43 protein-coding genes (1 of these 43 running past the window's edge) are annotated in these 57,671 nt (G+C 53.2%); 28 read left to right on the top strand and 15 right to left on the bottom strand.

Annotated elements, in window-relative coordinates:
- The 4 genes from rpsR to priA all read left to right on the top strand — a co-directional run.
- Positions 1-168, top strand: the 3' portion of a protein-coding gene (rpsR, locus tag J0X19_RS12375; RefSeq protein ID WP_022822548.1) for a 30S ribosomal protein S18. It extends 84 nt beyond the left edge of the window; 168 of the gene's 252 nt are visible here — the last part of the coding sequence; the start codon falls outside the window, past its left edge; it ends in the stop codon at positions 166-168.
- A 101-nt stretch (positions 169-269) separates the two neighbouring features.
- Positions 270-713, top strand: a complete 444-nt coding sequence (gene rplI, locus J0X19_RS12370; protein WP_206984682.1) for a 50S ribosomal protein L9 — start codon at positions 270-272, stop codon at positions 711-713.
- Between the two features lie 242 nt (positions 714-955).
- Positions 956-3,430, top strand: coding sequence for a GSCFA domain-containing protein (locus tag J0X19_RS12365; RefSeq protein WP_206984681.1), 2,475 nt, complete (start codon positions 956-958; stop codon positions 3,428-3,430).
- A 208-nt stretch (positions 3,431-3,638) separates the two neighbouring features.
- The gene (priA, locus tag J0X19_RS12360; protein WP_206984680.1) at positions 3,639-6,182 is read left to right on the top strand and encodes a replication restart helicase PriA; all 2,544 of its coding nucleotides are present in this window, start codon (positions 3,639-3,641) and stop codon (positions 6,180-6,182) included.
- A gap of 13 nt (positions 6,183-6,195) precedes the next feature.
- Here the strand turns inward: priA and J0X19_RS12355 are convergent, their stop codons facing one another.
- Complete coding sequence (locus J0X19_RS12355; protein WP_206984679.1) at positions 6,196-6,801, bottom strand: hypothetical protein; 606 nt, start codon at positions 6,799-6,801, stop codon at positions 6,196-6,198.
- Between the two features lie 154 nt (positions 6,802-6,955).
- Positions 6,956-7,636, bottom strand: coding sequence for a hypothetical protein (locus tag J0X19_RS12350; RefSeq protein WP_206984678.1), 681 nt, complete (start codon positions 7,634-7,636; stop codon positions 6,956-6,958).
- A gap of 187 nt (positions 7,637-7,823) precedes the next feature.
- On the opposite strand from J0X19_RS12350, the gene J0X19_RS12345 reads away from it, so the two are divergent.
- The 3 genes from J0X19_RS12345 to J0X19_RS12335 all read left to right on the top strand — a co-directional run bounded on the left by J0X19_RS12345 (position 7,824) and on the right by J0X19_RS12335 (position 10,333).
- Positions 7,824-8,537 carry a class I SAM-dependent methyltransferase gene (locus J0X19_RS12345; RefSeq protein WP_206984677.1) on the top strand — a complete coding sequence of 238 codons (714 nt, stop codon included), beginning with the start codon at positions 7,824-7,826 and terminating at the stop codon, positions 8,535-8,537.
- A 124-nt stretch (positions 8,538-8,661) separates the two neighbouring features.
- Entirely contained in the window at positions 8,662-9,897 is a 1,236-nt protein-coding gene (locus J0X19_RS12340; protein WP_206984676.1) for an S-adenosylmethionine:tRNA ribosyltransferase-isomerase, read from the top strand.
- 118 nt (positions 9,898-10,015) lie between these two features.
- Complete coding sequence (locus J0X19_RS12335; RefSeq protein ID WP_206984675.1) at positions 10,016-10,333, top strand: hypothetical protein; 318 nt, start codon at positions 10,016-10,018, stop codon at positions 10,331-10,333.
- 164 nt (positions 10,334-10,497) lie between these two features.
- Here the strand turns inward: J0X19_RS12335 and J0X19_RS12330 are convergent, their stop codons facing one another.
- Together J0X19_RS12330 and J0X19_RS12325 are read right to left on the bottom strand one after the other, a co-directional pair.
- Positions 10,498-13,104, bottom strand: coding sequence for a M14 family metallopeptidase (locus J0X19_RS12330; RefSeq protein WP_206984674.1), 2,607 nt, complete (start codon positions 13,102-13,104; stop codon positions 10,498-10,500).
- 114 nt (positions 13,105-13,218) lie between these two features.
- Entirely contained in the window at positions 13,219-13,485 is a 267-nt protein-coding gene (locus tag J0X19_RS12325; RefSeq protein WP_206984673.1) for a hypothetical protein, read from the bottom strand.
- A 222-nt stretch (positions 13,486-13,707) separates the two neighbouring features.
- Here J0X19_RS12325 and J0X19_RS12320 point away from each other — a divergent pair, with 222 nt between their 5' ends.
- Both J0X19_RS12320 and J0X19_RS12315 read left to right on the top strand, forming a co-directional pair.
- Positions 13,708-14,178, top strand: a complete 471-nt coding sequence (locus tag J0X19_RS12320) for a hypothetical protein (protein WP_206984672.1) — start codon at positions 13,708-13,710, stop codon at positions 14,176-14,178.
- A gap of 163 nt (positions 14,179-14,341) precedes the next feature.
- Complete coding sequence (locus tag J0X19_RS12315) at positions 14,342-15,514, top strand: ribonuclease D (protein WP_206984671.1); 1,173 nt, start codon at positions 14,342-14,344, stop codon at positions 15,512-15,514.
- An 85-nt stretch (positions 15,515-15,599) separates the two neighbouring features.
- On the opposite strand, the gene J0X19_RS12310 is transcribed toward J0X19_RS12315, so the two are convergent.
- Positions 15,600-15,911: a hypothetical protein gene (locus J0X19_RS12310; protein ID WP_206984670.1), complete on the bottom strand. Its 312-nt coding sequence runs from the start codon at positions 15,909-15,911 to the stop codon at positions 15,600-15,602.
- Between the two features lie 479 nt (positions 15,912-16,390).
- Here J0X19_RS12310 and J0X19_RS12305 point away from each other — a divergent pair, with 479 nt between their 5' ends.
- Together J0X19_RS12305 and mltG are read left to right on the top strand one after the other, a co-directional pair.
- Positions 16,391-17,881 carry a helix-turn-helix domain-containing protein gene (locus J0X19_RS12305; protein WP_206984669.1) on the top strand — a complete coding sequence of 497 codons (1,491 nt, stop codon included), beginning with the start codon at positions 16,391-16,393 and terminating at the stop codon, positions 17,879-17,881.
- 201 nt (positions 17,882-18,082) lie between these two features.
- Positions 18,083-19,144 (top strand): endolytic transglycosylase MltG, encoded by a 1,062-nt coding sequence (gene mltG / locus J0X19_RS12300; protein ID WP_206984668.1) that lies wholly within the window; start codon positions 18,083-18,085, stop codon positions 19,142-19,144.
- An 82-nt stretch (positions 19,145-19,226) separates the two neighbouring features.
- Here the strand turns inward: mltG and J0X19_RS12295 are convergent, their stop codons facing one another.
- Complete coding sequence (locus J0X19_RS12295; protein ID WP_206984667.1) at positions 19,227-20,765, bottom strand: hypothetical protein; 1,539 nt, start codon at positions 20,763-20,765, stop codon at positions 19,227-19,229.
- A gap of 137 nt (positions 20,766-20,902) precedes the next feature.
- Here J0X19_RS12295 and dtd point away from each other — a divergent pair, with 137 nt between their 5' ends.
- Both dtd and J0X19_RS12285 read left to right on the top strand, forming a co-directional pair.
- Positions 20,903-21,349: a D-aminoacyl-tRNA deacylase gene (gene dtd, locus J0X19_RS12290; RefSeq protein ID WP_206984666.1), complete on the top strand. Its 447-nt coding sequence runs from the start codon at positions 20,903-20,905 to the stop codon at positions 21,347-21,349.
- 100 nt (positions 21,350-21,449) lie between these two features.
- Positions 21,450-21,776, top strand: coding sequence for a nucleotide pyrophosphohydrolase (locus J0X19_RS12285; RefSeq protein WP_206984665.1), 327 nt, complete (start codon positions 21,450-21,452; stop codon positions 21,774-21,776).
- A 20-nt stretch (positions 21,777-21,796) separates the two neighbouring features.
- Here the strand turns inward: J0X19_RS12285 and J0X19_RS12280 are convergent, their stop codons facing one another.
- Entirely contained in the window at positions 21,797-22,507 is a 711-nt protein-coding gene (locus J0X19_RS12280; RefSeq protein ID WP_206984664.1) for a 2-phosphosulfolactate phosphatase, read from the bottom strand.
- 136 nt (positions 22,508-22,643) lie between these two features.
- Positions 22,644-23,744: a glycine cleavage system aminomethyltransferase GcvT gene (gene gcvT / locus J0X19_RS12275; protein WP_206984663.1), complete on the bottom strand. Its 1,101-nt coding sequence runs from the start codon at positions 23,742-23,744 to the stop codon at positions 22,644-22,646.
- A 212-nt stretch (positions 23,745-23,956) separates the two neighbouring features.
- On the opposite strand from gcvT, the gene J0X19_RS12270 reads away from it, so the two are divergent.
- Genes J0X19_RS12270 through J0X19_RS12260 form a run of 3 tightly spaced genes read left to right on the top strand, consistent with a single transcriptional unit; the run spans position 23,957 to position 26,401 of the window.
- Positions 23,957-24,322 carry a CZB domain-containing protein gene (locus J0X19_RS12270; RefSeq protein WP_206984662.1) on the top strand — a complete coding sequence of 122 codons (366 nt, stop codon included), beginning with the start codon at positions 23,957-23,959 and terminating at the stop codon, positions 24,320-24,322.
- A gap of 48 nt (positions 24,323-24,370) precedes the next feature.
- Positions 24,371-25,921 (top strand): sensor histidine kinase, encoded by a 1,551-nt coding sequence (locus J0X19_RS12265; protein ID WP_242582527.1) that lies wholly within the window; start codon positions 24,371-24,373, stop codon positions 25,919-25,921.
- A gap of 54 nt (positions 25,922-25,975) precedes the next feature.
- On the top strand, positions 25,976-26,401 hold the full coding sequence (locus J0X19_RS12260) for a response regulator (RefSeq protein ID WP_206984661.1): 426 nt from the start codon (positions 25,976-25,978) through the stop codon (positions 26,399-26,401).
- A 92-nt stretch (positions 26,402-26,493) separates the two neighbouring features.
- Here the strand turns inward: J0X19_RS12260 and J0X19_RS12255 are convergent, their stop codons facing one another.
- Together J0X19_RS12255 and J0X19_RS12250 are read right to left on the bottom strand one after the other, a co-directional pair.
- Positions 26,494-27,069, bottom strand: coding sequence for a ribonuclease HII (locus J0X19_RS12255; RefSeq protein WP_206984660.1), 576 nt, complete (start codon positions 27,067-27,069; stop codon positions 26,494-26,496).
- A gap of 108 nt (positions 27,070-27,177) precedes the next feature.
- The gene (locus tag J0X19_RS12250) at positions 27,178-27,420 is read right to left on the bottom strand and encodes a hypothetical protein (protein ID WP_206984659.1); all 243 of its coding nucleotides are present in this window, start codon (positions 27,418-27,420) and stop codon (positions 27,178-27,180) included.
- 486 nt (positions 27,421-27,906) lie between these two features.
- Here J0X19_RS12250 and J0X19_RS12245 point away from each other — a divergent pair, with 486 nt between their 5' ends.
- The 8 genes from J0X19_RS12245 (at position 27,907) to prfB (ending at position 36,681) form a co-directional block, all read left to right on the top strand.
- The gene (locus J0X19_RS12245; protein ID WP_206984658.1) at positions 27,907-28,485 is read left to right on the top strand and encodes an NUDIX domain-containing protein; all 579 of its coding nucleotides are present in this window, start codon (positions 27,907-27,909) and stop codon (positions 28,483-28,485) included.
- Positions 28,486-28,578: 93 nt separating this feature from the next.
- Positions 28,579-29,442 carry a lysophospholipid acyltransferase family protein gene (locus J0X19_RS12240; protein ID WP_206984657.1) on the top strand — a complete coding sequence of 288 codons (864 nt, stop codon included), beginning with the start codon at positions 28,579-28,581 and terminating at the stop codon, positions 29,440-29,442.
- A 27-nt stretch (positions 29,443-29,469) separates the two neighbouring features.
- Positions 29,470-29,757 (top strand): Asp-tRNA(Asn)/Glu-tRNA(Gln) amidotransferase subunit GatC, encoded by a 288-nt coding sequence (gene gatC, locus J0X19_RS12235; RefSeq protein ID WP_206984656.1) that lies wholly within the window; start codon positions 29,470-29,472, stop codon positions 29,755-29,757.
- Between the two features lie 6 nt (positions 29,758-29,763).
- Positions 29,764-32,841 (top strand): hypothetical protein, encoded by a 3,078-nt coding sequence (locus J0X19_RS12230; RefSeq protein ID WP_206984655.1) that lies wholly within the window; start codon positions 29,764-29,766, stop codon positions 32,839-32,841.
- A gap of 11 nt (positions 32,842-32,852) precedes the next feature.
- Positions 32,853-33,581 carry an ABC transporter ATP-binding protein gene (locus J0X19_RS12225; RefSeq protein WP_206984654.1) on the top strand — a complete coding sequence of 243 codons (729 nt, stop codon included), beginning with the start codon at positions 32,853-32,855 and terminating at the stop codon, positions 33,579-33,581.
- Between the two features lie 147 nt (positions 33,582-33,728).
- Entirely contained in the window at positions 33,729-34,277 is a 549-nt protein-coding gene (locus J0X19_RS12220; protein ID WP_206984653.1) for a cob(I)yrinic acid a,c-diamide adenosyltransferase, read from the top strand.
- 110 nt (positions 34,278-34,387) lie between these two features.
- Positions 34,388-35,452 (top strand): branched-chain amino acid aminotransferase, encoded by a 1,065-nt coding sequence (locus tag J0X19_RS12215; RefSeq protein ID WP_206984652.1) that lies wholly within the window; start codon positions 34,388-34,390, stop codon positions 35,450-35,452.
- Between the two features lie 151 nt (positions 35,453-35,603).
- A protein-coding gene (gene prfB, locus J0X19_RS12210; protein ID WP_206984651.1) for a peptide chain release factor 2 occupies positions 35,604-36,681 on the top strand; the annotation gives its coding sequence in 2 pieces (ribosomal slippage) (positions 35,604-35,654 and positions 35,656-36,681; 1,077 coding nt in all).
- Between the two features lie 85 nt (positions 36,682-36,766).
- Here prfB and J0X19_RS12205 read toward each other — a convergent pair.
- The 4 genes from J0X19_RS12205 to J0X19_RS12190 all read right to left on the bottom strand — a co-directional run bounded on the left by J0X19_RS12205 (position 36,767) and on the right by J0X19_RS12190 (position 46,688).
- Entirely contained in the window at positions 36,767-38,266 is a 1,500-nt protein-coding gene (locus J0X19_RS12205; RefSeq protein ID WP_206984650.1) for a SusD/RagB family nutrient-binding outer membrane lipoprotein, read from the bottom strand.
- Between the two features lie 6 nt (positions 38,267-38,272).
- On the bottom strand, positions 38,273-41,506 hold the full coding sequence (locus tag J0X19_RS12200) for a SusC/RagA family TonB-linked outer membrane protein (protein ID WP_206984649.1): 3,234 nt from the start codon (positions 41,504-41,506) through the stop codon (positions 38,273-38,275).
- Between the two features lie 338 nt (positions 41,507-41,844).
- Positions 41,845-43,452: a SusD/RagB family nutrient-binding outer membrane lipoprotein gene (locus J0X19_RS12195; RefSeq protein ID WP_206984648.1), complete on the bottom strand. Its 1,608-nt coding sequence runs from the start codon at positions 43,450-43,452 to the stop codon at positions 41,845-41,847.
- Positions 43,453-43,517: 65 nt separating this feature from the next.
- Entirely contained in the window at positions 43,518-46,688 is a 3,171-nt protein-coding gene (locus tag J0X19_RS12190) for a SusC/RagA family TonB-linked outer membrane protein (protein WP_206984647.1), read from the bottom strand.
- A 286-nt stretch (positions 46,689-46,974) separates the two neighbouring features.
- Here J0X19_RS12190 and J0X19_RS12185 point away from each other — a divergent pair, with 286 nt between their 5' ends.
- The 4 genes from J0X19_RS12185 (at position 46,975) to J0X19_RS12170 (ending at position 56,693) form a co-directional block, all read left to right on the top strand.
- On the top strand, positions 46,975-50,268 hold the full coding sequence (locus J0X19_RS12185; RefSeq protein ID WP_206984646.1) for a SusC/RagA family TonB-linked outer membrane protein: 3,294 nt from the start codon (positions 46,975-46,977) through the stop codon (positions 50,266-50,268).
- Between the two features lie 17 nt (positions 50,269-50,285).
- On the top strand, positions 50,286-51,665 hold the full coding sequence (locus J0X19_RS12180) for a SusD/RagB family nutrient-binding outer membrane lipoprotein (RefSeq protein ID WP_206984645.1): 1,380 nt from the start codon (positions 50,286-50,288) through the stop codon (positions 51,663-51,665).
- Between the two features lie 397 nt (positions 51,666-52,062).
- Positions 52,063-55,242 carry a SusC/RagA family TonB-linked outer membrane protein gene (locus J0X19_RS12175; RefSeq protein WP_206984644.1) on the top strand — a complete coding sequence of 1,060 codons (3,180 nt, stop codon included), beginning with the start codon at positions 52,063-52,065 and terminating at the stop codon, positions 55,240-55,242.
- Between the two features lie 17 nt (positions 55,243-55,259).
- On the top strand, positions 55,260-56,693 hold the full coding sequence (locus tag J0X19_RS12170) for a RagB/SusD family nutrient uptake outer membrane protein (RefSeq protein WP_206984643.1): 1,434 nt from the start codon (positions 55,260-55,262) through the stop codon (positions 56,691-56,693).
- Between the two features lie 61 nt (positions 56,694-56,754).
- Here the strand turns inward: J0X19_RS12170 and J0X19_RS12165 are convergent, their stop codons facing one another.
- Positions 56,755-57,486 (bottom strand): SDR family NAD(P)-dependent oxidoreductase, encoded by a 732-nt coding sequence (locus J0X19_RS12165; protein ID WP_206984642.1) that lies wholly within the window; start codon positions 57,484-57,486, stop codon positions 56,755-56,757.
- Between the last annotated feature and the right edge of the window lie 185 nt (positions 57,487-57,671).

Raw genomic sequence — 57,671 nt, 5'->3', positions numbered from 1 at the left:
GATTACAAGGATCCAAACTTCCTGCTGAAGTTTGTGAACGAGCAGGGCCGTATTCTGCCCCGCCGTATCACAGGCACTAGCCTGAAGTTTCAGCGCAAAGTAGCTCAAGCCGTGGCCAAAGCCCGTCACTTGGCCCTCATGCCGTACGTAACCGACTCTTTGAAATAGATGATTGTTGAATTGTTGCTTGTTGATTGTTAAGTGGCTGACTACTCAGAATGCCTTTCAATCAACAATTCAACAACTGACAATCAACAATTTAAACAATCATGGAAGTAATTCTGAAAGACGACGTAAAGGGCCTGGGCTACAAGAACGACACCGTAACGGTGAAGCCTGGTTTCGGTCGCAACTACCTGCTTCCGCAGGGCTTGGCTATCCTAGCCGACAAAACCAACAAGAAAATTGTTGCTGAAAACATCCGTCAGGCTGCTCATAAGGCTGACAAAATCAAAGGCGACGCCCAGGCAATTGCTGACAAAATTGGGGACGTAGTTCTTGAGATTCCGGCGAAAGTGGGTGAAAGCGGCAAAATCTTCGGCCGCGTAACCACGCTTCAGCTTGCTGAAGCGCTAAAAGGCAAAGGCATCGATGTGGAGCGCAAGCGTCTGTCGTTCGACCAGGAGCCCGGTTCCGTAGGTGAATACACCGCCACCGTGGATCTGCACCGCGAAGTGAAGCACAAAGTGCGCTTCAACGTAGTAGCTGAGTAAGCCTACTTGAATTTTGGAAGAGGCCCGTCTGTTATGCAGTCGGGCCTTTTTTGATTGCATAGCTTGAAAACTCCTGTTACCCCTCTGCAAGCAATATGCTCTCTACTAAATTGGTAGCAAGAGTTGTCGAAGCCAGGCAGCAGATTGCGTTATAGTTTCAGGCAAAACCCAAGTTTTGGCTGTACGAACTAAGTTGAGTAGGTTGCCTGCCCGTTGGCTGGTTTTGGCTGTATTTGTTAGGAATGTTTCGCACTGAATTACCTCTTATTCCCGCTCCTCAGCAACTGCCGCTTTCGGCACGTGTGCTGACTATTGGCTCCTGCTTTTCCGATACCATTGGGGCTCGGCTGGCAGAAGCTAAAATACATGCCTTAGCCAATCCTTTTGGTACGGTGTTCAACCCAATTTCTGCATGCAAGTTGCTTCGGGCAGCGGCCGGCGAGGATACTGATTGGCAACAGCACGTAGTTGAAGCCCGAGGACGCTGGCAGAGCTATGATTTGCACGCTACACTGGGCGCCAACTCCCCGGTGGACTTGCTTCAAACCTTGCAGCAGGTGTTGCGGGACACTGGCGTATTTCTGGCTACAGCCGATACGGTGATTCTCACGCTTGGCTCCGCTTGGGTGTATCGGTTGAAGGAAACGGATGAGTTAGTAAGCAATTGCCATAAAATGCCTGGTGAGAAGTTCGACAAAGAGCTTTTGACACCTGATGAAATCATCAACGCTGTAGCCGAAACGCACGCGTACTTGCGCTTGCGTAATCCAAAACTGCGCTTTGTACTGACCGTCAGTCCGGTGCGTCATTTGAAGGATACGCTGCCATTGAATGCCGTTAGCAAATCGGTGCTACGGGTGGCATGCCATTATTTGAGTGAGTTGCTACCCGATGTTTCGTACTTCCCCGCCTACGAACTGCTACTAGACGACTTACGCGACTACCGTTTCTACGCAGCCGATATGCTGCATCCTTCGCCCGTAGCCGAAGATTATATTTGGGAGCGGTTTGCACGCACTTATTTCGATGCTGACTTTGGTCGTTTCCGCAAAGAATGGGATTCGGTACGGCAGGCGTTAAACCATCGGCCATTGCACGAAGCGGCCCCCGAGCATCGGCAGTTTTTGGTGAGCACCTTGGAACGCTTAGAAAAGCTAGCTGGCCGGGCCGATATGCGCATGGAGATTCTGGATGTGCGCAAGCGCCTAGAAAACCTGCCGCTACCAAAGCCGGTGCCTGTACCAGAGCCGGAGGACGACGACGAGGAGCGGATTGATGTCGGTGATGATTCTTCTAAGGAGCCATTGACAACTGCTGAACCTGTCAGGCAGCCAGAACCAGTGGAACCTATATCTCATGGCGAGATAGAGCCGGAAGGGCAGGTAAGTGAAGCCGAGTCACTGGCAGAAGCCATGGAGGAAACGGCGCAACCGAAGAAAAAACGCCGTAGCCGAGGCGGAGCCAAACGCAATAAAAAGAAGCACGCTGCCCGACTGGCTGAAGAAGCTGCTGCGGCTAACAGTGCAATAGTTTCTGAGGAAGCAACTGCTACCCCATTGGAAACGCAGCCAGCAACCAACGAAAATGGTGCTGCTGTTACTGTGCTTCTCGACCCTGAAGCCCCATTGCAAACAGCGCTGGAACGCCGCAAGCGGGCATCGCGCCGCAACAGAGGCCGCAAGCAAGGAAGCGGGGATACGGAAATTGCAGCACCATCGTCCGTAGTAGACACAGTGTCTGTGACGGAAGAGCCCATGCCTACGACAGACGTTGAGTTGACGGCCGGTGAAGCAGTAACGGCAGATGCTTCTGCTACCCCGCTTGCTGAACAGGAAAGCGCCACAGAACCTGTTGTATCTGCTACGCCACTACCAAATGCACAGCGCCCACCGCGCACCGGCCGTTCGGCTAGTGAAGTACGTGCTGCTGCCTTACGGAAACCGCGCCGTCCTGACTCGCGCATCAAAACGCTGTATGCAACCCCGCCTGCACCACAGGAAGAACAGCCAGAAGCTGTAGTTTCCACTACAGAGCCATCTGATACACCTCCTACCCCGATTACGGCTGTTTCCACGCCAGCGGAGCCACAAAGCCCCCCATCGGCAACAATTACTACACCGGTAGAGCCTGTTCGCCTGCCCGTTGCCAGCGCAATTCCGCCGGTACAAGGAACGGGGGCTTCCGGGCGGTTGAGCGCTTCAGGGCAGGCTACGCTCCGCACGGGTAACGCCCGTAGCGCCATTTCTGCGCCTCAAGCAGAAGCACAGCCCACCGTACCGGCCGACAATCCGGTTCCTGCCATAGCGCCACAGCAGCCAGCAGGCACCGCAACGGCTTCAGCGCCTGATACTGCTGTTCCTGAATCGTTGCCGGAGGGTATGGCTGAACCAGCTCCCGTTTCGGTACCTATTGCTTCAGCACCTAAAAAGGCCAAGCCAGCTAACCGCAAACCCAAGCAGGAGGCTACTCCCGTGGCTAAGCCAACGTCAGACAAAGCCAAGCCGAAAGCTCGAAAGACAGTCGCAAAACCCAAGGAGGCGGCGCCCACACCTGAAGTTTCTGCAACGGACACACCAGCCGCATCGGCTGCTCGGCGTCGGAAGGCAGTGGCTAAACCTGCAGCAGCACCCGAACCACCGGCTGAAAAGCCCAAACGGCCTTCGCGTCCCTCCCGGCGCAAACCGGCAGCCCCCGACGAAACTGCAGATGCTTCCTGATTGAAGAGGATTTTAAAACCCGGCCCCACATGGCCGGGTTTTATTTTTCCAGTCGTTCATTTTCCATCAATGCTATTCGCTTCAACTTGTTGTTCAGAGTTTCATTGCCAGCTATATAGCTGTAGCAACCCATGATTTTATTGCAGCAGGCACCCGGCTCGGGTAGCACCTTGTTATCTTTACCTTTCGCTTTCAGATTGCTTTTCCTTTGAGTCTTACGTTCGACTTTGTTCAGCCGCAGCCAGAACCAGCTGCCGACCGTGTCACGCTATTCGCCGACGTGATTCTGCCGCTGCCGCTGCCCAAGCTCTATACTTACCGCGTCCCGTACGAGCTAAATGACCAAGTGGTGATTGGGGGGCGCGTGATTGTGCAGTTTGGGGCCAAACGGACGCTAAGCTGCATTGTGGCCGCCGTACACGAAACCCCGCCTAAGGAGTATCAGGCCAAATACATTCTGGAGTTTATCGACGACGCACCCGTTGTCACGCAGCCTCAGCTCCAACTATTCCGTTGGATTGCCGACTACTATATGTGCACCCTGGGTGAGGTGATAAACGCCGCCCTGCCAGCGGCCCTCAAGCTCAGCTCCGAATCAAGGGTGCAGCTGCATCCTTCCTTTGTGCGAGACTCAGCTCCGTACCCACTCAGTGAGCAGGAAGAGAAGATTGTAGAAACCCTGAGCACCGGCGAGGACGGCAAATCGTTGACGTTCACTGAGGTTGGCGACCTGCTGGGCGTGGCATCATTCCACAAGGTGATTAAAAGCCTGATGCAGAAAGACGTGGTTTTTCTGTTCGAGCACTTGTCGGATAAGTACGCGCCGAAAGTGGTGAAGAAGGTGCGGCTAGCGCATCATTTTGTGGCCGAAGCCGCGCTGGAAAGCCTGTTTGCTCAGCTGGCCCCCCGCCCCAAGCAGCTTGATGTGCTGATGCGCTACCTGCAAAAGGTACCGGTGTATCAAAACGAATTCACCAACCAGAATGGCATCGAGAAGGCCTACCTCACTTCGGCACCACACCTCTCCCCTTCTGCGGTAAACACGCTGATAAAAAACGGGGTGCTAGAGCAGTTCGACGTAATTGTGTCGCGCTTTCCGCTTGATGATGCCACGCAGGCCAATATGCATTTCACGCTGAGCGAAGCCCAAACCCAGGCCCGCGACGAAGTGATGCGCTTGTTTAGTACCAAAGACATTGTGCTGCTACACGGCGTGACGGGCGCGGGTAAAACAGAAATTTACATCGACCTGATTCGTGATGCGCTGGATGGCGGCGGTCAGGTGCTTTATCTGCTGCCGGAAATTGCCCTCACCGCCCAGATTGTAACGCGCCTGATGCGCGTGTTTGGCTCCCGGCTGGGTGTGTACCACTCCAAATTCTCTGACAACGAGCGGGTAGAAGTGTGGAACGGTGTGCTGTCGGGACGGTTTCAGGTGGTGATTGGGGTGCGCTCGGCCGTGTTTCTACCATTCGACAACCTGGCCTTGGTTATTGTGGATGAGGAACACGAATCGAGCTACAAGCAGTACGACCCCGCCCCGCGCTATAATGCCCGTGAAGTAGCCCTGATGATGGCTAATTTCCAGGGGGCCAAAACCTTGCTTGGCTCCGCAACGCCCGCCGTGGAAACGTTCTACCAGACCCGTACTGGCCGCTACGGCCTCGTGACGCTTAGCAAGCGGTTTGGCGAAGCAGGCTTACCGGAAATAGAGTTGGTAGATACGCGCAAGAGCCGCGAAGCCAAGAAAATGCTCAACCACTTCACGCCTGAGCTATTATCGGCTATGGAATCTAAGCTGAGCCTCAAGGAGCAGGTGATTCTGTTTCAGAACCGGCGTGGCTACTCCCCGTTCATCAACTGCGTGGATTGCGGCTGGATTCCGAAGTGCATGAACTGCGCCGTAAGCCTAAGCTACCACAAGCACGCCCACGAGTTACGCTGCCACTACTGCGGCTACCACGACCGGATGCCGGTGGAGTGTCCGGCCTGCGGTTCGCGCAACCTCAAGAGCGTAGGCTTCGGCACCGAGAAGATAGAAGACGACCTGAAGGTGATGCTGCCCGCGGCCAATGTGCAGCGCATGGACCTGGATACTACGCGCGCCAAAAACTCCTACCAGCAAATCATCGGCGACTTCGAGCAGCAGAAAACCAATATTCTGGTAGGTACTCAGATGGTAACGAAGGGGCTGGATTTTGCCAACGTGAGCTTAGTGGGCATCATCAACGCCGACAGCATTATTCACTACCCCGATTTCCGGGCGCACGAACGCGCGTTCCAGATGTTTGTGCAGGTTAGTGGCCGAGCAGGCCGTAAAGGCAAAAAAGGCAAAGTCATCATCCAGACAGCCGACCCGTTGCAGGTCATCTTCGACAAGGTGATTCGCAACGACTATCTGGAGTTTTACGACTACGAAATCACGCAACGGCGTGAGCATGGCTACCCGCCCTTTATGCGCGTCATTCGGCTGGTGGTGAAGCACATGGACCAGCTGTTGTGTGAGCGGGCCGCTATTTTGCTTACCGGTGAGCTAGTGGCTCGGCTGGGCCGGGAGGCGGTATTGGGTCCGGAAGCACCGTATATCTTCCGCATCCGCAACTTCTACTTGCAGGAAATCACCATCAAGCTTAGCCGGGAGCACACGGTACTCAAAGCTGCTAAAGCGGATATTCTGGCGGCCATCAACGTGGTAAAAGACCAAAAAGACTACAAGCAAGCCCGTTTTGTGGCCGATGTAGACCCTATGTAATGGCAGGCAGTTATTAGCGGCCTTTGCTGGCTCTACGGGCCGCACGTGCCTCTTGTCGCCTTACATAGCTAGTGCTCTTTCTGCTTTTGAATAGTAGAAACGGTAGAGCAAAACATACAAAGAGTATACCATAAAAGAAAGCAGTCAATGCTCCCCAACCAGTTGCACCTAGAGAAGCAATGATGAGCACAGCGGCTGTAATTAGGAGAATAACACCAACGACGTGGATAACGGTATTCAGTATGTCGCCATCACGCATTTGGCTTGGAGTAGGGCGTGTGCTTCGCTGACTGCTAATTGTATCAGGTGGAGTTGCCTGTCGTAATGGCTCACTAAATACCTCGGCGATAGGCAAGTGACGCGGGCGGTTTATTACAGGAGTTTCTGCTGATGCCTGTTCTACTGGTAAGGCCGCTGTTAGAACCGGCGGTTCTTGTGGTACTCTCGCGGTTAAAATATTGCCTTGAGCAACAGAATCACTGGAAGGCAATGCTGTAACTGGCGAGGCATGATAAGTGGCAACTGGTGGAAACCACCCAGGCAAGCGGCTGCTCTGGCAACCACTCAAACCAGCTATTAGCAAAGCCCATAACGCACCAAACCGAATATTTGACTTCATAATAAATTATTCTAATTGGATAAATACCACCCAAGTATAGGTAACTTCTTATTCTGTTTAACTTTTATCACATAGTGGTCGATAATAATTCTGAAAATAAAAAAGCCCCGACCATAGCGTATGGTCGGGGCTTTTCATGCCGTCCAGTATGGTCTTACACTTCGTCGAGTAAGCCCAAAATGAGCAATATCAAACCTAGGACTACAAAAACGAGGCCTATCACGCCAATTATACCTCCGAATATACCTAAGAGTATGCCTATTAGTAGCAAAACAATACCCAGCTTAATATTACGGCTCAATGCGTTGGCTTCTTCGTGTGAAGCCGCTTCTTTGCGACTCATCGTCTGAGTCTTGCTCACCAATTTGTCTACTTTCTTGTTCACTTTAGCTAGTAATGCGCGCTGTGGTACGCTCATCTTGCTAGGCGTGGTGGTGGCAGGAGTAGCGGTGCGTGCTACACGGGCCGTAGTTCGGGTTGCTGGGCTAGCAACAGCAGGTGAGGCAGTAGTGGGCGCTGCAGTAGCGGGCACTTCAGCTGCTACTTCTTCCACCTGGGGCGTGCTAGGTGCCGTTGCAACTGCTGTTTCCTCGGTGGCCGTAGCGGGTGCTGGTTTCACTACGCTACCATAAGTGGCATGGTATGGCGTAGTTTTGGGCAACATGGCGTATTCGGCACGGTTGCAGCTACTGATACTCAGGCCTACAGCCGCAACGGCTGCTAGCTTCGACAGGGTGTTGAAAAGGTGCTTCATAAGAGAGAAAGGTTTGTTTGAAGGTTCTGGAACGTGGTTTGTACGCTTCAAGTTGGGGAACAGACGAAAAAATAACATCATCAATGTCCCTGACGGCTGATCTGAGCAGGTAGCTCAACTGTTTTGAAAGCCCGTCGAACGCTTCCGATAGTTAGGATGTTTACTTAAACACGACTTATTTGCACTCGTGCCTATGTTTTTCCCCTCTTTGCTTCGGACTACCTCCCTGTCCTTATTGTTGCTTCCTGCGGCTTGCACCCAAACTCCTATGGAGAGTTCTTCGGCTATGGCAGCCGAGGAGCGCATTGCAGCCGGTATATCTTCCGACGCGGCAGCCGATACCAGTGGCTACCGGCTGGGACCTTCGCAAGACCCCAACGGCATTGGCAAATACTACCAAGGCCGCCAGATTGCGCACGTTATGGGCCACGAGGGTGCCGAATGGCTGGAGCGCGGCGACCGGCAGGAGGAAGAAGGCACCGACGTTTTGTTGCGCGAGCTAAAACTGAAACCGACCGATGTAGTAGCAGACATTGGTGCGGGCACGGGCTATTTCTCGTTCCGCATCAGCCCGCTGGTACCGCAAGGCAAGGTGCTAGCCGTGGATATTCAACCCGAAATGATTGAATACCTGCGCGACCATAAAGCCTCCAACAACGCCCTGAACGTAGAGCCGATTTTAGGCACGGTGCAAAACCCCAACCTACCCAAGGCAGGCGTTGATGTGGTGCTTATCGTGGATGCGTACCACGAATTCGACCACCCACGGGAGATGATGCGCTCCATCCGCAACTCGTTGCGCCCTACCGGCCGGGTAGCTTTGGTGGAATACCGCGCCGAGGACCCCAACGTACCGATCAAGCGTATTCACAAAATGACCGAAGCCCAGGTGCGCAAAGAAATGGAAGCCTTGGGGCTGGTGTTCGTAGAAAATATAAAGGCCTTGCCTCAGCAACACCTGCTGATTTTCCGCCGCCAATAGCACTGCGTAAACCTTGTACCGCTCCTGACTGCATCAATTGTTAGGAGCGGTTTTTTGTGCCCATAGTTGTGGTGGTGAAGGACCGAATTTCTATACAATAGGGTCTGGGCTCTACCTTTGTGGTATGCCCGCATCTGCTCCCGACCCACGTTCCCTCTCCATCTTCGACTACACCTATGCGCTGCCGCCCGAGCGGATAGCACCCGCTCCCCTTCCCGACAGGGACCAGTCGAAGCTGTTGGTCTACCGGGCCGGCCAAATCACCGACCAGATTTTCCAGCATCTACCGCAAGAGTTACCCGCCAATACGCTGCTGGTTTTCAATGACACGAAAGTGGTACAGGCCCGGCTCTTCTGCCATAAGCCGACTGGTGGGCAGGTAGAGCTATTTTGCTTGGAGCCCGTAGCGCCGCACCGCGCCGTGGAACTAGCCATGCAACAAACCGGCGAGTGTACCTGGAAATGCCTGGTTGGCAATGGCAAGCGCTGGAAAAGCGGGCCGGTGCTGCTCGATTTCACGGCCCAAGGCCAGCCGGCTACTCTCACGGCAGAGCGCCTGGAAGCTACGGATGGTTATTCACTGATTCGCTTCAACTGGCAGCCAGCATCTTTGCCTTTCGCCGAAGTGCTGCGCGGAGCCGGCCATCTGCCCCTGCCCCCCTACCTCAACCGCGACGATACCGAAGCCGATGCAGTGCGCTACCAAACGGTGTACGCTGCGCACGAAGGCGCCGTAGCGGCCCCCACTGCTGGCCTCCATTTCTCCGATGCGGTGCTAGCCGACTTAGCGGAGCATGGGGTTGATACGGCCCACGTTACGCTGCATGTGGGCGCCGGTACGTTTCAGCCCGTAAAAGCCGACCGAATGGATGGCCACGCCATGCACGGTGAGCCGTTTGTGGTGGAGGCCCAGGTGTTGCGGCAGTTGCTTGCGCATGGCAGCCAGCCACTCATTGCGGTGGGCACCACCAGCCTTCGTACCCTAGAGAGCCTGTATTGGCTGGGCGTACAGGCTGATGCCGGCCTACTAACAACCGACGCATTACCGCACGTAGCACAGTGGCAGCCCTACGAGCCCGGCTCCGACCTGCCTACGGCCGACGCGTTGTATGCCCTGCTGAATTACCTGCATGAGCAGCAGCTAGAAGCTTTACACGCTACCACCCAGCTGCTCATTGCGCCGGGCTACCAATTCCGGATGATTAGGGGGCTGATTACCAACTTTCATCAACCCGAAAGCACCCTGCTGCTGCTAGTGGCTGCGTTGCTAGGCCCCGACTGGCGCCGGGTTTATGAGCATGCACTGGCTAACGACTATCGGTTTCTAAGCTACGGTGACAGCTCATTGCTCCTGCCTTAGTTGCCTTGGCAGTTACTACCGGGTTAGGTGCAGATTCAGAAAACTGAACCGTACGCAACCTATTTTGCTGCCCCCGTATAAGGACCGAGGTTCGATAAACAACCTCTTTCCTACAACCATGAAAAAGATCCTCATGCTGCTTGCTGCCGCAGCTTTCTCCACCGCAGCCTTCGCCCAGGGCGACAAAGTAGTAGTAAAGGACGAAGCCAGTGGTGCTAAAGCTACCACTACCGTCCGCGACAATGGTACCGTGAAAACGGAAACCCGCACGGGTCGTACCGAAGCTGGCCAGAAAGCCTACAACACGAAGGAAGACGTAAAACACGCCGGCAAAAAAACGGGTAGAGCCGTTGAGAAAGGTGCCAAGAAAACCGGCAAAGCCGTGAAGAAAGGCGCTAAAGCCGTAAAGAACAAAGCGGAAGACGTAGTAGACTAGCGCTTCAGAAAAGCTAGAATCACAGTGATTCACTTGCTTTGCTAACACAAAAAAGGCTTGCCACGTGGCAAGCCTTTTTTGTGTATCCTGGTGGCTGAAGATAGTGACGCAACTAGTTCAGGCAACCCATTGTACGCGTTGCAGGCCGTGCTACGCTGCATTATTTACTGGCCCACAAAGAATAGCGCATTCCCAAACAGCAGCTTGCCGCCTTGCCAGAAGCCCCGGAAAAGCGGGTTGTCGGCGAGGTACACAACTTGGCCGCGGCCCATTTCCTGCGCCCCGAGCACAAAGGTATCGGTGAGTTTGCGCTGGGCTTGGCGACCAGCAAACCCGGCTGCATAGCTGTTGCGCTTGAGCACCCCCACGTTCCAGCCACCTTCTCCCAAAAAACGGTAGTTAAGCGTATCGCGCACCAGCGCGTAGTAGGTAGGGCCGTAGCCGAAGGCCAGCGGATGGGTGTTGTCGAGTTGCACGCGGTAGACGCTGCCTTGCACCCGCTCGCCAATTTGCTCCCGCTCGGCGCTGGCGTATGGTTTTAGCAGGCGGTAAGGGCTACCCTTTTTGTTAGCTGTTGAATCCGTAGACTTAACCTTCAACAGAAAATCTTTTTTACCAGCCAGAAAGGCTGCGGCTCCTTCCAAGGCAATCAGCCGTCCACCGCCGCGCACCCAGGTTTTCAAAGCTTCTAAGCTGCGCTCCGAATACATTTCCGAGTAGTCGCCATCCGGCAGTATCAGCACATCAAACTTGCTGAGTGGCACGCTCCGCAGATAGTCGGAGCCGAGCACCGTAACGGGGTAGCCAATCTGCTGCTCGAAGAAGTGCCACACCTCCCCGAAAGCGGTAGGCGAAACGCCTTCCCCGCCTACCACGGCAATAGTTGGGCGCGCCACGTTGCGCACGTAGCCGGAACCCAAATCAGCCCCGGAAGTGGAAAAGCCTGATTTCACGGCCCGTACAATCACCCCCGCCGAGTCGGCTTGGGTGCGCACCAACTGGTCGAAGCGGCTTCCCAGGCTTTCGTTGCCAGTGCGGGTAATCACCAGCGTGCCGGGCTGATACTTTTGGCCTTCCGCCTCGAAAGCCCGGCCGGCTACGCGCACCTTTACGTGCTGCTGCAACAGCCGGCTCAGAAAACGTACATCCTGCAAGTTGTTCCAGCGTGCTACGTACGCGTAGGGCTTCTCAATTGCCAGTTGGGAGTTGCCAGCTGCCGGTTTGTTTTGCTGGCCCGACAACTGAGAACCAACAGTTGATACCTTATCCTTGAGGGCGTAGGCTTTCAGGCCAAACGAATACGGTAATGCCCAGGCGGTAATGTCATAAGTGAGCGAATCTTCGAGGGCCGGGCGCGGCTCAAATAGCACCTTTACCAGCGTCGATTTGGGCTGGTACATGCTTACCACCACATCCTGCGCCTCTATCTGCACGCTTTCCTCTTTCCCCAGGCTGTAGTCGAAGCCGCGGGTTTTGAGGCGGCGCGGCGCATACCCATACTGGATCTGCTGCCGCTCCAAATACTGCGTGAATGCCCGTAGCTGGCCAGGGTCACCGCTCCCCGCCACTACAAACGACTTGTAGGGCCCGTGGGGCTTGGTGCGGGCATCGGTGAAGTATTTCTGAAACTCGGCTATCAGCTCAGCGTGCCGCTCGGCCGTGGCCCGGATGGTAGCCAGGCTGGTAGCATGGTGGTGCGAAATACGTTGCGCCAGCGTCAGCGTATCGCCGTCGGATTTGGCGTAGCGGACGCCCGCCCGGCCCGAGCCGCCCTGCTCATACGTCATGCCGATGGCCCCATTAAACGACGGATACGTGTCGCCGTAGCTGGGGTAGAACAGGTCGTAGGTTTCACGGGTGAAGTACAGCCAGTTGTTTTGGTCGAACACTTGCCGGTTGTAGTCGCCGATGACGTTCTGGAACTTGCGCTGGAAGTCGGTAATGTCCTCGTGGTAGGGCTTGGCAGCCGGCGAAAAATAGTAGGGGTCGTCGGGGCCCATTTCGTGGAAATCGGCGTGTACCTGGGGTAGCCACTGGTTGTAGAGCGTGAGGCGCTGGCGGCTTTCCTGCTGCGTTTGCCAGGCCCAGTCGCGGTTCAGGTCGAAGTAGTAATGGTTGAAGCGGCCACCCGGCCAGGGCTCGTGGTGTTCCCAGGCGTAGGGCGATGCATTGGCCACCTGCGCCCGCACTCGGTTATACCACTGCACGTACCGCTCGTGCCCATCAGGATTCACGCAGGGGTCGAGCAGTACCACCGTGTTTTGCAGCCACGCCTGCGTTTGGGCGTTCTGCGGGTCCGCTAAGTCATACAGCACCTGCATTACCGCCTCCGACGATACCGCCTCGTTGCCGTGAATATTGTAGCTCAGCCACACAATAGCCGGTTGCTGGCGCTGCACGGCCCCGTTTTCCAAGCCAGCCAGGCGCAGGTTGTTGCGCCGGATGTCGTCGAGGCGGCTCAGGTTTTCGGGGGTAGCCACCTGCACCACTTCCAGCCGGCGGTTTTCGTAGGTTTGGCCGTAGTCCTGCCGTTTCATGCGGCCGGGCGCGTGCGCTACCACGTGGTCAACGTAGCGCAACAAGTCGGCGTGGGGCGTGAAGCGGCTGCCCAAGGGGTACCCCAGAAACTGGCTGGGCGTGAGTAGCAACCCGGCCTCGGGGGCAGTAGGAGCCGTTTGGGCAAACCCGGCCAGCAGCCCCAGCGGCATAATCAGCAATAAGAGTAGCACCCGACGGCAAGCCCAGGCGCTCAACTGGTACAGTTCAGACATCCGCGAAAAACAAGGTAAAAGAAATGAATAAGCAGCCGCCAGATAGTGTATAAAAAGCCCGCTGGCACTACACCAACGGGCTTTTTATACACTATCTGGCGGGTAGACCTGATGCTAGAAGCGGGGTACGTTGCTGTAGTCGAAGTCGTCTTCCTGCTCTTGCTCGTGCAGCTGATACAGCACACTCTCGGCCACGCCACGACCGAACAAGCTGATGCCCGCGTTGAACACGCACAGCGCTACGGTGCCCGCCACCACCCAATCGGTAGTTGGTTTGCCCCGCTCTTTCTTAGCGGCGGCCCACTGTACCAAGCACGAGCCCAACCCGATGACCATCAACCCACTAGGAGCAAACAACAACCATTTTTTCTTATGGGTCATGACACGAAGTAAATAGGAAACAAGTGGGAACAAACTGTGGAGCTGCCAGGCAGCCCAACTACCAAAGATAGCAAGGAATGGCCGCTACATGGCATCGGTACGCTCGTTTTCCCATCGTACCTTTGACCGTTAGAATAGCGGGGTGTTTCTTCGCCCAGGATTATTTGCCAATATAGGCCGACGACGGTTACCGTTGTTTGGTCGGCCTCTTTTTTCTCCTGCATGTCTGCTTACGAAGAACTGTTACGTGCCGCTTTTAGCCGCATTCCCGACCCCGGCCGCTACCTCACCTCCGCTACCTTAGCTGCTTACGATGAGTTTCGGCGCGCCAAAAATCCTGAGTTGTCGTTCCGCTTCGAGCGGGTGCGGCTGGGCGTAGCCATGAGTCTGCTGCAACTCCTAGCCGACCTCGGCGACCATGACGAGAGCCGACAAGTGCTGGCTGTGCTGCACCGCGCGCTAGGCGCGCGTTCCACCTCCGAAATCGACGCCATCATTCAGAAGGAAGTGAAGCACTTTGAGCGGCTTTACACCAACCTCTACGTCAATGAGGAAGGCGAGCAGCTGCTTCACCTTTTCGAGCGCACCCTCGATGCCGATTCGCAGCCATTAATGGAAGAAGTTATTCAGGAGGCCTTGGCGCTAACCCAGGAACTCGACTTCACACAGGATGAGGAGGACGACGAGGATTAGCCGGTTCCTCTCACTATTTCCACTCTTAAGTTAGTTGTGTTAGTATATTCCGGCTGATTGACGTTGGGTTTGCTTATTCGTCATGCCTACCTTTACCAGCATCAATACAGTCTATATCAAGCGGCGGTAGTGCCGTGCTCTGCTCTCTTGCTTTTTTCCCTGAATGTCTAATCCCATCCAGTACCTGACCACAGCGGCCGAGGTGCAACACGCCGCCGACATTCTGCGGACTGCCTCGCGCATTGCCATCGACCTGGAGTTTGATGATATGCGTCACCGGTACGGTCGTAATCTGGCCCTGATCCAGATTTTTGACGGTCAAACCCCCTACCTTATCGACCCACTGCCGCTGACCAACCCGGCGCACGAACTGGAGCCACTCTGGCTGATTCTGCGTGACCCGGCCGTTGTCAAGGTGTTTCACAGCTGCAAGTCGGATATTCTACTGCTCGACGAGCTATACGGGGTGCATGTTCGCAATATTGTGGATACCAGCGTGCAGTACACGCTGCTAGCCGAAGCCGACAACAACATCTCCCTGGGCCGCCTGATTCAGGCCGAGCTAGGGATTGAAGTGGACAAGGGCGAGCAGAAATCCAACTGGCTGAAGCGCCCCCTTACCGAAGCTCAGATGCAGTACGCCGCCAACGACGTGCTGTATTTGTTTGAGCTGACCGACCGGCTGCGCGACAAGCTGGCCGCGCTGGGCCGCACGCATTGGGCCGAAGAAGAAAACGCCGCGCTGGAAGACGTACGCTATTCCCGCGACGAGCGGCCATACCTGCGCATGGCCGGCAAATACCGGATTCTGCCCCAGGAGTTGCCATTGTTTCGCGACTTGTACTTGCTCCGTGACCAAGTAGCCCGGCAGCTCGACCGGCCGCCATACATGGTATTTGCCAACGAGCGGCTGCCCGAGTTGGTGCGCGACCTACCCCGCAACCTCAATGCCTGGAAAGCGGCCCGTGGGTTGCACCCTGAGCTGAAGCGCACCCCTTATCTTGAGCAACTAGCAGCCCTTTCCGCCGAGGATTTCGTGCCAGCGCCAGAGCCTACCTTACCAGCCGAACAGCGGCGGTTCCCGTTCCGGCGGCGCCTTACCGGCGAAAAAGCCGCCCGCGCCGATGCCCGTGAGCAGCTGCTGACTCAGCTGAAAACCTATATCACCACTGATATTAATGGCTTTGTGGCCAACCTGGTGCTTTCCAACCGCTTGGTAGCCGACATCATTGAGCTGGGAGCCGAGCAGGTGTTGCGCCCCTGGCAGAAAACCATCCTGCGCGAAACGGCCGAGCGCCACAGCTTGGATTATACTTTGGTAGCGCAGCCTTTCTAGTTATTTCAGGCACTTTATATAACACCGAAAAGAGCCCGTCCAATGTATTGCACGGGCTCTTTTTCATTCAAGATACTACGCCGCTTCAGCTGGCAGTATCGGCAATAATCAGGGTATCCACTGTGCCGTGGTAACGGTCGTCAATGTTTCCTGATCCATCCCGGAGCAGAAGCTTTACATCGTAGGTTACCGCATTGCCGTTAATTCTGGGCTCTCCGATATCAACGATTTGCCTTAGGATATGATGGTCGCCGTCGGTGTACTGCACATCGAAGCCGTTCAGCGCAATTTGCGCCGTGCGAACAGTGCTCGGAAATGTAACCGTCCGCGGCTCGGTTTGCGTGATGCCTTTGGTAGGGTCGAATACAACCCGGTCCCGAATGAATCTGACTGCCATGTTGTAGATAGTTTGGTGAGTGAGTATCCGACTTTTGCCTACCCAGACAATCGAACATTCATTAATAAATATACATTTTTATATATTAACTTATTCTATTCTATCCCATACTTATTTCGTCTTATTCTGGCATCTGGCAGCCCGCTGTTCCACTCCTCCAATTCTACTCTCAGCTACCACGCCATGAGGCAGCGGCCGTACTTAATTTGGCGCGTAGCAAGTGGAATAGTTTGCATTACCACTGGCTGCTTCTTGCCTGTCGGGATGATAGCGCCGCGTAAACTGCACACTTATAGTTCGGGTTAGTTGGCTGATGCGGGCGGCGCGCTGACCGGGCCTTTTTAAATTTCATGGGCAGGAAAGAAACTCTCCGAATTTCTGTTCTTTGCAGATGGACGCTCTGCGGGTTGTGTGCCCAATGAGCTACCTTATGCTCCGCTTCTCTTTCTCCGCGAACCCACTTTCGCGTCCTATTGCCTATGTTAAGCCACGGCCAAGTTGTCCGGTTGATTTTCGGATTGAAATTGCGCGAGCTGCGCCAGGAACGCGGCTTCACCCCTGCCGAAATGGCGCGGGCCTGCGATGTATCAGTTTCCTACCTGAATGAGATTGAGAAAGGCAAAAAATACCCCAAGGCCGACAAAATCCTGAGTTTGAGCAAGGTGCTGGGCGTCAGCTACGACCAGCTGACTTCGCTTACGCTAAGCCGACGCCTGGAACCGATATCGGAGCTGTTGCAGTCGGATGTACTGAAGGAGTTTCCGCTGGAGATGTACGGGCTCGACCCCATCCGGATTGTGGAGTTGATTGCCGATGCGCCGGCCAAGATGAATGCCTTCATCAGCACGCTGTTCGAAATTGCCCGCAACTTTGAAATGCGCCAGGAAAATTTCTTTCTGGCGGCTTTGCGCTCCTATCAGGAGATGCACGACAACTACTTCGAAGATCTGGAGCAGGACGTGCGCACGTTTTGCGTGGAAGAGAACCTAACTACCACGGCTCCCTTCGATACCACCCAGCTGGAACGGGTATTGGTGGAAAAATACGGCTACACCCTCAACCGTACCAAGCTGGCCAACTATGAGTCGTTGGGGCGGCTGCGGTCGGTTTTCCAACCCAAAACGCGGTGCCTGTTGCTGCGGCCGGGCCTCTCGAAAGCGCAGGAAGCCTTTGTATTGGGCCGGGAGGTAGCATTCAACTACCTGGGGCTAAAAGAGCGGCCGTACGTGAATGCCACATTCCCGGTGCGCTCTTTTGATGAGGTGCTCAACAACTTCAAGGCCTCTTACTTTGCTGGCGCATTGCTGATGGAAGAGGAAAGCCTGGTGCGCGACTTGCAGCAATTTTTCAGCCTGCCAGGCTGGGTTCCGGCTGGGCTGGCGGCACTGCTTGCGCGCTACGACGTGTCGCCGGAGATGTTTATGCAGCGGCTCACCAATCTACTGCCGCGGCATTTTGGGCTACAAAGTTTGTTTTTTCTGCGCTTTGATCAGGCCCGCGACCGGGACGAAGGCTACAAGCTCAGCAAGGAGCTGCATCTGTCGCGCCTGCACAACCCGCACGGCAACGAGCTGCACGAACACTACTGCCGCCGCTGGGTATCAATTCGGATGGTGCAGGAAGCGCGCCGCCAAGCCACCACCGAAACCACGGCTTTTGTAATGGGCGCGCAACGCTCCCGCTACCCCAACAACGACGAATATCTGTGCCTGACTCTGGCGCGGGCAGCTGGTCCTACCGAGCCCGCCGTTAGCGTAACGGTGGGGCTGCTAGTGGATGATAATCTGCGCCAACGGATTCAGTTTTACGATGACGGGCTGATTCCGCAAAAAATAGTGAATGAAACCTGCGAACGGTGCCAGATTCCGAACTGCGAAGTACGGGCGTCTGAACCGGTGGAAATTGAGCGCCGGGCTCGGCAGCAGGAAACCGAGGCCGCTATTGCCGCCCTGGTCAACGCCGACATATAGATTTACTTATCAAGCACTTGCCTGGCCTTAACCCGATGCCTTGAGCAGCGGACCAGCCCTTGCTGTGTGCTGGTTAACGAAGGACGTATGCCCGCTTGTGAGTGCCTTGAACGGCAGTGTAGCTTCTTGTTTATGATTTCAATTGGAACTACACTGCTAGTTTAGGGGTGTAGCTGCTATCCATTATCAGACTTTCTGCTTTTGCCTGACCCGAAACCTGCTCCTGCTTCCCGCCGCTGGCTGTGGTATCTGCTGCTAACCGCCTTACTGCTTGTAAGTGCCGCCACGTACGGCACTTGGCGGATTCTGTGGCAGCCCAATGTAGCCGTGTCGCCGTACGGGGCAGCCTACTTGTACATCCGCACGGGTACAGGCTACGCGGCGGTCCTGGATTCTTTGCGGCGCCATGAGCTGCTGCGCGACATGCGCACGTTCGAGTGGCTGGCCGAACGGCGTGGCTACCCGCGGCTGGTGCACCCCGGCCGTTACCGCCTCAGCCCCACGTTGGGCAACCAGGACCTGCTGGATATGCTGCTGGCAGGCCGTCAGGATACGTTGGCTTTCACGCTCGACGCGTTTAAATACAAGCCCCAGCTCACGCGGCAAATCAGCCGGCAGTTAGAAGCTGATTCTGCGGAACTGCGCCGGCTACTCAACAACAACGCGTTTCTGACCCAGCGCTACCAGCTTGACACCACTACCGTACTGACGCTGTTTTTGCCGGGCCCCTATCGGTTGTTCTGGAACACCTCGGCGCGGCAGTTTCTGGATTCGGCTGCGGCTACGCACCGCCGGTTCTGGACCACCAAGCGCCAGCAGCGCGCCGACTCCTTGGGTCTTTCGCCCACGCAGGTACACGTGCTGGCCAGCATTGTGCAGCGCGAAACGGCCATGAAAGAAGACAAACCCATTATTGCGGGCGTGTACCTGAACCGGCTGCGGCGGGGCATGCGCCTGCAAGCCGACCCCACGCTGCTCTGGGCCATCGGCAATTTTGGGGTGAAGCGGGTGCTCAACAAAGACAAGCTGGTGGACTCGCCCTACAACACTTACAAGCACAAAGGCTTGCCGCCCGGCCCCATTACCTCGGCCAACCGCCAGAGCCTGGATGCTGTGCTCAAGCCCGCGGCGCACCAGTACGTATTCTTCTGCGCCCGCCCCGACGGCAGCGGCTACTCCGACTTCGCCGAAACCTACGCCGACCACAAACGCAACGCCAGCCGCTACCAGCAACGCCTCGACAGCCTGGGTATTAAGCGGTGAGGTGGTGAAGTGGTGAGTTTGTTCGGTTGGCGCCACTTGCGCGGATTGAACATGAAACTCACCAGTTCACCACCTCACTAGTTCACCTCAGTCGATAAAGACGCAATTGCAGAGAATCCCGACGGGCTGCCTGTTGCAGGATTAGCGTTTCCTGGTAGCCCAAGCCGGTATATTCGGAGTGCTCTAAGAACAGCAACGGCGAGGTAAGCAATGGTTCTGGCAGCGCCAGCAGTGGCTGCTGGCGCGCCAGCGAATCGAAGTACGGGGAGTTAACGACGCGCCAGCTGGCATCTAGCAGCACATAGTTGAACTGCTGGCGGCGCCATTGAGGCAACTGCGTTTCGGTTGTAATAACCGCCAGGGTATCGGTTTCAGTTAGAAACGGGCGCAGCCCCAGGCTCATGGTGCTGGCTATGCCAATGGGCTGACCGGGAGCAAGGCGCCGGAGCTGCTGCGCCAACTGGCCGTAGCGGGTGGGGGCATAAGCGTAAATCTCGCGCTGGATTCGGTGCAGGTTGAAGGCCGTGGCTGCCAGAAACCCCACCGTTATTCCGGCGGCAGCCACCACCGGGCCAGTGTTGCGTAGCAGCCGCCGCACCACCAAAAACGCCAAAACATAGAACAGCGGATACACTAGCAACAGGCCCCGCGGCGCTTTCAGCAGCAACGACATCCCCAGCAGAAAGCAGCCGGCCCACACACTCAAATACGCCGCTAGTCCCGGTTGCCGCCTTTCCTGCTTCAGCCGAGGCCAGCCACCCCATAAAGCCAGCAACAACCCGCCCAGCAACCCCGGCAGCAAAAGTGGCGACTCAAAATCCCAGAGGTAGCGCAGATAGTAAAGCCCATCGAAGCGGAAGTGGCCGGCACGACCAGCGGCGTTGCTGGCACCCGGAAAAACCAGGTTGTAGTACACGGCCGGCCAGCGGTACCACGGCAGCTCGCCCAACATTCCTAACAGCCCAAACACCACGTAGGGCCCAGCCAACACCAATAGTACCCGCCCGAACGTAGCGGGGCGCCACAGCAGCCCCCTACCCCACAGCAGCTCCAGCACCAGCAAAACAGGCACAGTCAGCAGGAACTTGTAGTTGACACTCAGCCCCAAGGCCAGCCACGCCGCCACCCGCAGCAGAGCCCACTCACTGGGCCGGCGTAGCCGCTGGTAATGCGCCCGTATCAGCCCTACAAACACCCACAAGCTCATTGAGCCCATAGTGAAGTCGCGGCCCGAGAAAGTGAGAAACACTGATGTACCTGCAAACAGCAGCAGCAATGCCTTTTCGAGGGGAGTTAGGCGTAGGGTCTGGCCAATAAACTGCACCAGCCAGGCCAGCGCCACCACCGCCAGCAGCGCGTTCAGGTGCTGATAAACGCGGTAATCGGTGGTGAGCCAGGCCACCGGCGCATACACAACCGAGAAAGCCGGGCTGCCGTGGTGAAACAGGTTGCGTAGGTTGCCGTGGGCTACCTCCTGCACTATCTGCCAGTTGCGCACCGAATCGTAGTCGGGTAGTGCTGCTTCCGCCAGGCCGTGCAAGCGCACCGCCACCACGGCCAGTAGCGCCAGAGCAGTCAGCAGAAAATCAGGCAGCTTCACGCAGAGGAAAGTAAAACGCAAATCAGGCAGCGGCAATTAGAGTTGCAAGATGCTAGTTTTGCCGGGTAAGTGCCCTCGAAGCCCTTGGCAGTAGCCGTGCTCCGCGCAAGCTTCTACCCACACTTCTTTACTCAGTTACTCAGCTCCTCACTTACTCTATGCGTACCGTCATCCAGCGTGTTCAACATGCCAGCGTCACTGTAGAAGGCCGCATTACCGGGCAGATTGGGCCGGGGCTGCTGGTGCTGGCCGGTTTTGCCCCCGATGATACACCTGCCACTCTCGACTGGATGGCGCGCAAACTGGTGCAACTGCGCATCTTTTCCGACGACGAAGGCAAAATGAACCGCTCGGTGCAGGATGTCAGCGGGCAGATGCTGGTGGTTAGCCAGTTTACGCTGCTAGCCGATGCCCGCAAAGGCAACCGCCCCAGCTACATTGGTGCGGCGCCCCCTCCTGTTGCCATTCCGCTTTACGAGCAGTTTGTGCAGCGCCTGGAGCAACTGCTCGGCTACCCAGTACCAACCGGCGAGTTTGGGGCCGATATGCAGGTTTCACTCCTCAACGACGGCCCCGTTACCATCGTGCTGGACTCTAAGGAGTAACTGAGCAACTGAGTAAATGAGTAATTATGTTCAATAATAACGACTACTCCGCTGCTCAGTTACTCTTCACTCAGCTACTCCGTTACTCACTTACTTTCCCATGACCATCGACGAAGCACAGCAAACGGTAGACACCTGGATTCAAACCACTGGCATTCGGTATTTCAATGAGCTAACCAATATGGCCATGCTCACCGAAGAAGTAGGTGAAGTGGCCCGCATCATTGCCCGGCAGTACGGCGAGCAGTCGTTCAAGGAGTCCGACAAAGACAAGGTGCTAGCCGACGAGCTGGCCGATGTGCTGTTTGTGGTTATCTGCCTGGCCAATCAAACCGGCGTGAACCTCACCGATGCCCTTCGGCGCAACCTGGAAAAGAAAACCCTGCGCGACACCGACCGGCACCGCAACAACGAGAAGCTCAGGTAGCACCAAGCCTTGGGCGGGCGCTACAGCGTAATCTGGCCGCCTTGGTACAACGGCACCACGTCGTACTCGTTCTGGCGCACGCAAAACTCCATATCCTTGTGCGACTCCAAGCTGTTGAGCCGCCGCACGTGCGACGATTTCAGCAAGTAGCCGGCTACGTCGGGCGCGGCGGCTTGCCACAGGTCTAGCGCCGCCAGCGTAGCATCGGAGTCAGTGGTGTTGAAGTCGGCGGCCAGTTGCTGCGCCAGAGCCCCACCAAACAGGGTGTCTTCCAGGCAGAAATTTCCTTTCCAACCGGCGCACACCACTACCACGTCTTTCTGCTGCTCCCGCAGGAAATTGGCTACGGCGCCCAGGTTCAGAAACGCGCCTACTACCACGGCATCAGCCGCTTGCGAGAGGTGCAAAGCGCGGGTACCGTTGGTGGTGGTAATGGCCACCGACCGGCCACGCACGGCCACGACGCCATCCAAATACCCGAAAGGCGAGTTGCCTAAGTCCACACCTTCCAGTTGACGGCCGTCCCGCTCGGCGGCGGTGAGGTAGCCCTGTAAGGCCAGCGCCTGGCAGTCGGCCACCTCACTCACGGGAACCAGGTGCGTGACGCCCTGCGCCAGCGCCGTTACAATGGACGAGGTGGCCCGCAGAATATCAACCACTACCGCCACCCGCCCGCGCAGGTTGTAGAGCGGCAGCAATTCCGGAGAAAAGCAAATATCGAAGGAAGGCATCGAGTTGTCAGTTGCGAGTTATGAGTTGCCCGTTACGAGTTGTGAGTTGCTGGTCATTATTCGCCGCTTACCAGGATTCAGATAAACCAACGACCAATAACCGGCAACTCACAACTCGTAACGGGCAACTGAGATACTATTCCGTGCCCGATACGAACGGCAGCTTTACCACGGTAGCGGGAAGGTTTTTGCCGCGCACCTGCACGAAAATCTTGCTGCCGGGCGTACTTAAATCGGTTTGCACGTATCCCAACCCGATGCCTTTGCTAAGCGAAGGCGACTGAGTGCCGCTGGTAACGTCGCCAATCTTCTCGCCGGCCTCATTCACCAGCTCGTAGTGCCCGCGTGGGATGCCGGGGCCATCCATCAGAAAGCCCACCAACTTGCGCTCCACGCCGGTTTCCTTCTGCTTTTTCAGATTGTCGGCGTTGGTGAAGTCCTTGGTGAATTTGGTAATCCAGCCCAGGCCGGCTTCCAAGGGTGAGGTTTCGTCGTTGATGTCGTTGCCGTAGAGGCAGTAGCCCATTTCCAGGCGCAGCGTGTCGCGGGCCCCCAGGCCGATGGGCTTCAGGCCGTACGGCTGGCCGGCTTCCATCACTTTGTCCCACACCTGCCGAGCGTGCTCGTTGGGCACGTACAGCTCGAAACCACCGGCCCCGGTGTAGCCCGTAGCCGAAATAATGACGTTGGGCGCCCCCGCAAACGTGCCCTGCACAAACGAGTAGTACGGAATGGCACTCAGGTCAACGCCGGTCAGGGACTGTAGCGTGGTTACGGCTTTGGGGCCCTGCACCGCAAACAGGCTGATGTCGTCGGACACGTTTTCCATGTCGGCGCCGGCCGTGTTGTGCTGCTGAATCCAGTTCCAGTCTTTATCGATGTTGGAGGCGTTTACGACCAGCAGATAATCTTCATCGGCCAGTTTGTACACCAGCAAATCGTCTACGATGCCGCCTTCTTGATTGGGCAAACACGAATACTGCGCTTTGCCATTGGTGAGCTTGCTGGCGTCGTTGCTGGTTACGCGCTGAATCAGGTCGAGGGCCTGCGGGCCGCGTACCCGGAACTCGCCCATGTGCGACACGTCGAAGATGCCCACGGCCCGGCGGACGGTGTGGTGCTCGTCGAGGTCGGAAGAGTAGCGCACGGGCATGTTGTAGCCGGCAAACGGCACCATCTTGGCGCCTAGCTGCTGGTGTACATCGTTCAGGACAACGGTTTTGAGGTCTTCAGCCATTACTTCGGGTTGTGGGGTGAGGCAGTTATACAGCTTAGGTGGGGCCGTTAGGCAGCCCATTGGGTAAGCCACGGCGAAATTAGCTAATTCCGTGGGGCGGGCTACTACAGCCGCAACCGCCGTAGTATCTTTGAGTTCTGGTTGAGGTACTTTTCCTTCTCACGCCATCTATTCTACTTTTATTGCCGGCCCGTGGTGGCCGCTATCCTCCCATGAACGACGAGCTTAAGCAAGATTTTGAATCGGCTGTAGTGAAGCACCTGCTGTTCAAATCGAAGTTGCGCTCCTACCTCTACGGGAGTGGTACCAGCCAGGGCCCCATCCGCGACCCAGCCCAGTGCAACTTCGGCCGCTGGATTCAGGCCCGGGCTTTAGGTCCCTATGCTCACCTGCCCGAGTCGCGCGAGCTGGACCGCCTGCACGTCCGGATTCACCAGGAAGCCAACCGCCTGATGGACATGCACGCGCGCGGCCAAGTAGAGCCAGCCCTAGCTGGTTTGCCTGCCGTAGAGCAACTTGCCGACCAGATAACCGCTCTTATGCGAACTATGGAGCAAAAGCTGCGTAGGGCCCTGTAAGCAGTCAACCTCTGCCCGGCGCATTTCCACCCTTGCCCTGTAGCCCGCATGAAGCTGAAGATTTCCACCAAACTCTTTGCCGGCTTTCTGGTCATTTCATTGCTGTTTGTGGGGGTGGTGGTAATTAATTACCAGCTCTCCCGCAAGGTGTTGCGCAATGCCCGGCAGGTGCAGGCCTCACAGCGCATTTTCACCGATGCCTCCACCCTGCTCCGCAACATCGTGGACATGGAAACCGGGTTTCGAGGCTACATGCTGGTGGGCAAAGAAGAAGTGCTGGAACCCTACCACCAGGGCGAGCGGTACTTGCTTGATAATTTCAGCGTTCTGCTTTCCGAGCTGCCGCCTAAAAGCGCCCAGTTTGCGCGCATTGTGCGGGCCCGGCAGATGTTCCGCGACTGGCTGAATTACTCTCATCTGCTTATCAGCGAGAAGCGGGAAGCACAGCGCCGCAACCCAACCCAGCAGGGTTTGCAGGGCATCCCGCACCGGAGCTTGGCCGAAAACCTCCAGGGCAAGTACATGATGGACCAGATTCGGGTGCTGTTTGCTGGCTTCGACCGGGAAGAACAAAAGCAGCGCGTGAAGCAAAGCACCCGCCTGCAAGACAGCATTTCGGAAACCCGGCTGATTTCGGTGGGCATCACGCTGCTAGCCATTCTGCTGGGGCTGCTGTGGGCCACGTATATCATCCGGCTGATTGGCCGGCGCATTCAAACCATGGTTACGCTTTCGTCGCGCATTGCGGCGGGCCAATACCAAACCTCTATTAAGGACACCGACGGCGACGAGCTGAGTGAATTGGCCGCTTCGCTCAACCAGATGGCTACCACCATCGACAGCAACATCACGCAGCTAGAGCGCCGCAACCAGGAACTCGACCAGTTTGCCTACGTGGTGTCGCACGACTTAAAAGCGCCGTTGCGTGGTATTGAAAGTGCTTCGCGCTGGATTGAGGAAGATATGGGCCAAGACACCCCCGCTCATATCAAGGAGTTCCTGCTGCTGATGCGGGTGCGCGTAAAGCGGATGGAGCAACTCGTTACTGGTATTCTGGATCTGGCCCGGGTAGGCCGCACACCCCAAGCCGACGAACCCGTATTCGTTCGGCAACTGCTGCGCGAAATCATCGATTCTCTGGACCTGCCAGAAGGCTTTGAGGTGGAACTACCCTTCTACTTGCCCACGCTGGTTACCAACCGGGTGCAGCTCCAGCAGGTGTTCACCAACCTCATCAGCAATGCCGCCAAGTACCACAACCATCCCGAAACGGGCACGGTGCAGATTGCCTGCGTTGAAGATGCCCGGTTCTACACCTTCTCGGTAACGGATAACGGCCCCGGTATTGCCGCCGAATACCATGAGCGAATTTTTGTCATTTTCCAGACGCTTACGGAGCGCGACACACTGGAAAGTACGGGGGTGGGGCTGGCTATAGTTAAGAAAATAGTGGAAGGACAAGGCGGTACTATCCGCGTTGAATCGAAGGAAGGCGAAGGAGCCACCTTCCGCTTTACGTGGCCTCGCCAGAGCCGAGCGGGCGCCAAGCCGCAGGCCGCCGCTACGATTTCAACACCAAATCCGGCCCCAGCCGTATAGGCGGTAGCCTGCGGGCTATTTTTCCGCTTCCTTCCTTTCCAACCAACACCTGTTATGGCTAGTATACTTTTGGTCGAAGACGACCAGATGGACATCATGAACGTGCAGCGCGAATTGCGCAAAAACAACATCGACGTACCACTTACCATTGCCCGCAATGGCCGCGACGCCCTCAACATGCTGCGCGGGGAAGGCGGCCAAGAAAAGATAGAACTGCCCAACGTGGTGATGCTCGACATCAACATGCCACGCATGAATGGCCTAGAGTTGCTAGAGCAGCTCCGCTCCGACCCCGAGTTTGTAGGTCTCAACGTGTTCATCATGACCACCTCCGACCTCGACACCGACCGGTTTAAAGCGCAGAACCTAGCCGTCAGCGGCTACATCATCAAACCCCTGAACTTCGACAGTTTCGGCGAAGGGGGCTCCACGGTGGACGGCTTCAGCCTATTCCTGGACCTGCTGAAGATGAAAGGCTAAGGAGTAAGACGATGAACGGGGGAGGTTGATGTTCGGGCTGCGCTGTTTGCGTAATCTACAACGTCAACCTCCCCCGTTCACTGCCCCACTGTTTACAGGAGCCGGAAACCCATGCGGTGGTGTTCGGTGGGGCCGTGGGCACGGATGGCGGCGCGGTGGCTCAGGGTAGGGTAGCCCGCGTTTTGTTCCCAGCCGTAGCCAGGGTAGAGTTCGGCTAGCTCCATCATCCGCTCGTCCCGAAAGGTTTTAGCCAGGATGGAAGCTGCCGCAATGTGCCGGTAATGTGCGTCGCCTTTAATGAGGCAAGTGTGGTCTATGCCTGCATACGGCCGAAACCGGTTGCCATCGACTGCCAAATGTGTGGGTGCAACTGCAAGAGCCGCTACAGCCCGGTGCATTGCTAAATAGCTGGCTTGCGCAATATTGAGCGTTGCAATTTCAACTGGCGACGCCTCTGCAACCGCCCAGGCTACTGCCTCTTGGCAGATAATGGGCCGCAACACGGCTCGGCGCTTGGCGCTTAGCTGCTTGGAGTCGTTGAGGTACTGCGGGTTGAAATCGGCGGGCAGAATAACGGCAGCGGCGAATACGGGTCCGGCCAAGCAGCCCCGGCCGGCTTCATCGAGGCCAGCTTCGAGCGGATGGCCAGTATGGGAGGCTAGCAACATGCCGCAAAGGTACAGCAAGCCCAGTAGCCTGCATTGAAAAAGGCACCTCCGAAAAGAGGTGCCTTCTTCTTACTTTATATGTAAATGCGCCTTACGGCCTAAGAGGTTCTATTTGTGGCTGCCGGCGGTGGAGCCATCAGCGGGTGAGTTCTCGCCGCGCCGCAGCCCTTGCTTGTCACGAGGACCTTCGTCTAGCTCGTCTTCTTCGTCGGTACTGATGTATTCGTTGCTGATGGGGCCGAGGCCGCCGGTAGTGGCACTAAGTTCAGATTCGGCTTGGGCGTGTTTCAGGTTGAATAGTGGGTCGCCGGGTTGTGCTTGATTTTCCTGGTTTTTCAGCTTATTGGCCATGTATAACAGGTGTCGGCCGGAATGTGAACAGCCGACTTTAGCTTGGTACGGCAGCGCAGCCCAAGAGGTTGAGACAGAATAATGAGCTTAGAGCTGCGCTTCGGCGGCGGCAAGGGGCCTTTCAGTGCAATGGCAGCAACTTATTGCGGCATCACGCCATAACTCAACCAACGGAAAATAAAAAGGGGCTGCCGCCTTCCAACGCAACAGCCCCTTTAGTATAATTTGCGCCGGGTGGTCATAAAAATCATCCACCCTACTCCTAGGACCAATCCGACGCGGCGCGAGCGAAGCCTTCCTTTCCACAAAATACTCACCCGCGCTATAATTGAGTATAACAAAACTACTTGCTATCAATTGGTTATCTAAAAAAATTTGGTCAATCAACTGATTTACCCGGCCAACTGCCTATTCTACCCGATGGACACTACAAACGAAGTAGGCCCTTACCTTTAAGGCAATTTCCAGTTTCTGTCTTCCTAGCGCATGCACACTTCCCGACCTTCCATCGACGAAAACCACAACCCCTGGCAGGTGCTCAGCACTGAGGTCAAATATCATAATCCCTGGATTAGCGTCCGTGAAGACCAAGTGGTAAACCCTGGCGGCGGGCGGGGTATTTATGGCGTTGTGACCATGAAAAACCGCGCTTTAGGTATAGTACCGCTCGATGCCGACGGCAACACCTGGCTGGTAGGCCAATACCGGTATCCACTCAACGAGTACAGCTGGGAAATACCAATGGGTGGCGGCCCCGTAGAACTTGACACGCTGGAATCGGCTATGCGGGAGCTACGGGAGGAAACCGGCCTGCTGGCTCACCGCTGGACCAATATTGCCCGGTTGCACACATCCAACTCAGTAACGGATGAAGAAGGCTTTGTTTTTCTGGCCGAAGACCTGGAGCAAGGCGAAGTGGAGCCCGAAGAAACCGAGGACCTGCGCCTCTGGAAACTACCTTTTGTTGAAGCCGTGCAGATGGTTATGAACAACCAGATAACGGATGCCGTGAGCGTAGCGGGGTTGCTAAAAGCTGAAAAGGTGTTGGCTGGCCGCGGCCAGTAAGCTGAGCCGTAGTGCGCGGCGCGTGCCAGCCCTTGCCTCATTGGGCCCGGCCGCAAGCTTACACTTCACAAATTCACCGTTTACCTTTGCGCTATGCGGCACCTTCTGCGCTATATCGGTCATCGACTTTACACCACCTGGGCTACGTTCTGGTTTGTGGCTCCGTTCGTGGCGACGTATCCTGTGCAGCTGGCGTTGAGCAAGCGCCCGCAGTGGCACCGGCACCTGCACAGCCTCAACCGCAACTGGAGCCGGCTGTTCATCAGGATGTGGGGTATGCCCGTGGAGGTAGAGAAGCACAACCCTTTGCCAGCCGGGCAGCCCTGCGTGTACGTTGCCAACCACAGTTCCTACATTGATATTCCGCTGCTGTTCAAAGCCATTCCGGGCTGGCTGAACATCATGGGCAAAATCTCGCTCACCAAAGTACCGGTCTGGGGTCCCATATTCGAGCGGGTATACATTTCTGTTGACCGGGACAGCCCCATGAGCCGGGGCCGCGCGATGGTGCAGGCCCGCCGCTCCTTGGAAGCCGGACGGCCCGTAGTGATTTTTCCGGAAGGCTCAATTGCCAAAAACCCAGGTGCGCAGCTAGAGGAGTTCAAGGATGGCGCCTTTCAGCTAGCTATTACGGCTGGGGTGCCCGTGGTGCCTATTACCATGACGATGAACCACCGCTTCATGCCCGATGTTGGCGGTTTACGCATCCGCTATACTCCGCTGCACATCGTATTGCACGAGCCTATTCCTACTACTGGCCTGACCGTGGCTGATGCGCCTGCCCTCAAGCAGCGCGTTGAAACCATCATAGCCAGTGCTTTCCGGCCTGAGGCTACTGGCCTACCGGCACCAAGCTCTTGGCGGCGCCCTGTGCCCGTTGTACCTACGCCGGCGCAGAAGCCCAGTGCGGGTAAGCCCACCCAGGACTCTTCTGAGCTTGCGCTACCCAATTCTTAATTTTCAATTCTTAATTTTCACTTCCCCTTGAGCACTGACCTCGCCACCCTCCGCCAGCTTGCCCACCTTTCCCGCTTGGAACTCAACGAGTCCAAGGAGCAGGAAATGCTGGGCGCCCTCAACGAAATTCTGGACTGGGTGGACCAGCTGCGCCAGCTTGACACCAGCAACGTAGAGCCACTGGTGCACCTGTCGCACGAAATCAACGTGCTGCGCCCGGATGAGGCGCAGAACACGGTCAGCCACCAAGATGGCCTGCGCAATGCGCCCCGCAAAGATTCCGACTATTTCCGCGTGCCTAAAGTACTGGAGTAACCACTGGTGCCCATTCCATCTACGTCCCGCGCTGCTTGGCGCAATCCGCTGTTATTAACGCTGCTGCTAATAGCTGGCGGCGCCATTCTGCTGGCTATCTACCAGTATTTCACCGGCGACGATGCCACGCTGCCCGTACAGGTGGTGTCGCACCTCAAGCCTGTGCCTACTGTACTGACCACGGTGCGGGTTGGCTTGGCCGAGCTACCAATTCGCGTAAACAGCTACCTGCTCACCCAAACCCACGACATGGTGGGCCCTTACGTGCAACCAGAAGCAGCCTGGGTACTGCTGGGCTTGCTGGCGAGCATGCTGGTGGTATTTCTGGCAGTGGTTAGCACGCTAGAGCGGCCGGCTTTTGTGGCGGGCATGGCCGGCGTGATTTTCCTGCTGATGTCGTTGAATGCCGACTTGTTGGGCGTTTTCAAAGTGCAGGAGCAGTATTTTCTGATTCTGGCGCTGGTACTGCTGGGCGGAACAGCTTACGTTTTTCACGCCTTTCGCACGGAAGCCTCACTCGGGCAGCGCTTGTTGGGTTTTGCGGTGCTGGTAGCCGGCCTGAGTGCCCTGCTGGTGTTCCGTTCCACCTTCTCTCCCGACGAAACTGCCCTGCACCTTACCAGCTTTGCCACGCTGAGCGGCGCGGCTATTGCGGGCCTGTTGGTTCTTTGGGTCGGGTTCGAGAATATTCAGGGTCTGCTTTGGTTCAATACCCAGGCAGAAAACCCCAACAGCCGTTTTGGGCTCTTGCCATTTGTGGCTTCCAGCGTGCTGTACCTGGGCACACTGGCCATGTACCTCTGGAACGGTAGCCAGCTCCTGATTTTGCCGGGCGTATCCTTCGACCCGTTGGTACTGCTACTGCCAGCCGTGGGTATTGGCTGGTTAGGGCTCCAGCGGCGGGCTGCCTCCTACCGCGACGTTCTGCCGTATTGGTCGGCGGCACACTTGTATTTGGTGTTTGTTACGCTGGCCGCGGGGTTTTTGGGTTACGCTTTTGCCACCGCCAACGACCCGCTATTGTTGGCGGCCCGCCAGTTCACGGCGCTTACCTTACTCATTAGCGGTGCGGCGTTTTTGCTGTACGTTCTAGTCAATTTTGGGCCGCTGATCCGGCAACGGCTGCGGGTGTATCGGGTGGTGTATGAGCCGCGCCGTTTGCCGCTTTATGCGGTGTACGTGCTAACCATTGCAGGCCTAGCGGCATTGGAATTCCGCTACAGCTACGAAACGCTGCATCAGCTCCAAGCCGGCTACTACAACAATCTGGCTGACCTGACCCGCCTGCAAAGCGAAATAACTCCTAACGGCGACGCACTGGCCCTTTTAGCTGAGCGCTATTACGCTGAGAGCGACATTCTGGACGAGCACAACCACAAGGCCAGCTTGGGCCGCGCGGCGCTGTACCGCTACCATCTTCAGCGCCAAAACGAAATTAACATCCTGCGGCGGGCCCTTAGTCGGCGCCCTTCCGAAAAAATATCTTTGCGGCTAGCGGCTCTCTACAACGAGCCGGCTGATTTCTTTGACCGGTTGGCAACCTTACGTGAAGGGCTGAAAAACCAGCCCGCCAGTGCCCGCCTCAACAACGACCTCGCTCAGCTGTACACCCGCTCCACCCTCACCGATTCGGTGGCGGTGTATCTTAATCGGGCCGAAGCCGCCGCTGCTTCCAACCCCGTTGTAAAAGTCAATCAACTGGCGTTTCTGCTGCAAACCAAGCAGTTCGGTGAGGCGCAGCAACTCGTTGAGAAGCAGAAGCAATTGGCGGATGCCGCTTGGCAAAGCAACGTCTTGGTGCTAACGCAGTTCAAGCCTGATGCTCGGGCGCTGGCGCCTTCGTTTGTGCCGGACACAACTTCCTCCCTGACGGTACCTGAGTTTGCGCGTTTCTACCATGCAGCGTTGCGTAAAGTGCAGCAGCCAGATACCAGCCTGTTACCGGCCATCACCAAGCTGATTCAGCAGCCTGATAACAGTTCGTATTTCGAGCAGCTTACGTTTTTGAAGGCCCTCACTCAGCATTACGGTGGCCGGCCTGTGCCTGCCTATGCCACTCTGGCTCCCCTAACCGCCGGGGCCACCCCCAGTGCCGCCTACTACCTCAACGTGCGCGGTTTGTGGCAGCTTCGGCAGCGCACTTATCTTGCGGCGGCGGCCACTCTCCATGATGCCGCCCGCAATGGCTACCCCGAAGCCCGCCTGAACCGCGCCTACGCATTGGCCCTCAACCAACAATTAGATTCGGCCCGCACGGTTACGGCCAGTATTATTCAAGATGCTGACACCGCCTTAGTCCGGCCGGCCCGGCAGCTCCAGCGGGTACTCACGCTCAAGTTTCCAGATGATTTCCGTACCGCCTCCGATTCTGTTCAGGCGCAATTCTATGTCTTGCGGGGTCAGGAAGACTTCGGGCCAGCATCTATGAATGGCTATAGCTGGTATGGCAACTTCATCGAGAAAATGCGCCTGCCAGTAGCCCACGATGTTGCGCTGGTAGCGCAGGCCCAACGAGCGGTGCGCTTCCGCACTCCCGATGTAGCCAGCGTTTTGCAGGCGCACCCACTACGCGCTAAAAATGCCGCGCTGGCCTCGGAGCGCAACGTGGTGTATGGGCAGGCGCTGTTGGCGTCACGTACTCCGGCTTCCTTGCAAAAACTGGCCACGTTGCTCGATTCGGCCATTTTCTTGCCTCTTGACCAGCCCAACCGCTTGTACTTGAAGGCAGCATTAGCCGCCAGTCGAAAGCAGTCCAAGCAAGCCACCCAATTGTATCAGCAGTTGGTGCGCGAGGCCCCTTTCTTGGAGCCGGGTCTGTTGGCCGCTGCCGAATTTTACACCAGCCAGAAGGAGTATTTGACAGCGTATAGCACGTTGCAAGCAGCCTTGGAGTACAACCCAGAGTCTATTGCGCTATTGAAGGCATATACCCTTGCATCCGTTCCTGCCGGGCTGACTGAATATGCAGCCAATTCGTTGGAGAAACTGCGTGTATTGCTTTCCCCGGCCGAATACGCTACCTTTCGTACAATATATCTCGCCCACCGTACAACTCAAGACTCGGTGGTCGCCCCCTGGAACTAACCCAGCCGGCTATGCTGCACCCCGTTATCGAAACCCACGACATCTCGAAGATGTACCGCATGGGTACCGAGGAAATCCATGCGTTGCGCTCTGTCACTATTACTATTCAGCGTGGTGAGTACGTTGCCTTTATGGGTCCTTCGGGCTCCGGCAAAAGTACCCTCATGAACATAGTAGGCTGTCTAGACACCCCCACCACCGGTAACTATATCCTGAACGGTAAGGACGTGAGCCGCATGACCGACAACCAGTTGGCGGATGTGCGCAACCGCGAAATAGGGTTCGTATTCCAGACGTTTAACCTGCTGCCGCGCGCTACTTCCTTGGATAATGTGGCCCTGCCACTCATCTACGCGGGCTACAACAAATCCGACCGGGAAGAGAAAGCCATGCAGGCCCTGCGCAGCGTGGGTCTTGATACCCGCGCCAAGCACCGCCCCAACGAACTATCGGGTGGTCAGCGGCAGCGCGTAGCCATTGCCCGCGCCCTTGTCAACGACCCCAGCATTATCCTGGCCGACGAACCAACTGGTAACCTCGATACCAAGACCAGCTACGAAATCATGGATTTGTTTGAGGCCTTGTATGCGAAAGGCAACACCATCATTATGGTAACGCACGAAGAAGACATTGCCCGCTACGCCCACCGTATTGTGCGCCTGCGCGACGGGCTTGTGGAAACCGACCAGGAAAACACCGACGTAGCCACCCACCACGAGCAAGCCAGCAAACACCTGTAGCGCGTTGCGTGTTCAAGCAGTACCCCTCGTCATCTGGCGCTTGCGAAGGACCTCTTCCGTTGTGCCAGATGACGTTTCATTTTCAGCCCGCGGTTCTAGGGTGAATCGTAGCGTTCCACCAGTGGCAGTGGTGCCATTTCGCTTTTCATGAAGATTTACACCAAAACCGGCGACAAAGGCCTGACCTCCCTCATCGGAGGTACGCGCGTGCCTAAATCCAGCCTGCGCATCGACTGCTACGGTACCGTCGACGAGCTGAATTCCTACATTGGGCTGCTGCGCGACCAAGACGTGAATGCCAGCCGGCGCGACTTACTCAAGGAAATTCAGGACCGGTTGTTCACTATCGGGGCTTCCCTGGCTTCCGACCCCGAGAAGTCGAAAATGAAAATACCAGACTTGCATGATGCCGACGTTACGCTGCTAGAAGAGGAAATGGACCGCATGAACGTGCAATTGCCTGAGTTGCGGGTATTCGTGCTGCCTGGTGGGCATCAGTCGGTATCCTTCGCCCACGTAGCGCGCTGCGTGTGCCGCCGGGCTGAGCGTTTGGTCATCCACTTGCGCGAAGACTCCTTTGTGGCCGACTTAGTGGTGATGTACCTGAACCGCTTATCTGACTACCTGTTTGTGCTCAGCCGCCAAATGGCCCACGACCTAGGGGCCGAAGAAGTTGCTTGGAAGCCGCGCATGTAGGCTTTCAGAACCTCTATACTAGCTTTATCCGTTTCATTGAGTGCGCAACGGCGCACACCTCGCTCCTACCCGCCCCTAAATTCCCCATCTTCCCTTTTCACGCTTTCTTCATGCTCGACACCCTCACTATCCGGACCCAGCAAACCACGGCTTCTCGCCTGACTCACCTGGACCCCGAACGCCTTGAGTTCGGCAAAACTTTCTCCGACCACATGTTTGTGGTGGACTACCGCGACGGGGAGTGGCAGGATGCGCAAATTTTGCCTTACGGCGACATATCCGTTAGCCCAGCCAACTCGGCTTTGCATTATGGGCAGGCCATTTTCGAGGGCATGAAAGCCTACAAGAACTCTAACGGTGAAATCTCTCTTTTCCGTCCTTATGATAACCTGCGGCGTCTGAACGCTTCTGCCGAACGGATGTGCATGCCTTTGGTACCCGAAGAACTGTTCATGCAGGGCCTGAGCCAGCTGATTCGTTTGGATAGCGCCTGGGTTCCCGACTCGCCGGGCAGTGCGCTTTACATCCGCCCGTACATGTTTGCCACCGACGGCTTTATTGGAGTGCGGCCATCTGACACGTATAAGCTTGTCATTTTCACTTGCCCAGTTGGCCTCTACTACAACAAGCCGCTCCGCGTGCGTTTCGAGGAGCGCTACGTGCGCTCGGCAGAAGGAGGTGCTGGCTACGCCAAAAACGCAGGCAACTACGGCGCCGCCATGTACCCCACCAAGCTGGCCCAGTCGGAAGGCTACAACCAACTTATCTGGACCGACGCTTCCGAGCACCGCTATGTAGAAGAGTCGGGCACGATGAACGCCATCTTCGTTATCGATGGCAAGGTGATAACGCCTGCGCTCAGCACTTCCATCCTTGATGGAGTTACGCGCCGCAGCGTCCTCCAACTGGCCCGCGACTGGGGCATGACCGTGGAGGAGCGTAAAGTATCGGCGGTGGAATTGATGCAAGCTCTTGCCGATGGTAGATTAGAAGAAGCATTCGGGGTAGGCACTGCTGCTACTATTGCGCCCATTGCCGTAATAGGCTACCAGGGCCATGACCACGAGCTTCCTGCTCCTAAGCCGGACAGTTTCTCTAGTCGCGCCAGCGCCGCGCTACACGCCATCCGTACTCGCCAGACTCCCGACACCCACGGCTGGATGGTAGCCGTATAGGCAGTACTGCCTCCCAAGCCCTCCCCACGATTACGCGTGCAGTTCCGTGAGAACTTGCCCCCGTAATCGTGGGGAGGGCTTTTCATATCAGTTGGCACACTATTCCAGCTACCTTTGTTTCCCATTTTTCATTCACGCATATATATTCCCGATGACCCAAGACCAGGTGAAGGAATTGAAGGGCCGCGTTGAGGCCCTGAGGAGGTATCTTTGACTACGATAACCGCAAAGCTGAAGTAGTAGCCGCCGAAGCACAAACCACCGCTCCCGGCTTTTGGGACGACTCCAAAAAAGCCGAATCTACCCTACGCGAAATCAAAGCCGTAAAAACCTGGACTGACGATTACGAAGCGGTTCAGCAAGCGCTAGCCGATACCGAAGTCCTGTTTGACTTCTACCGCGAGGGCGACGTTCCAGAGACAGAAATGCAGGCTGATTACGAAGCCACCATCAAAAAGGTGGAACAGTTGGAGTTTAAGCGTATGCTCTCTGATGAAGAAGACCAGCTTTCTGCTATCATCGACATCAACCCTGGGGCGGGTGGCACCGAAAGCCAGGACTGGGCTGAGATGCTGATGCGGATGTACATCATGTGGGCCGAGAGCCACGGTTTCGGTGTCCGCCAAATCAGCTACCAACCTGGCGAAGGTGCCGGTATCAAGTCTGCTTCGTTGGAAATAGACGGTGACTTCGCTTACGGCTACTTAAAGAGCGAAATCGGCGTCCACCGCTTGGTGCGCATGTCACCGTTCGACAGCAGCGGCCGGCGCCACACTTCGTTTGCTTCCGTATTCGCCTATCCCGTCATCGACGATACCATCAACATCGAAATTAACCCCGCTGATATTTCGTGGGACACCTTTCGAGCTGGTGGTGCGGGCGGCCAAAACGTGAACAAAGTAGAAACCGCCGTACGCCTCACGCACGCACCGTCAGGCATCATCATCGCCGTACAGATTGAGCGGAGTCAACTCATGAACAAGGAGCACGCGCTCCGGATGCTTAAGTCCCGCCTCTACCAAATTGAGATGGACAAGCGCCACGCCGAGCGGGACAAAGTTGAGGCTAACAAGAAGCGTATCGACTTCGGCTCCCAAATCCGAAACTACGTGCTCCACCCCTACAAGCTCGTTAAAGACCTCCGCACCGGCATTGAGCGCACCGACGTGCAAAACGTGCTGGATGGCGACTTAGACGAATACATTAAGGGATTCTTGATGCAGAGTTAAGGTTTCTTTACCTCAGACGCAATACTCCAATGAAAAAGGGCTGCCCTACTGGGCAGCCCTTTTTCATTGGAACTGATGGATTCACTTAGCGAACATCCCAGAACAGCTTGGTGGTCACAACGTCACCGCCAACAGAAGCAGCTGCATTGGCATAGTTGGTACCATTCACGTTTTGCTCGGCAATCGGATACACAAAACGACGTGGTATTTCGCTGATCGAACGTGTAGCGCGTGTCAAAGTTGGAGCGTCAAGTCTGCGCCATTCTTTGAATGCTTCAGTGGGTTGATTGTACAAGGCAAGCCATTTCTGATATCCTATCTTTTGACGGAAATCACCAGGCGCCGTTGCGTATGCCACCCCTGGCTGAGCTAGGTAGTTCTGCGCTTCGGTGGCAGCATTTACAATGTCAGCGGGTGTGTTATCTGGTGATGGATAGCTGGCCCACTCCAAAATAGATGCAGTGATAGCCGCATTGTAATGCGACTCAGCAGTACCACCTACAGCATAGCCACGAGCAGCTGCTTCAGCCAACATGAACTCCACTTGTGCATACGACATAACTACACCCGGCAAATTTTGCTGCCGCAGTTCTTCGCTAGGCTCAGAATTGGTGTTTTTATTGTTCGTTGAACCAGGAATGCCACCGGCGTAGACCCCAGAAGACACGCCCGTATTGAAGTAATCATCCAGTCGAGGATCAACAAAGCCTTGTACTGGCCCGGCCGTTCCTTTCAGGCGGTCAACAAAAACGTTAGCGCCAACAAAATCTCTACGACCGCTCCTTACTAAGTCCTCAAATAAAGGATTCGTGTTTGGGAATGTGCCGTCAAATTGCAGATCGATGTTCTCGGTGTTAGATGCAAGAACTTTGCCTACAGTCGCTACTGCCATCGTACTGGCTTTAGCATTATTAACGTCAGCAATAGTAAGTGCCATCCGTAATTTCATCGAATTAGCAAACTTGATCCATAGGCCAACATTACCACCGTTAATCAGGTCAAAGTTAACGTCTCCTAAATCTGCATTTGGCTTGAACTGTGCAATTACAGCATCCAGACGAGTAATCAGGTCATTGTAAATAACGTCCTGCTTATCGTATGAAGGGAGCGGCTTGTTAATATCCAGAGCTTGACTGTAAGGAATGTCGCCAAAAATTTCTACCAGGGTAGTCCAGGCATAAATTTCCAGTACTTCAGCACAGGCCAGTTGATTGGCTTTGACATCAGCAGTTAAATCTGCGTTTGCCTGAATAGTGGTTTTTGCTTCCCGCAGGTCACGAATAACATCTCGATACAAAGCGTTCCAGTAAAGGCCGTTGATGTTACGAGTGTTGATATCGTACCGACTTTCCGTAGGATAATCGGTGGCAGCCCAATACTGAACATAAAAGCGAAATGGGTTCAGATTGGTATTGGCGCTGTTGATGGTGCGTACCAGATTGCGCTGAGCGTTCGAAATGAACGTAGTACCTGGAGCCGTCCCTACAGCTGCCCGCTTTGGGTCTACGTTGTAGTCATCCAGCGAATCGACGCAGGATGTAGTTAGTGCTAAAGCGGATATAGCAAGGAAAAGTGTTTTTTTCATCAGATTTTAGAAGCTAAGTCTAACGTTTGCTCCCAGGGTACGCACCGTAGGATAGGCACCGGTGGAATATCCTTGACCGAAGTTGCCAATGCTAAGTGCATCTTCTGGGTCAGCGTCAGGTAAATTCTTAGAGATAATCCACAGGTTACGTGCAACCAGCGAAACATCAATGCCTTTAACTCCGCTCATCTTAGCCATCACTGTTTTGGGTAATGAGTAAGTTAAAGCTACCTCGCGCAGTTTTGCATAGCTAGCATCGTATACAAAAGCTGCCGATGGGTTGAAGGTGTAACCGTAAGCAGTTGCACCGCTTTCTGTGCTATTATCTGCTCTCACTGTGTTTGGGCTGCCATCAGCCTGCACGCCTGGGAAAATAATTCCGCCTCCGTTAGCTATTGTGTTACGTGAAGGATTACCTAAATCATTCAAGCCAGCAGTTTCTGGTTGCAAACCTGTGTCCAAACCATACGCGCGGTCAAGGGAATATACTTGTCCACCTTTACGGATGTCAATCAAGAAGTACAAAGACAAACCTTTGTATGCTACTGTGTTAGAGACACCACCGGTCCATTTTGGGTTCGGATCAGCTATTTCTTCATTGGCAGTAGCACTTCTCTGATAGTATCCGCTTGGGAGTACTACCCGCTGGCCGTTCTGGTAAACGAAATTGTTGCCCCGAATAATTCCGAAAGGCTTACCAACTGTAGCATTCGATGTAACCCCACCTTGGTAGCTAGCTAACTGAATGCTTGTCACCAACGATTCTCCTTCACCGTAAAGCGAAAGCACTTCGTTGCGGTTACGGGTCCAGTTTGCGTTAATAGTCCAAGTGAAGTCATCGTTACGAACAGGACTTACGAAAGCCGAAACTTCCACACCACGGTTACGAACCTCACCTGAGTTGATGAAGCGGGCATTATAGCCAGTGCCTACTGATACGTTTACTGGAATGATTTGGTCGATTGTATTCTGCTGATACACAGTGGCATCAAATCCAAAACGGCTTTGCATGAAAGCCATTTCAACACCAGCTTCTGCACTCTTGGTGCGCTCTGGCTTCAATTCGTTGTTGTTTTTGGTACCTACTACCGAAAACAACGGAACCAAACCAAATGCGGCAGGCTTGTCGTACACGTCGTTTACGCTTTGTATAGGAGCACCTTGGCCTACTTCAGCGTAGTTAATTCTGGCTTTACCATAAGACAGCCAGGTTACATCCTTTAGCAGTTCAGAGAATACAAACCCAGTAGCTACCGAAGGATAAATAAAGGCGTTATTGCCTTTAGGTAGAGTCGTGGACTTATCTCTTCTAGCAGTCAGATCCAAGAAGAGCATATCCTTGAAGCCAAACGTGGCACTGGCAAAAATACCGTCAACCCCGCGGCGCTGTTCAACTTCATCTACACCTGGGGTAGGAGCAGTGAGTGGCTCTACGCTATTGCTAAGGGTGTACAGGTTTGGAACTACCAGTCCGCCGTTTGTTGACGAACGGATAAACTCCAGTCTTTCGCGACGAAGGTTGGCTCCAGCTAAGCCTTTAAAGCTAAAGTCTTCGCTGATATTGGCTGAGAAGTTACCAATCAGGTCAAAGTTTGCTTCGCGTCCGGTGCGGTTATAGCGTGTGTAGCTCGGTACACCTACCGAAGTTACGGCATAGCGTTCCTCCTGCATTTCGTCATAGCTATCCAGCGTTACCCGTCCTAATACGTTGAACCATTCAGCAAACTTGTACGTGGCGGCCACGTTACCGAAAGTGCGGTAGCGCGAATCAGTTTCGTAGCTCTGATAGCGACTGAAATACGGGTTGTTCCAGTAAGCTCCTACTGCACCAGGAGTAGCAGCACCTAGGTTCCAAGTTGCATTACGCTTTTGAAAGTTGTAGGCATCTTCCAATTCCTTGATATCGACGTTCGTTTGCCACCACTGACGGAAGTTCGTCATCAAGTTGTCGCTGGTAGCTCCACTATACCCAGTAGCGTAGCGACCCTTGCCGCTTACTTGTGAAAAGTTGACAGAGGCGCTGGTAGTAAGCCGCGGCGTTAGATTGAGGGAACCGGCGAAGTTGACAATGTTCTTGTTGACTTCGCTATTCGGCAGAATTCCCTTATCACGCACACTATTGTACCCAAGCTTGAAATAGCCATTGTCATTGCCTCCATCAACAGCAATACTGTTGTTAAGAGTTACGGCCGTTTTAAAGAACTTGGATGGATCGTTGGCAGCTGCCACCCAAGAGGTAGCTCTGCCGAAATTAGGATTGCCAGGAGTGAAAGCATTCCACTGATACACCTGCAGGTTCGGATCGAACCGAGGTCCAGCCGAAGCATCCGATGACAATTGTACTAATGGGTATGTAGCGCCACCAACTTCGTACTCGTCGAAGTAGGGGCCATAGCCTGCGCCATATTCCTTCTGATACTTGATAAACGTACTTTTATCAATACGCCCGCCTGTGATACCAGCATTGATCGTTACGCCCAGGCCTTTTCTGCCTTTTTTGGTGGTAATGAGGATTACCCCGTTGGCAGCCCGTTCACCGTATAGCGCTGTAGCAGCTGCACCCTTCAGGATGGTAGTTGTGGCAATATCATCAGGGTTAAGATCTGATGCTGCATTGCCATAGTCGTAGCCACCACCACCGGTTTGTTGCGCAGCCGTGTTGGTATTGGAATTGCTGATTGGAACACCATCAATTACATACAAAGGCTGGTTGTTGCCAAACAACGATTTAGTGCCACGAATGTTGACACTAGTAGATCCTCCCAAAGTGTTGCTCTGACGAATAGTAACACCCGCTACCTTGCCAGATAGACCATTGATAGGATTAGGGTTACGTGCAACTGTGATATTCTGCCCTTCAACTTGCGTAGCAGAGTAGGCCAACGAATTGCGCGTACGCTCCACCCCAAGTGCGGTTACCACTACCTCGCCAAGCTGCTTGGCATCCGTAGCAAGCCCAACGTTAACCGTTGACGCATCACCAATTGGCCGCTCAACGTTAGTATAGCCGATAAAGCTGAACGTGAGGGTAGTGGCCGAAGCTGGCACACTCAAGGAATACCCACCATCCGCATTGGTGGAAGCTCCAATGGAAGTACCCTTGACAAGAACGGTGACCCCCGGAAGACCTTGACCGGTTGCCGCGTCGGTTACGCGGCCCGTAATGTTGCGATTCTGCGCCGCCGCCTGCTGCATCAGGGCTGGCGATACCAGAAGCGCACTCAGGAGAAGTTTTCTCATGTGGCTGAGTGATTTGGTGAGTGAAAGTGAATAAATGAAGATTGACTATCTCAAACATAAAGAAAAAACTCTGCTCTTTCATTGAAATTTAATCATATATCATGTAATAACCCTGCTTGGCAACAATTTTGATAGTAGCCACCACGACCAAAGTTTAGCTCCTTACTGTATACAAGCTTATATTCATATTTACCTTAATTTTCAGCAAACTCAGCATATAATCAGGCGAAGTAGCTACTATATATATTGCAAAAATCTAATGCTAATTAGATAGATCAGGCGTCAGAAAAAAGGCCCGCAGTTTGCACAGCGGGCCTTTTTTCTGACGCCTGATCTATCTAATTGACATCCCAGAATACCTTAGGCGTAAAGGTAGTCGATCCTTTCGGCGAGTTAGGATTGTTAGCTATTTCTGTTTGCGGATATGGAATACGAACAGGAATTTTATTTGGGTTATTAGCATCGACGCTGTTCAGCGACGTGTAAATTCCCGATGGATAACCCGTGCGGCGATATTCAGCCCAAGATTCAAATCCGTTGATACCGTTGTTAGCAATCCATTTTTGAGTGATAATCTTCTCAATCTTATTACCAGTCGAATTGTATGCCGGATCAACTGCTTTGGGGTCAAACCGCCCGTTGGTAGTCAACGCAGTGGGAGCATTGGCGTCAGCTACAGTGCGGCCGGCTACTCCCGTTTGGCTGTAATAAGTTGCTGCCTGAGCGGCTGTTGCTCCAAAAATCTTGAACGATTCGGTGATACCGCTTTCATAAGCAGTTTTAGCAGCAGCCGTACCACCACTCAACCACCCACGCTCCGTGGCTTCTGCTTGCAGAAAAAATGATTCAGCCGAGCTAATTAGGTAGAGAGGCTGGGCAAATCCATTTTGTGCAAACGGACGGATAACTCCAGGTCCAATACCTGACAGCCGAGAAGAAGCTATAGGGCTGGGCACCTGAGCACGAATGTCGCCACTAGCCACAGCGACGTAATTACGAGCTATATCGGTACGCCCAGCAACTGGTGTATAAATACGCTTCAGCCGAATAGTATCGTTGGTCGCCTTTAGGTAATTAACCGCCAACGTATTTGCGCGAGTAGCTGCATAACCACTCGTAGCGCTACCTGAGACGTTGTAACCGATGTTGGATACAAACGGATTTGATTTGCCGGCTGTATTTAAAAAACCAGGGTTGACAGTAGCGGACTCGTCAGCTACCAGGAATTGTGCTCCTGCCGTTTGCATAGCCTGAATGCCAGCTTGTGCTACGTTAGGACGCGCAGCACTTTGCCGGATGTATACTCTCAGCTTTATGGTATTGGCAAACTTACGCCAGCGTGCCATATTTCCACCAAACACAATATCGCTGCTACCGGGTGTAGGCGCGTTTGTGTTGATAGCAGCCAGACCCTCGTCGAGCAACTTGATTATGTTGTCATATACAACTTCATCGTCTTCGAAAGCCGGTGACAAATTAGTCGTACCCTGCAACGCCTCCGAGAAAGGCACATCACCCCAACCATCAACTAATAGTTGAAAGTTATAGGCCTGCATAATCTTAGCAATGGCAACAGTGTTTGTGGTACTAGTTCTTTGTGCTTCTGCAAGAATATAACTAAAGTCGCGCAAACTGCCTGCATACAGATCCGTCCAAGTAGGTTCGTAAGACAGGGGAGTCAAGCCATAAGATTGTTGTGGAACATAGAAAATATAGTCCTGTGCCTGCGCCCAGTTCTCTGTCCACAAGTTCCCCAATATATTCAGGTCGTTCCCCTGCCGTGTAGCAGTACGCAGTATGGCATTAGGCAGCACCAACGACGCTGTGGCTTGAGTTGGACTATTTGGATTTACGTTTACGTCCAAAAAATCCTTGCAAGACGACATAACTATAGTGGACAACAAGAGCCCACCTAGCAATGATTTATTTAAAGAAAGATGTTTCATGAATGAGTATGGGCTGTAAAGCCTGATAAAGCATGGAAAAGAATGACAAGTTCCGGCATCAGGACTTAGAAGCTGACCGTCAGGTTTACACCATAGCTCCGGGGTGAAGGAATGGTATTAAACTCTCGTCCTTGCGAATTACTCGTTCCAAAAATGTTAGCTTCTGGATCTACGAATTCATTGGATTCGGGCGTGAAGAGAAGCAGGTTACGACCCGAAACACCAATTTGAGCCCGTCCGAACGGCGACTTATCCATCAGCGCGCGTGGCAAATCGTAAGTTAGAGAAACCTCACGTAGCTTAAAGAAGTCGGCCTTCACGATGTTTGCTTCAGCAAATACACCGTGCAATTTATCGTACCAGAAGTCATACCCTCCATCGAAGGTTTTGATGGTAGTGTTGGGGGTGTAAGAACCGTCAGTGTTACGAGTAACAGAGTTAGGAAACACAAATGGCTCCCGACCATACTTAGCCGTTTCTTTGGAAGTACCAGTGAATGCCAAGTTGCTACGCGTACCAGAGTAGAACACATTACCACGCCGCATATCCACTACCGCACTCAACCGAAGACCTTTATAGGATGCCGTAAGATTGCCGCCCAAAATATATTTCGGGTTCACTTGGCCAAACACTTTCAGTTCAGCATCGCGCAACGGTACACCGGTAGCAGGATCCACTACCACGCGCCCTTCTGGGTCTCGCTGATAGCCTGACCCTTTCAGTACGGGGAATGGCTGTCCAATAATTGCCGTTGGCACTGGGTCGCCGCCACCAAGAGAGAAATTGGTTACGTCCCGGAACAGCTCGTTGATCTTGCTGTCGTTGTTGGAGAAGTTGGCCCCAATGTCCAGGCGGAATCCGCTTTGAGTGCGTACTGGCGTGGTGCGCAGCGTTAGTTCGAGGCCTGAGTTTTCAATCTCACCGATGTTAACTACAGCCTGTGTGAAACCACTGGAAGTAGGCACATCAATCTGAACTATTTGATTGCGCGAAAGGGTCTTGTAATACGTAGCATCAAAGCCAACCCGGTCTTTCAGGAATCCGAGTTCTAACCCGGCTTCATAGCTGGTAGTAAGCTCCGGCTTCAGGTTCGGGTTACGGCTCACATCAGAAACTGTGAAGCTAGCCAAGCCTCCGAAAGGGAATCCGGCGCCTGCGGGGAATATATCCTGCAATTGGTAAGGAGAAGCATCGTTACCCACTTGAGCAATACTGGCTCTTACTTTACCATACGTTAGTATGTTGTTTTCCTTTAATGGCGTAATGGCTTCTGTGAACAGGAAACTCAAACTAGCGGAAGGAAAGAAATACGAACGGCTATTTGCTGGCAACGTAGACGACCAGTCATTACGGGCCGTAGCATTCAGGAATAGGTAGTCGCGGAATCCCAACGTTAGATCGGCGTAAGCAGCCAGCAAACGACGACGGTTGGTATCTTCGCTACCACCAAGCTCACCTACCCGGTTACTCAGATTATAGAAACCAGGTATTGACAACGCGCTGGCGTTGGCATTTATCTGGCGGGTATTGCGCTGGCGCAAGTTCTGACCAAGAATCAACTGGGCCGATATATCGGAGGTGATATTCCGCTTTACGGTAGCCAGGAAATCAGTGGTGATCTCCTGAATATATATATCTGTTTCAGATACACGACCGGGAAAGTTTGGAGTAGGACGTACGATAAGCTCGCCATCTTGGTCTCGGCGGGTGCGATTATATGTTCTGATATTAACCCGCTCTTTACGACGGTCAAACGAAACGTCGGTACCAGCGCGATAAGTGAACGACAGCCAATCTAATGGGGTATAGTTTACTGTTGCATTTCCTATTACGCGGTCAAGTTCACTTACAAACCGGCTTTCGCCGATATTTTGCCAAGGGTTATCATAGTATCCGGAGTAGAAACCGTCAAGCGTTGAGAACTTGTCGTTCTTATAATCCTTGTAATCCCGCAGATCCAGGTTTCTTGGTGTATTAATTACGTTATTAAGAACACTGGTATTACCAGTCCCTTGAAACGTAATATCAGTTGTGTTGTGATTGTAGTTTATAGAAGCACTGGTTGATATTTTATTAGATAATTGAGCTCCACCAGTGAACTTCAAGGTGTTTCGCCGGAACCTATCGTCTGGGACTATACCTTTTTGAACTGCGTCGGAGAAAGAGATATAGTAATTGGTTTTTTCATTCCCGCCTTGTAAGGATGCTGTGTTTTGGAACGTAGTGCCAGTATTAAAGAAGTTGCGTACGTTATTTTTTATTGGCGAGAATGTTCTGGTTTGAATGGAACCGTCGACTGCCGGAGGACCTACCTGAACTTCACTGCCATCAAAGCGTGGCCCCCAGCTCGTGTTTTCGTAGGGAATATATTCCCCCGCGTAACCGGAACCGAACTCATTCTGGAAATCCGGCAGCTTCAGGATACTTTCCGCAGTAAACGAGCTGGTTACCGTAACCTCGGTTTTTTTGCCACGTAATGCGGCATCTTTACCGGTCTTTGTTGTAATAATTATTGCTCCGTTGGCAGCTCTAGAACCGTAGAGTGCTGCTGCACTAGGCCCCTTCAGAATCGTCATCGTTTCGATATCATCCGGGTTGATATCTCCCACACGGTTACCTACGTCTACAGTGTTTGCAGACGAGGTAGAAGGCTGAATAGAGCTATTATCAATTGGAATACCGTCAACCACGAACAATGGTTGGTTTTCACCTTGTAACGAGCGTTGACCACGTAGCGTAATCCGCTGGGCACTATTAACTCCACCACTCGACCGGGTGATCTGGGCACCTGCTACTTTACCCTGCAAGGCAGAAATAGGGTTCGTTTCGCGGCCTTGCGTCAAAGAACGGTTGTCAATAACGTCAACGGAATATCCTAGGGATTTCTCCTGACGCTCAATACCGACGGCAGTTACTACTACCTCGTTAAGCTGCTTGGTATCGGTGGAGAGTCCTACGTTCACTGACGAAGCATCCCCAATAGGACGGTCGAGACTGGTATAGCCAATAAAGCTGAACGTGAGGGTAGTGGCCGAAGCTGGTACACTCAACGAGTAGGAGCCATCCGCATTGGTGGATACCCCAACGGAAGTTCCTTTAACGAGGACCGTTACACCGGGAAGACCTTGACCGGTTGCCGCGTCGGTTACGCGGCCCGTAATGTTGCGATTCTGCGCCGCCGCCTGCTGCATCAGGGCTGGCGATACCAGAAGCGCACTCAGGAGAAGTTTTCTCATGTGGCTGAGTGATTTGGTGAGTGAAAGTGAATAAATGAAGATTGACTATCTCAAACATAAGGAAAAATCTCCCCCTTTCATTTGAAATTAATCTTGGCTCTTTCTTATAGTCTTCATACAAAGCCTACTATTAATTCCCACTTTTTGGGACAAACCTCTCTTAAAATTAACATATATAAAATTACTTATTTTCAATTAACAACAGAATACAAGGGCTTGTTACTGCCGCTTCACGCTTTTTCAGTATTTTCCGCACGTTTTTCCTTTCACCCATTTTCAAGTTCATATGAAGAAATCTTTACTGTTAGTTCCTCTGGTACTGACGAGTCTGGCGCAGCAGGCAGCAGCACAGACGAGGACTATTTCAGGCAAAGTCACTGACCAAGCTACGGGGCAGGGTTTGCCAGGCGTGACTGTTCTCGCAAAAGGAACTACCATTGGTACTTCCACTGATGCGGATGGCGCCTACCGCTTGGATATCCCATCTAATACTGGTTCTCTCTCGTTTAGCTTCGTAGGCTATAACACTGTTGAGCAGACCGTTAGAGGCGGCACACTCAATATATCCATGTCGACAGACACCAAACAACTCAATGAGGTGGTGGTATCGGCATTGGGTTTGAAGGAAAACAAGGACGAGCTTGGCACTGCTACTTCGCGAGTAACCGGGGCAGCAGTGGCGCAGTCCGGTGAAACCAGCGTAATTAATGGCTTATCAGCCAAAGCTTCGGGCGTTGCTATCACGCGCTCCAACGGCGACCCAGGCGCTGGCTCTTATATCCAAATTCGGGGGCAGAATACAATCAACGGCGAAACCCAGCCTCTAATTGTTATCGATGGTGTTCCGATGTTCAACACGTCGGAAGGGGTTGGTTCGCAAGGCACGTATACCGCCGGGGTAGCACAACAGTCGCGCTTGAATGATATCAACCCCAATGATATTGCATCGGTGCAGGTGCTGAAAGGTGCTGCTGCTGCTGCATTATGGGGCTCTCGAGCATCTAACGGGGTGATTGTAATTACTACCAAGCGAGGCAATACTGAAGCTGGTAAGCTTAGCGTTACATATGGAGCTACTTATTCTATTGACCGGATTTCCTACAAACACGATTTGCAGGACACGTATGGTCGTGGAAGTGGTGGAGTTGCCGCACAAGGCATCAGCGCTAATGCCAACTCTTGGGGCGACAAGATATCTACCCGCAGTGGAGCACCCGATGATGTTAGTACCACTCAGGGCTACTTCGTTGCAGCTGACGGCGACCGGTATTACCCAACCATTCGCAAAAACAGCACCCAGACGTTTCTGAAGAACAACTTTGATGAAGTTTTTCATACAGGCAGCTTCTTAGAAAACAACCTAAGCTTAAGCGCCGGCAACCGGGAGAGCAACGTATTTGTGAGCCTGTCGGACCTGAACCAAAAAGGGATAATTCGTAATAACTCCGACTATCGTCGTTCCACGGCACGCGTAAACGCAGAGCGCCGTTTCAATAAGGTAGTACGCCTATCGGGAGCTTCCACCTATAGCCGCATTACGTCCAACCGCATTCAGCAAGGCTCTAATACTAGCGGCTTGTATCTAGGCTTACTGCGTACTTCTCCCGATTTCGATCAAACAGATTATATCGGTACGTATTTCAGCCCCACTGGTGAAGTAGGTGTAAACCGCCACCGGGCTTACCGGAATCAGATTGGCCAGGATCCGAACCCACAATACAACAACGCATTGTGGACAATGAAGGAGCAGAAAAACCCGAATACGGTTGACCGCTTCATTGGCTCGACAGAGTTAGGGCTCGACCCTTTGCCTTGGCTAAGCATGACTGCTCGCTTCGGTGCCGACTTCTACGCCGAAATGCGCCGGGACCTATACCCTATCAACTCCGCAGAAAATGCTGGCTTGGGTTCTGCGACCGAAGAAGCATACTCCGAGAATCAGCTTAACGGGGATATATTCGCCCGCGCCACTCATTCTTTCAGCGAGAAATTTAGCGGCACTCTGCTGGTTGGTATGAATCTTAACCAGCGTATTCTATATAACTACGGTGCAACGTATGGCCGTTTTTTGCTGGACGTACGTGACCAGAGCTTTTTCAGCAATGCCACATCTGAAAATACGCAGGCTTTCGATTACGAATCCAAGCGCCGTAACTCAGCTGGCTATACCTCGCTGAATCTTGTTTACAACGAACAACTTTTCCTGAATGCCACTGGCCGTCTGGAAAATGCTTCCACCTTCGGCCGCGATACGCAGAACCGCTTCTTTTATCCTTCTGTCGATCTGGCTTGGCAGTTCACTAAGCTCCCGCTCCTGCTCGACAATAAAGTTCTTAGTTTCGGCAAAATCCGGGCGGCTTACGGTCGGGTAGGTCTTGAGCCGGGCTTGTATGTAGTACGCGACGTGTACGGGTCGTCTGGCAGCAGCGACGGCTTTGGCGTACAGGCGCTGGCCAGCGCCTTCAATGGCTCATTCAGCCGCTCTTCGGTACGGGGCAATTCGCAGCTTCGCCCAGAGCGTAAGGAGGAAGTGGAAGTAGGAGCAGATCTGCGTTTTCTGCAGGATCGTATCACCTTGGGAGGAACGTACTACAGAAACCTGAATACCGACGTTATTATTGCTCGTCCAACGTCTCCTTCTTCTGGTTACAGCAACGAAAGCGCTAATGCCGCAAAAATTCGTAACCGTGGCGTGGAAATCGACCTGAATGCTGATGTTCTGAAAATGGGTGACTTCACCTGGAACGTCGGGGGCAACTGGTTCACCAACCGCAATGTGGTGCTAGATGTAGCTGGCGCCGAGAACATTGCGTTGGCTGGGTTTGTAAATACGCAGGCTGTGGTTGTTAAGAACCAGCCGTTCAGCACTTTGTGGGGCAGCCGCTGGAATCGGGATGATGCAGGCGAGCTGATTATCGACGCCAATGGCTTCCCGACGGTAGCAGCAACTCCAGGCATCATCGGCAACCCTAACCCCGATTGGAAAATGGGCCTGAACACCACCTTGAGTTACAAGGGGCTGCGGCTCTATGCCCTAGTAGACCGGCAACAAGGCGGCGACATCTGGGCTGGTACGGAAGGAGTACTACGCTTTTTTGGTGTATCGAAGTACACCGATGTTGAAACTACCCTTTCTCCCGACGACGCCGCTATTACTCGTGTCATTAGTGGTGGCACAATAGCCTCAACAGTAGCAGCTAATGCAGATGGCACCTACTCTTTCCGGGGCCGTTTAGGCAATTTCGGAGCTGGCCCAGTTGCCCTCAATGAAGCATGGTATAACACGATAGGGGGAGGATTCACAGGAGCTGCGGAGCAGAATATTCAGGATGCCACTTGGATGCGCTTACGCGAACTGACGCTGGGATATAATCTGAACTCGGAAGGATTCCGCAATTTCACAAAACTGAGCAACATTGAGTTTACACTAACGGGTCGTAACCTCATCCTTTGGACCAAAGAGTTTAAAGGAGTAGACCCCGAAACGAACCTAACTGGTCAGAGCGCAGGGCGTGGTCTGGAGTACTTCAACAACCCGGGTACTCGGTCATTCCTAATCAGCTTAAAGCTCACTTACTAACTCCAGCCTCTGCTTCAATGAAAGTCATACATAAATACCTCACTTTACCGGTTGCAGCACTAGGGTTATCTTTAAGTGCTTGCCAAGATTTCGTTAAGGACCTAGACGTTAACCCTAATGCCCCAGCAACAGCCGATGCGCTCAACATGCTGCAAGGCGTAGAACTGGGCGACGCGCTTGTTCATGAAGGAGATGCAGCGCGTATTGCCTCCATGTGGGCTAACACATATACTGGCGTGGGCAACCAATACTTGGCAGTCAATCAGTATGTTGCTGTTACTTCTGACTTCAGTAATCTATGGTCGACTATATACCTGGACGTACTGACTCAAAGCCGGATTGCTACTCAGCGAGCTTTAGAAGAGAACAACCCATTGTTGTCAGGTATTTTTCAGATTATAGAAGCCCATACTATGGGCACAGCTACCAGCTTGTTCGGCGACATTCCATTTCGCCAAGCTGGCGACCGGCTCAACTACCCAAATCCAGTATTCGACCCGCAAGTCCAGGTATACGCTGATTTGCAAAAAGAACTGAAAACTGCAATTGCTAAAATTGCGCAAGGCGGTGGCGCTGGAAATCGGGACATTTTCTATAGCGGCAACCCTACCAAATGGACTCAAGCAGCATATACACTACGAGCCCGCTACTATTTGCACACACAGCAATATGATTCGGCTCGGTTGATGGCGTTGCAAGGAATTAGCAGTCCTGCCAACGACTGGCTAATGCCGCATCGGGAAGTAGATGGTGCTGAAAACTTCTACTATCAATTTCAGAATGAGCGTGGTGGTTATCTGGAGGCATTTGGTTCTCGAGCAGCTCGTTTGCTAGATCCTATACGCCGTCTGCCTGGCAACCGCAACAATACCAAAACCGACGAGACGGAACGGTTCAATTACTTTTTCGGTAATTCACAAACGTCTAATCCCGATGAATATTTGCTGCCTTACGCTATTGGTATTACCGACCCAAGCGAGGATTTTCCGCTACTCACCTATTCTGAAAACCAGTTGATTCTAGCCGAGGCTTCTGCTCGTCAGAATAATTTAACTGCAGCCCTAGCTGCTCTGAATGACCACCGCCAAGCACTACTCACCAAGTTCCCGAACGGAATTTATGCCCCTTATGTGCTATCGGATATCCCCGGCGGTGGCACCAGAGACAACCTTATTCTTGAAATCCTCAATGAGCGGTACGTATCATTCATTGGTCAGATAGAGCCGTTTAATGATGCACGGCGCACCAAAAACGCATTAGGTTTAGCCCGCAAGAGTACCACTGCGCCACGTTTGCCACAACGGTTTCTTTATCCACAGAGTGAAATAAATACCAACACGAGCGTTCCAAATCCGATACCAAGTTTATTTGATAATACGACAGTCAACCCCCAGTAGAGATATTGAGGCATGAAATAAAAAAAGCTCTGGCTATATGTCAGAGCTTTTTTTATTTCATGCCTCAGCCAAATATAGCCTTCATATATTACTTAAAAAGTAAAATAAGTGCATTATTTCATTGGATTTCAACTATTTAAATAAAAAACTCTATCTCATTAGGCATTACCGCTAAACGTAAGAAATATAATAAACAATAATTATCATAGAAAAAGCCATAATAAATGAACACATAGAATAAATGTAATAGCACTATAGGCGCTTACGCATTTTTTTCATGAAATTTTAATGTTCATATAATTTTCAAAAATTATCAATCTTCTTTTTAAATTACGCTTTCTAAATTGATGACTACCTCTGTCACCTTAACATTTTCCTCACTTTCACACCTCAGTTCATGAACAAAACCTTACTCATGAGTCCTATACTCATGGTCGGCCTGTTGCAGCAGGTTTCGGCGCAAACACGTACCATTTCTGGGCGGGTGACTGACCGCCAGTCTGGTGATGGCCTGCCGGGTGTAACGGTTCTTCTCAAAGGCACAACCAACGGAGTATCTACCAATTCTGACGGCACTTATACCCTTAATGTACCTACAACCGGAGGTACGTTGGTGTTTAGTTCTGTTGGTTTTGTACAACAAGAGAGAGCAATTGGTACCGAAACCCAGATTAATATTGGTTTAGGAGCTGACACAAAGGCCCTTTCTGAGGTAGTAGTAACCGGCTACGGCGGTTCTCAAGACGTAAAGGACATTACTGGCTCGGTAGCGCAGGTTAAAGAAGAAAAATTGCTTCTCCAGCCAGTGCAGAGTGTTGACCAAGCATTACAAGGTCGCATGGCTGGTGTCAATGTCAATACAACCAGCGGAACGCTGGGAGACCAAGCAGCTGTCCGTATTCGGGGAGCAAATTCTATTAGTGGCAGTTCCCAGCCGCTGTACGTTCTTGACGGCGTGCCTCTCAACACCACTGAGCAAGGCAACGTTCTTAGTACCCGGTACAACCCACTGGCAGACATTAACCCAAACGATATACAGTCGGTAGATGTATTAAAAGATGCTTCAGCAGCAGCTATTTACGGTTCACGCGCTTCCAATGGAGTAATCGTTATTACCACCAAACGAGGCAGATCCGGTCAGAATCGGGTTTCCATCAACTCATTCTATGGTTTCCAGCAGGCTATCCGCAAGCCAAATATGCTGAATGCTGCGGATTTCACTACCATCAGTAACGAAAAAGCATATAACAGCCGTTTTGGGAGTTCTAATGGTGTTATTAACACCACTTTCCCTATCGATATTGCCAAACCCGTTGACGTAAACGGTGATGGTGTTAATGATGAGACAAACTGGATTAATGAAATTTTCCAGAATGGAACGCAACAAAACTACCAAGCAGCATTATCAGGTGGCAACGAGTTTGCATCTTACTATGGCTCAGGTGACTGGAATGATCAAAAGGGTATCATCCTAAAAAACCGTCTACGCCGTGGTTCTGGCCGTTTGAACATTGATTTGACTCCGAAAAAATGGTTGAAAGCTGGGGTAAGTCTTAATTATTCTAAGTCATACAACCAAGGTATTAATGGCGAAACCGCATTAGCAGGTGCCACAGTATCGGGTTACACTGCCCCTCCAAACGTGCCAGTATATAATCCTGATGGCACGTATTACTTAAATAGCTTAGGCAACTTAGGCAACGGCAACAATGCTATTCCTAATGCTGCTATTTCTCCTAATGCCTACTATCATATTCCGGCTACGCTTAATCTGAATAAGAACGACAATACCTCTCAGCGTATTCTAGGTAATGGTTATCTGACTGTAGAGCCTATTAAAGGCCTGCAGTTCACCACCAAGTATGGTATTGACTACAATACTAACTTTGAAGAGCAATACAGCAGTGGTATTCTCGGCGGCTTGGGCCGGAACGCCCTTGGTGCTGGTCAACTCGGCTTAGTTCAGGATTACAACACAGACCGCGCCCAGTTCAACTGGCAGAACTACGTGAACTATGACCGTACGTTTGCTGATAAACACACAGTTGGCGTCACAGGTGGGGTTGAATACCAGGAAACAAAAACCAGACGTATCTATACGGTAGCCGGGGGCTTTTCTGATGATAAGTTCCAATCTATCATAGACAACGTCTTTACTTCGCAGGCACCTGGAGGAGGACAGCTTTTCAACGTAGGCTTCCAGTCTTATTTTGGTCGGGTTAACTACAACTTCGGCAGTAAGTATTACGCCTCTTTTTCGTTGCGCTCTGATGCATCTTCGGTATTTGGTGTAAATAATCAGCGTGGTACTTTTCCAGGTGGTTCCATAGGCTGGCGCATTTCCGAAGAATCATTCATGCAAGGCATCAAGGTCGTGAATGATTTAAAGCTTCGTGCTAGTTATGGTTCCGTAGGCAACTCCAACGGCCTAGGATCCTATGCTGCTCGCACGTTGATTGGTGGTGGCCTGTATGCTGACGTAAACGGTTTCACTCCTACTCAAATTGGAAACCCAGATCTTCAGTGGGAAAAGTCGAATAAGCTTGATATTGGTTTAGATGCCAGCTTATTAAACAACCGCCTGAATGTTGTTTTTGACTTCTTCAACAATGACATCAGTGATTTGCTGCTCGCTGCTCCCACTCTGCGTACTACTGGTATTCCTGGTTCTTCCATCAACCGCAACATTGGGTCGATGTACAACCGCGGCGTGGAGTTGACTTTGAATACAACAAATGTGCAGTTGGAAAATGGCTTCACTTGGACTTCTTCGATCAACGGCTCAGTTATTAAAAACCGAGTAACGGCTCTTTCAACGCCTAATGATATCATCTCGGCCAACCAGCGTGCTAGCATTGGTCGTAGCCTTGGCGTTTATTATCTCCCAGAATGGGCAGGGGTAAATCCAGCTAATGGCAATGCACAGTTTTACGATAAGGATGGCAATATCAAGCAGTATGATGCCGCCTATGCGGTAGCAACATCCTCAGGCTTCACTGTTGGCCGCTGGCTGAACGCAGACGGTGAACCAACTACGGGCATTGGTGCAGCTGACTTCAAATACACGAAGAAGACTGGTTATCCTAAATTCTTTGGTGGCTTTGATAACACGTTCGCCTACAAGGGTATTGAGCTAGGCATCTTCTTGCAGTACAGCGGTGGTAATTACGTTTATAACGGGTACCGCCAAGCCTTGCTGAGCAGCAGCTTCCAAAACAATATCGACGAGATAAAGGACCGTTGGACTACGCCTGGGCAGGAGACTGAAATCCAGAAACTTGTATTACGCGACCCTCAATCAAACCAAGCTTCTACCCGCTGGCTGGAAAAAGGTGACTTCCTCCGCCTACGCCAGGTTAGCTTAGGCTACAACTTGGCACAACCTTTAGTTAAGCGCTTGGGCTTAAACAACGTACGCATCTATGGCCTTGTACAAAATGCGTACACATTCACGAAGTATAAAGGTCTAGATCCGGAGGTAAACACCAACATTACGGGCAATATTGCTTATGGTGTAGACGGCCGTTCGGTTCCGCCGCAACGCAGCTTTACTTTGGGTATTAATTTAGGAATTTAATCTTGCCTTCTCTCAACATGTTTCATATCTCCACTTGGCAGCGGCTTACCTTTTGCGCCTTACTGCTTACCACAGCTACTAGCTGTGATGATGTTTTAGATCAAACCCCGCCGGCAGCTCTTACGCAGGAAGATGCATTTGCCAACGCTGACCGGATTCAGAAAACAGCAACTGGTATGTATGACCAGTTGCAGAATGCGGAATTTTTAGGCGGTCGAGCTTTGATCTATAGCGACATTCGTAGTGACGACACTAATCCTACGGCCTTTTTCGGCGGTATTGGTACCTTCACTGCACTTGCCAATGATGGCACTGCAACCAATGCATGGACTGGTGGTTACCGGAGCTTATATGGTGCCAATTTCTTTATACAGGAAATGGCCAAGAATACAGGTAAAGTATCTGCAACTCTTGAGGCACAGTATGTAGGTGAAGCAAAATTCATCAGAGCCCTGATCTATTTTCACCTCGTAAACTTGTTTGCCCAGCCATACAACTTTACGGCTGATGCGTCGCACCCTGGCGTGGTACTGCAACTCACTGCTCCTGATGCTACTAGTGCATTTGATCCGACGCAGGCCAAGCCACGTGCTACCGTACGGGAGGTGTATACCCAGATTGAAACTGATCTGAACGATGCCATTGCTGGTCTGCCCGAAACATACAGTACTGCGTTCGATAGAACCGGGCGTGCCACAAAAGACGCAGCCCGTTCTTTGCTGTCGCGGGTATATCTATACGAAGGCAAATACGCCGAAGCTGCAACCTTGGCTGGCGCTGTAATTACCGGCGGCCGCCGTTCGCTGACTGCTTCTCCTGCTGTTCCGTTCACGCTTGCTACGTTCCAGAATGCTGAGTCAATTTTCTCGGTCGCTATGAACGTATCAGATAATCCGAATACGAATAATGCTTTAGGGCAGCATTATGGCCGCCGTGCTGACATCAGTGTGAATCCTTACGCTTTGATTCCGGTTTCCTCCTTTCCAGCAGATGACCGCCGTCGTTTGCTGCTATTGACTCCTACCGCCATTCCATCATCGAACAGTACTCCTCTCGTCTTCACGCAGAAATATAAAGAAGCTTCTGCTGACTACGTTCCAATTGTTCGTTACGCTGAAACTTTACTCAACCGTGCAGAAGGACTAGCTCAAACTGCTACTGGAGTTAGCGCCGAAGCAGTAACGTTGCTCAATCAGGTGCGCGACCGTTCCAAGCCAGCAGCTGCAGCTTCTTATACCGTTGCTAATTTTGCTGACAAACAGGCTCTGATTGAAGCCATTCTGTTGGAGCGCCGCTTGGAGCTAGCTTTTGAAGGGCATCGGTATTATGATTTGATGCGTTACAAACGCAATTCCAGCCGTATTACGTACGGTGCTCAAAGAGCTGTCCTACCAATTCCATTGGTGGATATTCAGCAGAACCCTAACCTAGTTCAGAACCCAGGATATTAATATTTCTTCTTCAATAAAAAAGCCTTGGCTATTGTAGCCAAGGCTTTTTTATTGAAATTCATCAAATGTCTGCTGCTTTCAATACTATTGTTTCATTTATCATTGCTGGTTGTGATAGCCACGCCACAACCTTTTCTGCTATTACACTTGGTTCTACGAGTTGCCTGTCTGCATGCAAGCCGACGAATCGGGTTACTTCACTGAAGCGGTGTTCTTCGGCAGTTCGGATATGCTCTTGCATGCTGGTATCCAGTACGCCAGGCGCCAAGCTGCGGAGCCGGATGTTGGAGTTGCGCAGATCCTGTTCTTTTTGGGCGGTGCGGGTGAGGGCATCGAGGGCGGCTTTGGAGGCGCTGTAGGCTCCCCAGCCATCAACGGGGCGCTGGGCGGCGCCGCTACTGATATTAAGAACGGTACGTGGAATATTGGTTTGACTTGCGTAAGCACTCAGAAACATGTTCATGAGCATAGCGGGAGCTACAACGTTTACATCGAATACGAATTCGAAATGCTCATTGGGTAGCTCTCCTATGTAACCTATTTCACCCAGCACACCTGCATTATTAATCAGCGTGAGAGCAGTGGCGTCGGAGCGCGCCGGGAATAGCTTGTATAGGTTGTTCTGCACCGCCAGCATATCCGACAGGTCAAGGGGCTGGTGCTGGTACCGCTCGTGCGTAATGGTGGCATGGCGCGATACGCCTAACACGGATGTATCCGGTTGCTTCAGCACTTCTTCGGCCAGTGCCTTGCCTAGCCCGCGGCTGGCGCCGGTGATGATGTAGTAGTGCATAAATAGGTGAAAAAGTAAGAGCCGTTCAACGGTAAGAAGAAACCTCGTAGTAAGTACGCGGCGTCTGTTCTTATCGTTGAACGGCTCTTGCTATTTTCTGCCAGTAACTAGGAGGTGTTAACAGTCGCGCAGCCAGAGGACGGTTGCGGCCAGGTGAATAAAGGCTAAAAAATGGGCCTCGAGCT

This window comes from Hymenobacter telluris, assembly GCF_017313265.1.
Lineage (GTDB): Bacteria > Bacteroidota > Bacteroidia > Cytophagales > Hymenobacteraceae > Hymenobacter > Hymenobacter telluris.
Note: the sequence above shows the minus strand (reverse complement) of the source record. Positions and strands in the feature narration are given on the sequence as shown.

What these genes read in the sequence shown, in the direction of transcription:
- rplI (WP_206984682.1), top strand. Translation starts at nt 270, where the DNA reads ATGGAAGTAATTCTGAAAGACGACGTAAAGGGCCTGGGCTACAAGAAC.
- J0X19_RS12365 (WP_206984681.1), top strand. Translation starts at nt 956, where the DNA reads ATGTTTCGCACTGAATTACCTCTTATTCCCGCTCCTCAGCAACTGCCG.
- J0X19_RS12355 (WP_206984679.1), bottom strand. Translation starts at nt 6,801, where the DNA reads ATGAAGTCAAATATTCGGTTTGGTGCGTTATGGGCTTTGCTAATAGCT.
- J0X19_RS12350 (WP_206984678.1), bottom strand. Translation starts at nt 7,636, where the DNA reads ATGATGTTATTTTTTCGTCTGTTCCCCAACTTGAAGCGTACAAACCAC.
- J0X19_RS12345 (WP_206984677.1), top strand. Translation starts at nt 7,824, where the DNA reads ATGGAGAGTTCTTCGGCTATGGCAGCCGAGGAGCGCATTGCAGCCGGT.
- J0X19_RS12340 (WP_206984676.1), top strand. Translation starts at nt 8,662, where the DNA reads ATGCCCGCATCTGCTCCCGACCCACGTTCCCTCTCCATCTTCGACTAC.
- J0X19_RS12335 (WP_206984675.1), top strand. Translation starts at nt 10,016, where the DNA reads ATGAAAAAGATCCTCATGCTGCTTGCTGCCGCAGCTTTCTCCACCGCA.
- J0X19_RS12330 (WP_206984674.1), bottom strand. Translation starts at nt 13,104, where the DNA reads ATGTCTGAACTGTACCAGTTGAGCGCCTGGGCTTGCCGTCGGGTGCTA.
- J0X19_RS12325 (WP_206984673.1), bottom strand. Translation starts at nt 13,485, where the DNA reads ATGACCCATAAGAAAAAATGGTTGTTGTTTGCTCCTAGTGGGTTGATG.
- J0X19_RS12320 (WP_206984672.1), top strand. Translation starts at nt 13,708, where the DNA reads ATGTCTGCTTACGAAGAACTGTTACGTGCCGCTTTTAGCCGCATTCCC.
- J0X19_RS12315 (WP_206984671.1), top strand. Translation starts at nt 14,342, where the DNA reads ATGTCTAATCCCATCCAGTACCTGACCACAGCGGCCGAGGTGCAACAC.
- J0X19_RS12310 (WP_206984670.1), bottom strand. Translation starts at nt 15,911, where the DNA reads ATGGCAGTCAGATTCATTCGGGACCGGGTTGTATTCGACCCTACCAAA.
- J0X19_RS12305 (WP_206984669.1), top strand. Translation starts at nt 16,391, where the DNA reads ATGTTAAGCCACGGCCAAGTTGTCCGGTTGATTTTCGGATTGAAATTG.
- dtd (WP_206984666.1), top strand. Translation starts at nt 20,903, where the DNA reads ATGCGTACCGTCATCCAGCGTGTTCAACATGCCAGCGTCACTGTAGAA.
- J0X19_RS12285 (WP_206984665.1), top strand. Translation starts at nt 21,450, where the DNA reads ATGACCATCGACGAAGCACAGCAAACGGTAGACACCTGGATTCAAACC.
- J0X19_RS12280 (WP_206984664.1), bottom strand. Translation starts at nt 22,507, where the DNA reads ATGCCTTCCTTCGATATTTGCTTTTCTCCGGAATTGCTGCCGCTCTAC.
- gcvT (WP_206984663.1), bottom strand. Translation starts at nt 23,744, where the DNA reads ATGGCTGAAGACCTCAAAACCGTTGTCCTGAACGATGTACACCAGCAG.
- J0X19_RS12270 (WP_206984662.1), top strand. Translation starts at nt 23,957, where the DNA reads ATGAACGACGAGCTTAAGCAAGATTTTGAATCGGCTGTAGTGAAGCAC.
- J0X19_RS12265 (WP_242582527.1), top strand. Translation starts at nt 24,371, where the DNA reads ATGAAGCTGAAGATTTCCACCAAACTCTTTGCCGGCTTTCTGGTCATT.
- J0X19_RS12260 (WP_206984661.1), top strand. Translation starts at nt 25,976, where the DNA reads ATGGCTAGTATACTTTTGGTCGAAGACGACCAGATGGACATCATGAAC.
- J0X19_RS12255 (WP_206984660.1), bottom strand. Translation starts at nt 27,069, where the DNA reads ATGTTGCTAGCCTCCCATACTGGCCATCCGCTCGAAGCTGGCCTCGAT.
- J0X19_RS12250 (WP_206984659.1), bottom strand. Translation starts at nt 27,420, where the DNA reads ATGGCCAATAAGCTGAAAAACCAGGAAAATCAAGCACAACCCGGCGAC.
- J0X19_RS12245 (WP_206984658.1), top strand. Translation starts at nt 27,907, where the DNA reads ATGCACACTTCCCGACCTTCCATCGACGAAAACCACAACCCCTGGCAG.
- J0X19_RS12240 (WP_206984657.1), top strand. Translation starts at nt 28,579, where the DNA reads ATGCGGCACCTTCTGCGCTATATCGGTCATCGACTTTACACCACCTGG.
- J0X19_RS12225 (WP_206984654.1), top strand. Translation starts at nt 32,853, where the DNA reads ATGCTGCACCCCGTTATCGAAACCCACGACATCTCGAAGATGTACCGC.
- J0X19_RS12220 (WP_206984653.1), top strand. Translation starts at nt 33,729, where the DNA reads ATGAAGATTTACACCAAAACCGGCGACAAAGGCCTGACCTCCCTCATC.
- J0X19_RS12215 (WP_206984652.1), top strand. Translation starts at nt 34,388, where the DNA reads ATGCTCGACACCCTCACTATCCGGACCCAGCAAACCACGGCTTCTCGC.
- J0X19_RS12205 (WP_206984650.1), bottom strand. Translation starts at nt 38,266, where the DNA reads ATGAAAAAAACACTTTTCCTTGCTATATCCGCTTTAGCACTAACTACA.
- J0X19_RS12200 (WP_206984649.1), bottom strand. Translation starts at nt 41,506, where the DNA reads ATGAGAAAACTTCTCCTGAGTGCGCTTCTGGTATCGCCAGCCCTGATG.
- J0X19_RS12195 (WP_206984648.1), bottom strand. Translation starts at nt 43,452, where the DNA reads ATGAAACATCTTTCTTTAAATAAATCATTGCTAGGTGGGCTCTTGTTG.
- J0X19_RS12190 (WP_206984647.1), bottom strand. Translation starts at nt 46,688, where the DNA reads ATGAGAAAACTTCTCCTGAGTGCGCTTCTGGTATCGCCAGCCCTGATG.
- J0X19_RS12185 (WP_206984646.1), top strand. Translation starts at nt 46,975, where the DNA reads ATGAAGAAATCTTTACTGTTAGTTCCTCTGGTACTGACGAGTCTGGCG.
- J0X19_RS12180 (WP_206984645.1), top strand. Translation starts at nt 50,286, where the DNA reads ATGAAAGTCATACATAAATACCTCACTTTACCGGTTGCAGCACTAGGG.
- J0X19_RS12175 (WP_206984644.1), top strand. Translation starts at nt 52,063, where the DNA reads ATGAACAAAACCTTACTCATGAGTCCTATACTCATGGTCGGCCTGTTG.
- J0X19_RS12170 (WP_206984643.1), top strand. Translation starts at nt 55,260, where the DNA reads ATGTTTCATATCTCCACTTGGCAGCGGCTTACCTTTTGCGCCTTACTG.
- J0X19_RS12165 (WP_206984642.1), bottom strand. Translation starts at nt 57,486, where the DNA reads ATGCACTACTACATCATCACCGGCGCCAGCCGCGGGCTAGGCAAGGCA.